At 70.6% G+C, this 55,756-nt stretch carries 52 protein-coding genes, 1 tRNA gene and 1 pseudogene (2 of these 54 cut by a window edge); 26 read left to right on the top strand and 28 right to left on the bottom strand.

From position 1 onward, the window contains the following. Positions 1-1,199, top strand: partial view of a glycosyltransferase family 87 protein gene (locus ACZ7N4_RS15200; protein WP_471358332.1) — the 3' portion only. It extends 364 nt beyond the left edge of the window; only the last 1,199 of its 1,563 coding nucleotides appear in the window; the start codon falls outside the window, past its left edge; the stop codon is at positions 1,197-1,199. Between the two features lie 81 nt (positions 1,200-1,280). On the opposite strand, the gene ACZ7N4_RS15195 is transcribed toward ACZ7N4_RS15200, so the two are convergent. The 3 genes from ACZ7N4_RS15195 to ACZ7N4_RS15185 all read right to left on the bottom strand — a co-directional run bounded on the left by ACZ7N4_RS15195 (position 1,281) and on the right by ACZ7N4_RS15185 (position 3,947). Then, positions 1,281-2,312, bottom strand: a complete 1,032-nt coding sequence (locus ACZ7N4_RS15195) for an alanine racemase (protein WP_471358330.1) — start codon at positions 2,310-2,312, stop codon at positions 1,281-1,283. Between the two features lie 83 nt (positions 2,313-2,395). Beyond that, a complete protein-coding gene (locus ACZ7N4_RS15190) occupies positions 2,396-3,514 on the bottom strand; it encodes a lipid II:glycine glycyltransferase FemX (RefSeq protein ID WP_471358327.1) in 1,119 nt (372 codons plus the stop codon). Between the two features lie 118 nt (positions 3,515-3,632). Continuing rightward, positions 3,633-3,947 (bottom strand): hypothetical protein, encoded by a 315-nt coding sequence (locus ACZ7N4_RS15185; RefSeq protein ID WP_471358325.1) that lies wholly within the window; start codon positions 3,945-3,947, stop codon positions 3,633-3,635. A gap of 273 nt (positions 3,948-4,220) precedes the next feature. Here ACZ7N4_RS15185 and rpsF point away from each other — a divergent pair, with 273 nt between their 5' ends. The 4 genes from rpsF (at position 4,221) to rplI (ending at position 5,960) form a co-directional block, all read left to right on the top strand. Further along, positions 4,221-4,511 (top strand): 30S ribosomal protein S6, encoded by a 291-nt coding sequence (gene rpsF, locus ACZ7N4_RS15180; RefSeq protein ID WP_014673750.1) that lies wholly within the window; start codon positions 4,221-4,223, stop codon positions 4,509-4,511. A gap of 81 nt (positions 4,512-4,592) precedes the next feature. Further along, a complete protein-coding gene (locus tag ACZ7N4_RS15175) occupies positions 4,593-5,177 on the top strand; it encodes a single-stranded DNA-binding protein (RefSeq protein WP_471358322.1) in 585 nt (194 codons plus the stop codon). 81 nt (positions 5,178-5,258) lie between these two features. Further along, positions 5,259-5,495, top strand: a complete 237-nt coding sequence (rpsR, locus tag ACZ7N4_RS15170) for a 30S ribosomal protein S18 (RefSeq protein ID WP_003949403.1) — start codon at positions 5,259-5,261, stop codon at positions 5,493-5,495. Between the two features lie 18 nt (positions 5,496-5,513). Next, positions 5,514-5,960 carry a 50S ribosomal protein L9 gene (rplI, locus tag ACZ7N4_RS15165; protein WP_189984877.1) on the top strand — a complete coding sequence of 149 codons (447 nt, stop codon included), beginning with the start codon at positions 5,514-5,516 and terminating at the stop codon, positions 5,958-5,960. Positions 5,961-6,099: 139 nt separating this feature from the next. Here the strand turns inward: rplI and ACZ7N4_RS15160 are convergent, their stop codons facing one another. Continuing rightward, positions 6,100-7,437: an MATE family efflux transporter gene (locus tag ACZ7N4_RS15160; protein ID WP_471358318.1), complete on the bottom strand. Its 1,338-nt coding sequence runs from the start codon at positions 7,435-7,437 to the stop codon at positions 6,100-6,102. A gap of 482 nt (positions 7,438-7,919) precedes the next feature. On the opposite strand from ACZ7N4_RS15160, the gene dnaB reads away from it, so the two are divergent. Further along, positions 7,920-9,398 carry a replicative DNA helicase gene (gene dnaB / locus ACZ7N4_RS15155; protein ID WP_471358315.1) on the top strand — a complete coding sequence of 493 codons (1,479 nt, stop codon included), beginning with the start codon at positions 7,920-7,922 and terminating at the stop codon, positions 9,396-9,398. A gap of 43 nt (positions 9,399-9,441) precedes the next feature. Here dnaB and ACZ7N4_RS15150 read toward each other — a convergent pair whose 3' ends face one another. Next, positions 9,442-10,008, bottom strand: a complete 567-nt coding sequence (locus ACZ7N4_RS15150; RefSeq protein WP_471358313.1) for a dihydrofolate reductase family protein — start codon at positions 10,006-10,008, stop codon at positions 9,442-9,444. A gap of 208 nt (positions 10,009-10,216) precedes the next feature. On the opposite strand from ACZ7N4_RS15150, the gene ACZ7N4_RS15145 reads away from it, so the two are divergent. Next, positions 10,217-11,602, top strand: coding sequence for a serine hydrolase domain-containing protein (locus ACZ7N4_RS15145; protein WP_471358312.1), 1,386 nt, complete (start codon positions 10,217-10,219; stop codon positions 11,600-11,602). 82 nt (positions 11,603-11,684) lie between these two features. Here ACZ7N4_RS15145 and ACZ7N4_RS15140 read toward each other — a convergent pair whose 3' ends face one another. Then, on the bottom strand, positions 11,685-12,137 hold the full coding sequence (locus ACZ7N4_RS15140) for a GNAT family N-acetyltransferase (protein WP_471358310.1): 453 nt from the start codon (positions 12,135-12,137) through the stop codon (positions 11,685-11,687). A 9-nt stretch (positions 12,138-12,146) separates the two neighbouring features. Further along, on the bottom strand, positions 12,147-12,605 hold the full coding sequence (locus ACZ7N4_RS15135; RefSeq protein ID WP_471358307.1) for a MarR family winged helix-turn-helix transcriptional regulator: 459 nt from the start codon (positions 12,603-12,605) through the stop codon (positions 12,147-12,149). A gap of 145 nt (positions 12,606-12,750) precedes the next feature. Here ACZ7N4_RS15135 and ACZ7N4_RS15130 point away from each other — a divergent pair, with 145 nt between their 5' ends. Beyond that, on the top strand, positions 12,751-13,959 hold the full coding sequence (locus ACZ7N4_RS15130; RefSeq protein ID WP_471358304.1) for an MFS transporter: 1,209 nt from the start codon (positions 12,751-12,753) through the stop codon (positions 13,957-13,959). Between the two features lie 108 nt (positions 13,960-14,067). Next, entirely contained in the window at positions 14,068-14,487 is a 420-nt protein-coding gene (locus ACZ7N4_RS15125) for a GlcG/HbpS family heme-binding protein (RefSeq protein ID WP_471358302.1), read from the top strand. Between the two features lie 118 nt (positions 14,488-14,605). Here ACZ7N4_RS15125 and ACZ7N4_RS15120 read toward each other — a convergent pair whose 3' ends face one another. Then, on the bottom strand, positions 14,606-15,472 hold the full coding sequence (locus ACZ7N4_RS15120; RefSeq protein ID WP_471358299.1) for a GNAT family N-acetyltransferase: 867 nt from the start codon (positions 15,470-15,472) through the stop codon (positions 14,606-14,608). 124 nt (positions 15,473-15,596) lie between these two features. Between ACZ7N4_RS15120 and ACZ7N4_RS15115 the strand changes: the two are divergent. Further along, positions 15,597-16,048, top strand: a pseudogene (locus ACZ7N4_RS15115) (HAD family hydrolase); the annotation flags it as partial. Between the two features lie 53 nt (positions 16,049-16,101). On the opposite strand, the gene ACZ7N4_RS15110 reads toward ACZ7N4_RS15115, so the two are convergent. The 4 genes from ACZ7N4_RS15110 to ACZ7N4_RS15095 form a co-directional block, all read right to left on the bottom strand. Further along, positions 16,102-16,584, bottom strand: a complete 483-nt coding sequence (locus ACZ7N4_RS15110) for an NUDIX domain-containing protein (protein WP_471358297.1) — start codon at positions 16,582-16,584, stop codon at positions 16,102-16,104. Between the two features lie 475 nt (positions 16,585-17,059). Beyond that, positions 17,060-18,208: a cystathionine gamma-lyase gene (locus tag ACZ7N4_RS15105; protein WP_471358296.1), complete on the bottom strand. Its 1,149-nt coding sequence runs from the start codon at positions 18,206-18,208 to the stop codon at positions 17,060-17,062. Beyond that, positions 18,205-18,696, bottom strand: a complete 492-nt coding sequence (locus ACZ7N4_RS15100; protein WP_471358293.1) for a low molecular weight protein-tyrosine-phosphatase — start codon at positions 18,694-18,696, stop codon at positions 18,205-18,207. Before ACZ7N4_RS15100 ends, ACZ7N4_RS15105 begins: the two co-directional genes overlap by 4 nt. Before the next feature lie 7 nt (positions 18,697-18,703). Then, positions 18,704-19,081, bottom strand: coding sequence for a phage holin family protein (locus ACZ7N4_RS15095; protein ID WP_471358291.1), 378 nt, complete (start codon positions 19,079-19,081; stop codon positions 18,704-18,706). Between the two features lie 104 nt (positions 19,082-19,185). Between ACZ7N4_RS15095 and ACZ7N4_RS15090 the strand changes: the two genes are divergently transcribed. The 4 genes from ACZ7N4_RS15090 (at position 19,186) to ACZ7N4_RS15075 (ending at position 21,532) form a co-directional block, all read left to right on the top strand. Continuing rightward, positions 19,186-19,503 carry a cupin domain-containing protein gene (locus ACZ7N4_RS15090; RefSeq protein WP_471358792.1) on the top strand — a complete coding sequence of 106 codons (318 nt, stop codon included), beginning with the start codon at positions 19,186-19,188 and terminating at the stop codon, positions 19,501-19,503. A gap of 131 nt (positions 19,504-19,634) precedes the next feature. Next, the gene (locus ACZ7N4_RS15085) at positions 19,635-19,847 is read left to right on the top strand and encodes a DUF5326 family protein (RefSeq protein ID WP_471358287.1); all 213 of its coding nucleotides are present in this window, start codon (positions 19,635-19,637) and stop codon (positions 19,845-19,847) included. 194 nt (positions 19,848-20,041) lie between these two features. Continuing rightward, positions 20,042-20,995 (top strand): IclR family transcriptional regulator, encoded by a 954-nt coding sequence (locus ACZ7N4_RS15080; RefSeq protein ID WP_471358284.1) that lies wholly within the window; start codon positions 20,042-20,044, stop codon positions 20,993-20,995. Positions 20,996-21,094: 99 nt separating this feature from the next. Further along, positions 21,095-21,532: an SsgA family sporulation/cell division regulator gene (locus tag ACZ7N4_RS15075; protein ID WP_467929371.1), complete on the top strand. Its 438-nt coding sequence runs from the start codon at positions 21,095-21,097 to the stop codon at positions 21,530-21,532. Between the two features lie 154 nt (positions 21,533-21,686). On the opposite strand, the gene ACZ7N4_RS15070 is transcribed toward ACZ7N4_RS15075, so the two are convergent. Further along, complete coding sequence (locus ACZ7N4_RS15070; protein ID WP_471358790.1) at positions 21,687-23,171, bottom strand: YibE/F family protein; 1,485 nt, start codon at positions 23,169-23,171, stop codon at positions 21,687-21,689. A 250-nt stretch (positions 23,172-23,421) separates the two neighbouring features. Between ACZ7N4_RS15070 and thiC the strand changes: the two genes are divergently transcribed. Continuing rightward, positions 23,422-25,206 (top strand): phosphomethylpyrimidine synthase ThiC, encoded by a 1,785-nt coding sequence (gene thiC / locus ACZ7N4_RS15065; RefSeq protein WP_471358282.1) that lies wholly within the window; start codon positions 23,422-23,424, stop codon positions 25,204-25,206. A gap of 127 nt (positions 25,207-25,333) precedes the next feature. Here thiC and ACZ7N4_RS15060 read toward each other — a convergent pair whose 3' ends face one another. The 3 genes from ACZ7N4_RS15060 to ACZ7N4_RS15050 all read right to left on the bottom strand — a co-directional run bounded on the left by ACZ7N4_RS15060 (position 25,334) and on the right by ACZ7N4_RS15050 (position 28,934). Further along, on the bottom strand, positions 25,334-26,197 hold the full coding sequence (locus ACZ7N4_RS15060) for a hypothetical protein (protein ID WP_471358279.1): 864 nt from the start codon (positions 26,195-26,197) through the stop codon (positions 25,334-25,336). 183 nt (positions 26,198-26,380) lie between these two features. Further along, positions 26,381-27,460, bottom strand: a complete 1,080-nt coding sequence (locus tag ACZ7N4_RS15055) for a metallophosphoesterase (protein ID WP_471358277.1) — start codon at positions 27,458-27,460, stop codon at positions 26,381-26,383. Positions 27,461-27,821: 361 nt separating this feature from the next. After that, the gene (locus tag ACZ7N4_RS15050) at positions 27,822-28,934 is read right to left on the bottom strand and encodes a LacI family DNA-binding transcriptional regulator (protein ID WP_471358275.1); all 1,113 of its coding nucleotides are present in this window, start codon (positions 28,932-28,934) and stop codon (positions 27,822-27,824) included. A gap of 453 nt (positions 28,935-29,387) precedes the next feature. Here ACZ7N4_RS15050 and hisC point away from each other — a divergent pair, with 453 nt between their 5' ends. Next, positions 29,388-30,467: a histidinol-phosphate transaminase gene (hisC, locus tag ACZ7N4_RS15045; RefSeq protein WP_471358272.1), complete on the top strand. Its 1,080-nt coding sequence runs from the start codon at positions 29,388-29,390 to the stop codon at positions 30,465-30,467. Between the two features lie 13 nt (positions 30,468-30,480). Here hisC and ACZ7N4_RS15040 read toward each other — a convergent pair whose 3' ends face one another. Next, on the bottom strand, positions 30,481-30,858 hold the full coding sequence (locus ACZ7N4_RS15040; RefSeq protein WP_471358269.1) for a cyclophilin-like fold protein: 378 nt from the start codon (positions 30,856-30,858) through the stop codon (positions 30,481-30,483). A gap of 208 nt (positions 30,859-31,066) precedes the next feature. Here ACZ7N4_RS15040 and ACZ7N4_RS15035 point away from each other — a divergent pair, with 208 nt between their 5' ends. From ACZ7N4_RS15035 to cydD, 3 genes are all read left to right on the top strand, one after another. Next, complete coding sequence (locus ACZ7N4_RS15035) at positions 31,067-32,575, top strand: cytochrome ubiquinol oxidase subunit I (protein WP_471358267.1); 1,509 nt, start codon at positions 31,067-31,069, stop codon at positions 32,573-32,575. A 15-nt stretch (positions 32,576-32,590) separates the two neighbouring features. Next, the gene (gene cydB / locus ACZ7N4_RS15030; protein WP_471358263.1) at positions 32,591-33,610 is read left to right on the top strand and encodes a cytochrome d ubiquinol oxidase subunit II; all 1,020 of its coding nucleotides are present in this window, start codon (positions 32,591-32,593) and stop codon (positions 33,608-33,610) included. A gap of 76 nt (positions 33,611-33,686) precedes the next feature. Beyond that, complete coding sequence (cydD, locus tag ACZ7N4_RS15025) at positions 33,687-37,283, top strand: thiol reductant ABC exporter subunit CydD (RefSeq protein WP_471358260.1); 3,597 nt, start codon at positions 33,687-33,689, stop codon at positions 37,281-37,283. Between the two features lie 110 nt (positions 37,284-37,393). Here cydD and ACZ7N4_RS15020 read toward each other — a convergent pair whose 3' ends face one another. The 5 genes from ACZ7N4_RS15020 to ACZ7N4_RS15000 form a co-directional block, all read right to left on the bottom strand. After that, positions 37,394-38,284 (bottom strand): Cof-type HAD-IIB family hydrolase, encoded by an 891-nt coding sequence (locus ACZ7N4_RS15020; protein ID WP_471358258.1) that lies wholly within the window; start codon positions 38,282-38,284, stop codon positions 37,394-37,396. A 233-nt stretch (positions 38,285-38,517) separates the two neighbouring features. Further along, the gene (locus tag ACZ7N4_RS15015) at positions 38,518-39,420 is read right to left on the bottom strand and encodes an LLM class flavin-dependent oxidoreductase (protein WP_471358255.1); all 903 of its coding nucleotides are present in this window, start codon (positions 39,418-39,420) and stop codon (positions 38,518-38,520) included. Between the two features lie 93 nt (positions 39,421-39,513). Continuing rightward, positions 39,514-40,062: an RNA 2'-phosphotransferase gene (locus ACZ7N4_RS15010; RefSeq protein WP_471358253.1), complete on the bottom strand. Its 549-nt coding sequence runs from the start codon at positions 40,060-40,062 to the stop codon at positions 39,514-39,516. 113 nt (positions 40,063-40,175) lie between these two features. Continuing rightward, the gene (locus tag ACZ7N4_RS15005) at positions 40,176-41,966 is read right to left on the bottom strand and encodes an SDR family oxidoreductase (protein WP_471358250.1); all 1,791 of its coding nucleotides are present in this window, start codon (positions 41,964-41,966) and stop codon (positions 40,176-40,178) included. An 11-nt stretch (positions 41,967-41,977) separates the two neighbouring features. Next, positions 41,978-42,805, bottom strand: a complete 828-nt coding sequence (locus ACZ7N4_RS15000) for a M24 family metallopeptidase (RefSeq protein ID WP_471358247.1) — start codon at positions 42,803-42,805, stop codon at positions 41,978-41,980. Between the two features lie 205 nt (positions 42,806-43,010). Between ACZ7N4_RS15000 and ACZ7N4_RS14995 the strand changes: the two genes are divergently transcribed. From ACZ7N4_RS14995 to ACZ7N4_RS14965, 7 genes are all read left to right on the top strand, one after another. Next, a complete protein-coding gene (locus ACZ7N4_RS14995) occupies positions 43,011-43,976 on the top strand; it encodes an ABC transporter ATP-binding protein (protein ID WP_471358787.1) in 966 nt (321 codons plus the stop codon). Continuing rightward, positions 43,966-44,877, top strand: coding sequence for an ABC transporter permease (locus ACZ7N4_RS14990; RefSeq protein ID WP_471358244.1), 912 nt, complete (start codon positions 43,966-43,968; stop codon positions 44,875-44,877). Before ACZ7N4_RS14995 ends, ACZ7N4_RS14990 begins: the two co-directional genes overlap by 11 nt. Beyond that, positions 44,874-45,785 (top strand): ABC transporter ATP-binding protein, encoded by a 912-nt coding sequence (locus tag ACZ7N4_RS14985; protein ID WP_471358243.1) that lies wholly within the window; start codon positions 44,874-44,876, stop codon positions 45,783-45,785. Before ACZ7N4_RS14990 ends, ACZ7N4_RS14985 begins: the two co-directional genes overlap by 4 nt. Before the next feature lie 10 nt (positions 45,786-45,795). Continuing rightward, entirely contained in the window at positions 45,796-46,515 is a 720-nt protein-coding gene (locus tag ACZ7N4_RS14980; RefSeq protein ID WP_471358241.1) for an ABC transporter permease subunit, read from the top strand. 12 nt (positions 46,516-46,527) lie between these two features. Next, positions 46,528-46,710, top strand: a complete 183-nt coding sequence (locus tag ACZ7N4_RS14975; protein WP_471358784.1) for a hypothetical protein — start codon at positions 46,528-46,530, stop codon at positions 46,708-46,710. Between the two features lie 265 nt (positions 46,711-46,975). Beyond that, a tRNA-Ser gene (locus ACZ7N4_RS14970) sits at positions 46,976-47,062 on the top strand. A gap of 277 nt (positions 47,063-47,339) precedes the next feature. Continuing rightward, on the top strand, positions 47,340-48,674 hold the full coding sequence (locus tag ACZ7N4_RS14965) for a delta-60 repeat domain-containing protein (protein ID WP_471358238.1): 1,335 nt from the start codon (positions 47,340-47,342) through the stop codon (positions 48,672-48,674). A gap of 67 nt (positions 48,675-48,741) precedes the next feature. On the opposite strand, the gene ACZ7N4_RS14960 is transcribed toward ACZ7N4_RS14965, so the two are convergent. From ACZ7N4_RS14960 to ACZ7N4_RS14935, 6 genes are all read right to left on the bottom strand, one after another. Then, a complete protein-coding gene (locus ACZ7N4_RS14960) occupies positions 48,742-49,539 on the bottom strand; it encodes an HAD family hydrolase (protein WP_471358236.1) in 798 nt (265 codons plus the stop codon). Further along, positions 49,536-50,813: a serine--tRNA ligase gene (gene serS / locus ACZ7N4_RS14955; protein ID WP_471358233.1), complete on the bottom strand. Its 1,278-nt coding sequence runs from the start codon at positions 50,811-50,813 to the stop codon at positions 49,536-49,538. The genes ACZ7N4_RS14960 and serS overlap by 4 nt, the downstream gene beginning before the upstream one ends. Positions 50,814-51,416: 603 nt before the next feature. Next, a complete protein-coding gene (pheA, locus tag ACZ7N4_RS14950; protein ID WP_471358231.1) occupies positions 51,417-52,349 on the bottom strand; it encodes a prephenate dehydratase in 933 nt (310 codons plus the stop codon). 96 nt (positions 52,350-52,445) lie between these two features. Continuing rightward, positions 52,446-53,726 carry an iron uptake transporter deferrochelatase/peroxidase subunit gene (gene efeB, locus ACZ7N4_RS14945; protein ID WP_471358228.1) on the bottom strand — a complete coding sequence of 427 codons (1,281 nt, stop codon included), beginning with the start codon at positions 53,724-53,726 and terminating at the stop codon, positions 52,446-52,448. A gap of 8 nt (positions 53,727-53,734) precedes the next feature. Then, on the bottom strand, positions 53,735-55,732 hold the full coding sequence (locus ACZ7N4_RS14940) for a copper resistance CopC/CopD family protein (protein ID WP_471358226.1): 1,998 nt from the start codon (positions 55,730-55,732) through the stop codon (positions 53,735-53,737). A 13-nt stretch (positions 55,733-55,745) separates the two neighbouring features. Next, positions 55,746-55,756, bottom strand: partial view of a copper chaperone PCu(A)C gene (locus tag ACZ7N4_RS14935; protein ID WP_471358223.1) — the end only. The gene runs 454 nt beyond the window's last position; the window shows 11 of its 465 coding nt (coding positions 455-465); its start codon lies off the right edge, out of view — the gene reads right to left on this strand; the stop codon is at positions 55,746-55,748.

The following is a 55,756-nucleotide window of genomic DNA, read 5'->3' as shown; positions in this document are numbered from 1 at the left end:
ACAGGCTCCCGGGCGACATGGACTACCTCGAATACCCGGTGCTGACCGGCGTGTTCATGGAGGTGGCGTCCTGGCTGACCCCGCACAGCGGCAGCATCCAGCACCAGGAGCAGTGGTACTGGTTCGTCAACGCCGGGATGCTGATGGCGTGCGCCGCCGTCATCGCCGTGTGCGTGGCCCGCACCCACCGCCGGCGCCCCTGGGACGGCCTGCTGGTCGCCCTCGCCCCCGCCTTCGCGCTCACCGCGACCATCAACTGGGACCTGCTGGCGGTGGCACTGACCGCCGCCGCGATGCTGATGTGGGCGCGGGGCCGGGCCGTCGCCTTCGGTGTCCTCCTGGGGCTCGCCACGGCCGCCAAGCTGTACCCCGTCGTCCTGCTCGGTCCCTTGCTGGTCCTGTGCTGGCGGGCCGGCAAGTGGCGCGCGTTCTTCCAGGCCCTGGCCGGCGCGGTGGTCGCCTGGCTCGTGGTGAACCTGCCCGTGATGCTCACGCACGACGCGACGGGCTTCCACATCCGCGAGGGGTGGGCCAAGTTCTACACCTTCAGCAAGGAGCGCGGAGTCGACTTCGGCTCTTTCTGGCTGATCTGGGCGCAGAACACCAGCACCCCGCCCACCACCGACTTCGTCAACAACGCGGCCATGGTGCTGGTCGTGCTGTGCTTCCTCGGCATCGCGGCGCTGGCCTTCACCGCCCCGCGCCGCCCGCGCTTCGCCCAGCTGGCCTTCCTGATGGTGGCCGCCTTCGTGCTCACCAACAAGGTCTACTCCCCGCAGTACGTCCTGTGGCTGGTGCCGCTGGCGGTCCTCGCCCGTCCCAAGTGGCGGGACTTCCTGGTCTGGCAGGCCTGCGAGGTGGCGTACTTCCTGGGTATCTGGCTGTACCTCGCCTACACGACCAGCGGAGATGCCCACAAGGGTCTGCCGGCGCAGGGCTATCACTGGGCGATCGTCGTGCACCTGGCGGGCACGCTGTACCTGTGCGCCGTCGTCGTACGGGACATCCTCATGCCGGAACGGGACGTGGTGCGCCGGTCCGGTGACGACGATCCCTCGGGCGGAGTGCTCGACGGAGCGGAGGACGCGTTCGTGCTCGGCGCGGCGACCCATCCGCCGCGGCACGCCGCCCACTTCGAGACACCGCCGGTCGGCTGGGGGCAGCCCGAGACACTGTCCCACCAGGACCGTTCGCCCTGAGCGAACACCTCGTCGGCGAGGTCACGCAAAAGGCCGTATCCGGGCGTTCCGGATACGGCCTTCACGTTGTCCCGGACGGGCTCAGCGGTCCACGAGACGGTCGAACTGGGTGGTGGTGTGCCGCAGATGGGCCACCAGCTCGTCTCCCACCTGGGGCTCGGGGGCGTCCGAGGGCACGAAAAGGATCGACACCTGCATGTGCGGCGGCTCGGCGAACCAGCGCTGCTTTCCGCCCCAGACGAACGGAGAAAGGTTCCGGTTCACCGTGGCGAGCCCGGCGCGTGCGACGCCCTTGGCGCGCGGCATGACGCCGTGCAGGGCCTTCGGAGCCTCCAGGCCCACGCCGTGCGACGTACCGCCCGCCACGACCACCAGGAAGCCGTCCGAGGCAGCCTTCTGCTGCCGGTAGCCGAACCGGTCGCCCTTCGTCACGCGCGTGACGTCCAGGACGGCACCGCGGTACTCGGTGGCATCGTGGTCCCCCAGCCACAGCCGCGTGCCGATGCGCGCGCGGAACCGGGTCTGCGGGAACTGCTGCTGGAGCCGGGCCAGCTCGTCGGCCTTGAGGTGGCTGACGAACATCGTGTGCAGCGGCAGCCGCGCCGCGCGCAGCCGGTCCATCCAGCCGATGACCTCCTCCACGGCGTCCGAGCCGTCGGTGCGGTCCAGCGGCAGATGGATGGCGAAGCCCTCCAGCCGGATGTTCTCTATGGCCTGGTGCAGCTGGGGCAGGTCCTGCTCGCTGATGCCGTGCCGCTTCATCGACGACATCACCTCGATGACCACACGGGCGCCCACGAGGCCGTACACACCGTCGATCGACGACACCGAGCGGACCACCCGGTCGGGCAGCGGCACAGGCTCCTCGCCCCGCCGGTACGGGGTGAGCACCAGCAGGTCACCGCCGAACCAGTCCTTGATGCGCGCGGCCTCGTAGGTGGTGCCGACGGCGAGCAGGTCCGCACCGAGCCGTGTGGCCTCCTCCGACAGCCGTTCGTGCCCGAAGCCGTAGCCGTTGCCCTTGCAGACCGGGACGAGTCCCGGGAACTGCTCCTGCACGTGCTTGTGGTGCGCCCGCCAGCGCGCGGTGTCGACGTAGAGCGTGAGCGCCATGGCCGGACCCGGAACCTTTCTCGTGGCTGGGGTGGATCGAAGGTGTGTGAGCTGTGAAGGCTATGGAATCAAACGCCCGCGGCTCAGCGGCGCGACATGTAGATGTCGAGCGCCTTGTGGAGCAGCTTGTTCAGCGGGAAGTCCCACTCGCCGAGGTACTCAGCGGCCTGGCCGCCCGTACCGACCTTGAACTGGATCAGACCGAAGAGGTGGTCGGTCTCGTCCAGCGAGTCGGAGATACCGCGCAGGTCGTAGACGGTCGCGCCCATCGCGTAGGCGTCGCGCAGCATCCGCCACTGCATGGCGTTCGACGGCCGCACCTCGCGCCCGATGTTGTCGGAGGCGCCGTAGGAGTACCAGACGTGTCCACCGACGATCAGCATCGTCGCCGCGGACAGGTTCACGCCGTTGTGGCGGGCGAAGTACAGCCGCATGCGGTTCGGGTCCTCGGTGTTGAGGGCCGTCCACATGCGCTGGAAGTACGACAGGGGGCGGGGCCGGAAGTGGTCGCGGACGGCCGTGATCTCGTACAGCCGCTGCCACTCGGGCAGGTCCTGGTAGCCGCCCTGGACGACCTCGACGCCGGCCTTCTCGGCCTTCTTGATGTTGCGGCGCCACAGCTGGTTGAAGTTCTTGTGGACCTCTTCCAGGGAGCGGTTCGCCAGCGGCACCTGGTAGACGTAACGGGGCTGCACGTCGCCGAAGCCGGCGCCGCCGTCCTCGCCCTGCTGCCAGCCCATACGGCGCAGCTTGTCGGCCACCTCGAAGGCGCGCGGCTCGATGAAGTCGGCCTCCAGGTCACGCAGCCGCTTGACGTCCGGGTCCTGGATGCCCTTCTTGATGGTCTCCGCGTTCCAGCGGCGGATGATCACCGGCGGGCCCATCTTCACGGAGAAGGCACCCTGCTGCTTCAGGTGCGCCAGCATCGGCTGGATCCAGTCGTCCAGGTTCGGCGCGTACCAGTTGATGACCGGGCCTTCGGGCAGGTAGGCGAGGTAGCGCTTGATCTTGGGCAGCTGGCGGTAGAGGACCAGGCCCGCGCCGACCAGCTGGCCGCTCCGGTCGAACCAGCCGAGGTTCTCCGAGCGCCACTCCGCCTTCACGTCTGCCCAGGCCGGGACCTGCATGTGGCTCGCCGACGGCAGGCTCTGGATGAATGCCAGATGCTGCTCGCGACTGATGGTCCTCAGGGTCAGGCTCATTCGGGGCGCTCCTCGGGCTGGTGTGTCCCCATGGGTACAGGGGCTCCGGCTCTCGCGCCGAAGCCTACTGCGCCGTGCGAGCGCCCCGGCTGGCCGTACGGCCCTCGAACCCGGCGCGTCAGCCGATCAGCCCGCCGAACAGGCCGCCGTGCGCCATGCCGATCAGGAAACCGACGCCTGCGGCACCGAGACCCAGGATGAGGAAGAACCGCTGCCTCGTGGTCACCGAGATCCACTGCCCGTAGACGCCTGTGGCCAATGCCACCAGACCCGCCCAGGAACTCAGCAGGTGGAGGCTGTGGAAGAAGCATGTGATGAAGGCCAGCAGACCCAGCGCGAATGTGGTCGCCATCAGGGCGTCCTGCAGCGGATGGGGCTTGCCGTCCGTGGCGAAGAGGGAACCGGCGGTGTTGGGTCGCAATGCCTGTGCCATGGGCACCTCCAGCGGAAGCGGCGCATCGTAGCGCCGTACACACCCGATGGGTACAGATTGTGGGCCTCGACGCCCGGATTTCAACCGGAAGCGGGTGTGCGGGTAGTCTGTACCGTCTGCACTGGTGTCTGCCCAGACCTGTCCAGGTCACACTGCCCGGCTCCCCTGAGGGAACCCCGATTGTCAGTGGTGGCCGATACCGTTGCGTACGCATCACAACCCTCCTGCCACGGAACGACCGTGGCCGCTGAGTCCAAAGGAGGTGGGTTCCACATGCGTCACTACGAGGTGATGGTCATCCTCGACCCCGATCTCGAGGAGCGCGCTGTCTCCCCGCTGATCGAGAACTTCCTGTCCGTCGTCCGTGACGGCGGCGGCAAGGTTGAGAAGGTCGACACCTGGGGCCGTCGTCGTCTCGCCTACGAGATCAAGAAGAAGCCCGAGGGCATCTACTCGGTCATCGACCTGCAGGCCGAGCCTGCGGTCGTCAAGGAGCTCGACCGCCAGATGAACCTGAACGAGTCGGTCCTCCGGACCAAGGTCCTCCGCCCCGAGACCCACTGAGCGCTCCCGCTCAGCTGATCTCGGGATTCGAGTAGCAGCAACCAAGCAGCCAGAGCAGCAAACCCGCCGAGAGGTTCCCCCATGGCAGGCGAGACCGTCATCACGGTCATCGGCAATCTTGTCGACGACCCCGAGCTGCGCTTCACCCCGTCCGGTGCGGCGGTCGCGAAGTTCCGTGTCGCGTCCACCCCCCGCACCTTCGACCGCCAGACGAACGAGTGGAAGGACGGCGAGAGCCTCTTCCTGACCTGCTCGGTCTGGCGTCAGGCGGCGGAGAACGTCGCCGAGTCGCTCCAGCGAGGCATGCGCGTCATCGTGCAGGGCCGGCTGAAGCAGCGGTCCTACGAGGACCGCGAGGGCGTCAAGCGCACGGTCTACGAGCTGGACGTCGAGGAAGTCGGCCCCAGCCTGCGCAACGCCACGGCCAAGGTCACCAAGACCGCCGGTGGCGCTCGCGGTGGCCAGGGTGGTTACGGCGGCGGTGGCGGCCAGGGTGGCAGCGGCTGGGGTTCAGGCCCCGGTGGCGGCCAGCAGGGCGGCGGCGCTCCGGCCGACGACCCGTGGGCGACCGGCACTCCCGCCGGTGGCAACCAGGGTGGCGGCGGCTGGGGCGGCGGCTCCGGCTCCGGCGGCGGTGGCGGCTACTCGGACGAACCCCCCTTCTAAGCCTTCGGGCCAGGTCTTCGGGCCGGTCCGGGGTCGAGGGTGGGTCGTATCCCAACTTCTTGATCACACAGGAGATACACCATGGCGAAGCCGCCTGTGCGCAAGCCGAAGAAGAAGGTCTGCGCTTTCTGCAAGGACAAGGTCACGTACGTGGACTACAAGGACACGAACATGCTGCGGAAGTTCATTTCCGACCGCGGCAAGATCCGTGCCCGCCGCGTGACCGGCAACTGCACGCAGCACCAGCGTGACGTCGCCACGGCCGTCAAGAACAGCCGTGAGATGGCGCTGCTGCCCTACACGTCCACCGCGCGCTAAGGGAAGGGTGACCGACTCATGAAGATCATCCTCACCCACGAGGTCTCTGGCCTCGGTGCCGCCGGCGACGTCGTCGACGTCAAGGACGGTTACGCTCGCAACTACCTGATCCCGCGGAAGTTCGCTATCCGCTGGACCAAGGGTGGCGAGAAGGACGTCGAGCAGATCCGTCGTGCTCGCAAGATCCACGAGATCCAGACCATCGAGCAGGCCAACCAGGTGAAGGCCCAGCTCGAGGGCGTCAAGGTCCGCCTGGCCGTCCGCTCCGGCGACGCCGGCCGTCTCTTCGGTTCCGTCACCCCGGCCGACATCGCGTCCGCGATCAAGGCTTCCGGTGGCCCCGAGGTCGACAAGCGCCGCATCGAGCTGTCCGCTCCGATCAAGACCCTGGGCGCCCACGAGACGTCCGTGCGTCTGCACCCCGAGGTTGCCGCCAAGGTCAACATCGAGGTCGTCGCGGCCTGATCGCCGCGTGATCGCTGCGCTCGCATGAGCCAGTGAAAGGGGCCGCACCCTTCAGGGGTGCGGCCCCTTTCCCATGCGTGCCTTCCCAAGACGTGGGGCGCTCTCCTGAAGGCATGTAGGCATGTTTCACGTGAAACGGTCAGCGGGTCGCGCCCGTCACGATCCAGCGGCCCGAACGGGCCCGCAGCCAGAGGGTCAGCAGCCGGATCGTCATCATCAGCATCATCGCCGCCCAGAGGGCGGTGAGCCCGCCGCCGAGCGTGGGAACGAGCAGCGCCACCGGAGCGAACACCGCCAGGGTGACGACCATGGCCCAGGCCAGATAGGGGCCGTCACCCGCGCCCATCAGAACCCCGTCCAGGACGAAGACGATCCCGCAGACGGGTTGCGAGAGTGCCACGAGCAGGAGCGCCGGAAGCGCGACTCCCTTCACGACGGAATCGCTGGTGAACAACGGCAGGAAGAGCGGCCGTGCGGCCACCACGAGCAGGCCCAGTACGACACCGGTCGCGATGCCCCACTGGATCATGCGACGGCAGGCCAGGCGTGCTCCTTGGGCGTCGTCCGCGCCGAGGTAGCGGCCGATGATGGCCTGCCCCGCGATGGCTATCGCGTCGAGTGCGAAGGCGAGCAGGTTCCAGAGGGAGAGGACGATCTGGTGCGCGGCGATGTCGGCGTCACCGAGATGTGCGGCCACTGCTGTGGCGATCATGATGTTCGCTCGGAGGGAGAGCGTGCGGACCAGGAGAGGGACGCCGGCCTGGGCCGAGGCGCGGATGCCGGGCGCGTCGGGCCGCAGTGAGGCCCCGTGCCGACGGGCCCCGCGTACGACGACCGTGAGGTAGACGGTCGCCATGCCGCACTGCGCGATCACCGTGCCCCATGCGGAGCCGGCGATGCCGAGCCCGGCGCCGTAGACGAGTCCCGCGTTGAGGGCGGCGTTGGCGATGAAGCCGGCGACGGCGACGTAGAGCGGGGTCCTGGTGTTCTGCAGCCCGCGCAGCACTCCGGTCGCGGCCAGGACGATGAGCATGGCGGGGATGCCCAGCGCGGAGATCCGCAGATACGTGGTGGCGTAGGGGCTCGCGGTCGTGGAGGCGCCGAAGAGGTCCACGATGCCGGGGGCCAGGGGCAGGACGACGGCGATCACGGCGAGGCCCAGCAGCAGCGCCAGCCAGATGCCGTCCATGCCCTGGCGGATGGCCGCCGGGAGATCACCGGCTCCGACTCGGCGGGCTACGGCGGCCGTGGTGGCGTAGGCGAGGAAGACGAAGACGCTCACGGCGGTGGTGAGGAGCGCCGAGGCGACGCCGAGACCGGCAAGCTGAGCGGTGCCGAGATGGCCGACGATCGCACTGTCCGCCATGACGAAGAGAGGCTCGGCGACGAGCGCGCCGAAGGCCGGGACGGCCAGCGCGACGATTTCTCGGTCGTGCTGCCGCCGAGTGGCCTTGGGGATCTCCGGAGCCTGTGTCATGAGCATCAATCTAATCGTCCACAGGTAAGTGATGCAACTGGCTAGTGGTCCTTACTATTTCCTGCGGGCCGTGTCCTTTCGGGCGCCGTTCGAAGCGATCTTGGCCCGACTGGGGAAGTTTTTTCTCTGCACAGCCGGTGGATCGCAAAGGGGCAGGTCAGCGGCTTGAGGGTGGGGAGATCGAGGGCTTGTTCACAGGGCTTTCCACCGAGTCGTGCACAGGTTTCGGCGAGTTCTCCACAGCATCGGGCCGGTCGTCCACATGGCCTGTGGATAACCAGATTGGCTGACGGTGCCGACGGGCCTACGGTTGTCCGGCGCCCGCTCCTTCCCCCGGCCCGGCAAGCGTCCTTCTTCCGGCCGGGGAATCGTCACAAATCCGACGACGCAAGAACCGGAGTTGGGCCTCTTAGTTGTCAGTGTCGTGCCGTACAAAAGAGGCCACGGCGAGGTCCGCCGTGCGGACGGGAGGAGGTGGCTCGGTGAGCATTTCCGAGCCCTTGGACGATCCGTGGGCCGACAGCGGACCCAGTGATCGTCTGCCGGCCTCCCGTCGGCGCGGTGACGGCGGCCGGGGTCGTGACGAACAGCACGACCGGGGCCGCGACAACACCGGCTGGGACGGCGGAGGTTCCGCCTTCGAGCGGGTGCCGCCCCAGGACCTGGACGCCGAGCAGTCGGTCCTCGGCGGCATGCTGCTGTCGAAGGACGCCATCGCGGACGTCGTGGAGATCCTCAAGGGCCACGACTTCTACAAGCCCGCGCACGAGACGATCTACCAGGCCATCCTGGACGTCTACGCCAAGGGTGAGCCGGCCGACCCGATCACCATCGCCGCCGAACTCACCAAGCGCGGCGAGATCAACAAGGTCGGCGGCGCCGCGTATCTGCACACCCTCGTCCAGACGGTGCCGACGGCGGCCAACGCCGAGTACTACGCGGAGATCGTCCACGAGCGGGCCGTCCTGCGCCGCCTGGTCGAAGCCGGCACGCGCATCACGCAGATGGGATACGCGGCCGACGGGGACGTGGACGAGATCGTCAACCGCGCCCAGGCCGAGATCTACGCGGTCACCGAGCAGCGCACCAGCGAGGACTACCTCCCGCTCGGCGACATCATGGAAGGTGCCCTGGACGAGATCGAGGCGATCGGCTCGCGCAGCGGCGAGATGACGGGCGTGCCCACCGGGTTCACCGACTTCGACTCGCTGACGAACGGCCTCCACCCGGGCCAGATGATCGTCATCGCGGCCCGTCCCGCCATGGGTAAGTCCACCCTCGCCCTGGACTTCGCGCGAGCCGCCTCCATCAAGAACAACCTGCCGAGTGTCATCTTCTCGCTCGAAATGGGCCGCAACGAGATCGCGATGCGCCTGCTGTCCGCGGAGGCCCGGGTCGCCCTGCACCACATGCGGTCCGGCACGATGACCGACGAGGACTGGACGCGGCTCGCCCGCCGGATGCCGGACGTGTCGGCCGCGCCGCTGTACATCGACGACTCCCCGAACCTGTCGATGATGGAGATCCGCGCCAAGTGCCGGCGCCTCAAGCAGCGCAACGACCTGAAACTGGTCGTCATCGACTACCTCCAGCTGATGCAGTCCGGTGGCTCCAAGCGCGCCGAGAGCCGCCAGCAGGAGGTGTCGGACATGTCCCGTAACCTCAAGCTGCTCGCGAAGGAGCTGGAGATCCCGGTCATCGCGCTCTCCCAGCTGAACCGTGGCCCCGAGCAGCGCACCGACAAGAAGCCGATGGTCTCCGACCTGCGTGAGTCCGGCTCCATCGAGCAGGACGCCGACATGGTCATCCTGCTGCACCGCGAGGACGCCTACGAGAAGGAGTCCCCCCGGGCGGGCGAGGCCGACCTGATCGTCGCGAAGCACCGAAACGGTCCGACGGCGACCATCACGGTGGCCTTCCAGGGCCACTACTCCCGCTTCGTGGACATGGCCCAGACCTGATCCGCCGGTGTGAGGACAGACGGAAGAAAGTGCGCGCTGCTGCTCAGCGGCTCGTCTCGTACCTGGTCAGGACCACGCCGGCGGGAAACGGCCGCGTCTCCACCAGGTTCAGGTTCACCCAGCCGTCCAGCGCGGTGAAGAACGGCGTGCCGCCGCCCACCAGGACCGGATGGGTGGCGATCACGTACTCGTCGATCAGCGCGGCACGCATGGCCGCCCCGGCAAGCGTTGCGCCGCCGATGTTCATGGGGCCGCCGTCCTCTGCCTTGAGCCGGGTGATCTCGGCGATCGCGTCGCCGGTGACCAGGCGGGTGTTCCAGTCGACCTCGTCGATCGTCGAGGAGAACACCACCTTCGGCGTGTCCCGCCAGGTCCGCGCGAACTCGATCTCCGCCGGAGTGGCGTTGGGCTGCAGGTCGCCGGTCGGCCAGTAGGAGCTCATCGTCTCCCATAGCTTGCGCCCGTACAGCGACAGGTCACTCGCCTGCTCGTGGTCGAGCCACCACTGGAACAGCTCGTCGCTCGGCGGTCCGCTCCAGCCGATGTCGTCGCCGGCCGCGGCGATGTAGCCGTCCAGAGACATGTTCATGCCGTAGATCAGTTTCCGCATGGCCCGGCCTTCCGTCCGTGACTGTCCGGCGTATGGACCAGCGCGGCCCGGCAAAGTCATCGGTGCGCGATCCGGGGGCGTCGGTAGTCCTTGTACTCGGGGCTCAGCGTGGTGCACTCGGCCGACACGGGCAAGCCGCCCGGCCTCGACGTCGCCCTCCGGCAAATGGATTCGACGCCCGCCCTCCGCACCAGGTGGACTGGGGGCCATGACGACAACTCAGGAAGCGCTGCTGCCCGGCACCCGCCGCGCCCTGCTGCACAGCATCGCCGTCGCGCAGGCCGAAGGACGGGCTCCGTCCCTGGTGGCCGCCGTCGTACGGGACGGGCGGGCGGTCTGGCACGGAGCGCGGACCTCGGTGGACGGGCACGGACCGGACGAGACCGTGCAGTACCGGATCGGGTCCATCACCAAGACCTTCACCGCCGTCCTGGTGATGCGGCTGCGTGACGAGGGCCTGCTCGATCTCGGTGATCCGCTGGAGAAGCATCTGCCGGGCACCGGCGTGGGGGAGGCGACGATCGCGGAACTCCTCGCCCACACGGCGGGATTGGCGGCCGAGACGCCCGCGCCATGGTGGGAACGGACGCCCGGTTCCCTGCGGCCGGAGTTGAGCGATGTGCTCGGCGAGCACCCCCTGGTGCATCCCGTCGGACGACGGCACCACTACTCCAATCCCGGGTACACCCTGCTCGGTGCCCTGGTGGAGGAGGTGCGCGGCGCTCCCTGGGAGGAGGTGCTGCGCGACGAGATCCTGGAGCCCCTGGGACTGCGCCGGACCAGTGCGCAGCCGGTGTCGCCGCACGCGGGCGGCTGGGCCGTGCACCCGTGGGCCGACGCGATGCTGCCCGAGCCGCTGGAGGACCTGGGCCGGATGGCGCCGGCCGGCCAGCTCTGGTCGACCACCGGGGACCTGGCCCGGTTCGCCGCGTTTCTGGCCCGCGGGGACGACCGCGTTCTGAGCGCGGAGTCGGTACGGGAGATGCGCACCCCGGCCGCGCCCGCCGAGGCCGCGGACGTGCTGGACGGAGTCACTTACGGGCTGGGGATGCAGATCCAGCGCCGGGACGGCCGGCTGCTCGTCGGGCACTCCGGGTCCCTGCCGGGCTTTCTCGCGAACGTCACCATCAGCGTCGACGACGATGTGGCCGCGGTGGTGCTCGCCAACTGCACCAGCGGTCTGCTGGTGGGGGCCGTCGGAGCGGACCTCGTCCGGATCGTCGCGGAGGCCGAGCCGCGGATCCCCGAGCCCTGGCGGCCGCTGCGGGGGGTCGATCCGGCGGTACTGGAGCTGGTGGGGCAGTGGTACTGGGGGACTCACGCCTTCGGCCTGCGCGCGAACGCCGACGGCCTTCTCGCGCTGGCTCCTCTGGCGGGCGGTGGTCGCCGGGCCCGGTTCCGGTCGAACGGCGACGGCACCTGGACGGGACTGGAGGGCTACTACGCCGGTGAGCTGCTGCGGCCCGTACGGCGTCCGGACGGGTCCTTGAGCCATCTCGATCTTGGCTCGTTCACGTTCACCCGGCAGCCGTACGAGCCCGGGTCGTCGGTGCCCGGGGGTGTGGATCCGGAGGGGTGGCGGGGCATCGGCTAGGCCGTCGGTCACAGGGGGTGTGTTTCACGTGAAACACACCCCCTGTTTCATTGAGGGGCCTGCACGACACGCAGCTTGGGAATCACAGGGGCAGCTTGAAGCCTTCGTGCGAGGCGGTGAAGCCCAGCCGTTCGTAGAAACGGTGTGCGTCGGTGCGCGTCTTGTCCGACGTCAGCTGCACCATCCGGCAGCCGATCCGCCGGGCGGTGTCGATCGCCCATTCGATCAGATGGCTGCCCAGCCCGCTGCCCCGCTCGTCGGCGTGGATGCGGACCGCCTCGATCAGCGCCCGGGTGGCCCCCTTGTGCGAGAGACCCGGGATGATCGTGAGCTGGAGGGTCCCGATCACGCGGCCATCGCGTACGGCGACGACGACATGCTGGTTCGGGTCGGCGGCGAGGCGTTCCAGCGCGGTCCGGTACGGCGTCAAGTCGTCGGGGGACTCGCGCTGGGCACCGAGCGGATCATCGGCGAGCATCGCGACGATCGCCGGCAGGTCGTCGGCGGTCGCGGCGCGTATTTCAAGATCTCCCATGAGCGCACCCTATGCGGGCACGTTCAGCGACTCCACCACACGGACCAGTGGGGCGAGTTCAGGGTTCCTGGCAGCGTCGTCCAGGGCCTCGCGCAGAGCGGCGTCGTTGGTGGGCCGGGCCTCCTCCAGCAGGCGCAGACCCGCCGAGGTGACGTTGGTGTAGATGCCGCGCCGGTCGGTGGGGCACAGATAGCGCTCCAGGAGGCCGCGGTCCTCCAGCCGGGTCACCAGGCGCGTGGTGGCGCTCTGGCTGAGCACGACCGCGTCGGCGACCTGCTTCATCTGCAGGTGCCCGCCCTCACCGTCGTGCTGCCTGCTGAGCACGTCCAGCAGTGAGTACTCGCGCACGCTCAGATCGTGCCTGGCCTGCAGGGCGCGCTCGATGTGCGCCTCGATCCTCCCGTGCAGCGCAGAGAGGGCGCACCAGCCCTGGGCGAGGGCAGTGAGCGCGGGGTCCGTCGCTGTCATTGGCGTTCTCCTCCGTACCGGAGCGGCTGCATCACCAGGGTAGAGCACCGGCGCAATAGTCAGCGGTTGCATTTAGCCCGCGCCTGCAATTATTGTGAACGAACGCAAAGCGCTCCTGCAATCGTTTGGGAAGGTGTACCCCTCCATGCCTCTCGCGCTTCTGGCCCTCGCGATCGGGGCCTTCGGAATCGGAACGACCGAGTTCGTGATCATGGGCTTGCTGCCCGAGGTCGCGGGCGACTTCGGGGTCTCCATCCCCACGGCGGGCCTGCTCGTGACCGGCTACGCGCTCGGCGTGGTCATCGGTGCCCCGCTGATGACCGTGCTCGGCACCAAGGTCCCGCGCAAGCGGATGCTGATGCTGCTGATGGGTCTGTTCGTCGCCGGAAACCTGCTCTCCGCCGTGGCTCCGACCTTCGCGATCATGCTGGTCGGACGGGTGGTCGCCTCGCTCGCCCACGGTGCCTTCTTCGGCATCGGCTCCGTCGTCGCGGCCGAGCTGGTCGCACCCGAGAAGAAGGCCGGCGCCATCGCCATGATGTTCACCGGACTGACCGTCGCCAATGTCGTCGGCGTGCCGCTGGGCACGTTCATCGGACAGAGCGTCGGCTGGCGCGTCACCTTCGCCGTCGTCGCCGGCCTCGGCGTCCTCGGCCTGGCCGGTATCGCCAAGCTCGTCCCCGAGCTGCCGCGGCCGGAGGGCGTCCACCTGCGCCACGAGTTGGCCGCCTTCAAGAACGCGCAGGTCCTGCTCGCCATGGCGATGACCGTCCTCGGCTTCGGCGGTGTCTTCGCGGCCATCACCTACATCGCGCCGATGATGACCCACATCGCCGGTTTCGCCGACGGCACGGTCACCTGGCTGCTGGTCCTGTTCGGCCTCGGCATGGTCGGCGGCAACCTCGTCGGCGGCAAGTTCGCCGACCGCGCCCTGATGCCGATGCTGTACGTGTCCCTGGGCGCTCTGGCGGTCGTCCTGGCGCTCTTCACACTGACCGCCCACAACAAGATCACCGCAGCGGTGACCATCGCCCTGATCGGCGCGCTGGGCTTCGCCACCGTGCCGCCGCTGCAGAAGCGCGTCCTCGACCAGGCGCACGGCGCACCGACGCTCGCCTCGGCGGTGAACATCGGCGCCTTCAACCTGGGCAACGCCCTGTCCGCCTGGCTCGGCGGCCTGGTGATCGCGGCGGGCCTCGGCTACACGTCCCCCAACTGGGTCGGCGCCGCCCTCGCCGCAGCCGCTCTGATCCTCGCCGTCCTCTCGGCCGCCCTGGAGCGCCGCGACCGTGCGCACGGCGCCGTCACGGCCTCCGGGACGCCGGCCGGGCAGCGGACCCCCGTCCACCACTGAGCCGCCCGCTCCGCAGGCACCTCGCCACCCGTCATCGACAGACGTCCGTACCGGGGCGCCCTCCGGTACGGCAGCATCCGCACCAGCACCATCCAAGGAGACAGCTCCATGAGCACCACCGCCGTCACCCCGCTCACCACCGAGGACGCCGAGCTGCTCGTCGCCACGGCCCGCCGGGCGGCCGAGGACGCCGGAGTCACCGTCAGCGTCACCGTCCTGGACGCCGGCGGGCACCTGCTCGCCTTCCGCCGGGACGACCGGGCCGTGCTGATCTCCGGTGAGACCAGCACCCGTAAGGCCTACACAGCCCTGCAGCTCAACGCCCCCACCGCCGACCTGGTGGACGCCGTCCAGCCCGGCGGCCTCTTCCACACGCTGCCCACGGCCCTCGACCGGCCCCTGCTGTTCATCGCGGGCGGTATCCCCGTCCACCGCGACGGCCGGCTGATCGGTGCGATCGGTGTCGGCGGCGGTGCGCCGGAGCAGGACCACGGCTTCGCCGCGGCGGCCGTGCAGGCGCTCGTCTGAGCCACAGCCCGCTTCAGTCGCAGTCCGCCTGAGTCCCAGCTCGTCCGGGTCACGCCCCGGCCTCATGACGCCGGCCCCACCGCTTCCAAGCGATGGGGCCGGCGCGGTCTTCCGGGGGTCAGCCGGCGGCGACCGTCAGAGGTGCGAACCGTCGGGTCCAGTCCCCGGGGAGCTCCGCGATGCCGTAGGTCATCACCGAGTTGAAGGCAACGGATGCCAGCCCTCGCTCCTTCACCCAGGCCAGCAGTTCCTCATGGCGCACGTCGATGTCGGTGCGCAGAGGGCGCTCGGTGCGGGCCGCCAGCGAGGCGATCAGCGCCTTGGCGGTCTCCGTGTCCCGGGCGATCAGCGGGCCGACGACATGAGTGTCCATGTTGGGCCACGCGGCCGTGTAGCCGATGAGTCGTCCGTCATCCTCGGCCACCCGCAGCTGATCGGCGAAGGCGGGCAGCCGGGTGATGAGGGGGGTGCGGTCGGTGCCGAACACCTCCTCGTCCAGACGCAGGATCGCGGGCAGGTCCTCCGCGGTGGCGGCACGCGTGACGACCGTGGGTTCCGGGCCGCCGGGTGTGAAGCGGCCCCTCAGCATCTCCGCCCGACCCGTCACCTTGAAACCCAGCTCCTCGTAGAGGGGACGGCCGTACGGTGTGGCATGCAGGGTCAGCGGGGTGGTTCCCATGAGGGCCACGACGTGCCGCATCAGGCGGCGCCCGATGCCCTGACGGGCGTGGCGTCCGGCCACCAGGACCATTCCGAGGGCGCCGAGATCCGGCCGCTCCCACGCGCCGTACTCCGTGACCACGCACGCGGCGACGAGACCGCCCTCGGGGTCATCGATTCCGTAGCCCTTCCCGGCCGAGAGCAGAAGGCCCCACTTGTGTTCCTCGCGTGGCCACCCCCGGTCCTCGGACAAGTCGGCGCAGTCAGTCAGATCGCGAAGGGTCAGACGGCGGATGGGCAGAGCAGCGAGGGAAGGAGTTGGCACGCAGGTCAGGCTGTCCGACCGGCACCCTCGCCGTCCACCGGTTTCGATGCGGACGCACGTGCTTTTGGCCAACTCGTAGCCATGCGCACAGCTGATCGAAATCTGTGGGTGTTTCACGTGAAACATCGGCGGCCCACTAGCGGAGCTGACCGAGGCCCATGTGCGAGCCGCGTTCGAGGCGGCTCCTTGGCCGGCCCGGATCCGCGGGGCCTGGGCGTAGATCAGAAGCGTGGGCGAATACTGCGCGGTGGTGTCTCTCTCGCCCTCCTGCTTCGTGGAACTCCTCCTCGGCGGGGGTGCCCACGCGGCACATGGGTCGCGTTTCCCGGCCGTACCGTTCACCGAGCCCGTCGATCCGTCCGAGGTGCTCAGCGCCGCGGCCAAGGTGATCATCGCGGACCGTCTGTACGCGATTTCGGCCTGGCACGGGCCCGACTGCAGGGCCTACGGCGACTCGTCGTCGACACGGAGCTGTTTGCCGCCGTACCGGTGTCCGTGGCCGCCCATGCCGATGCTCACCTGACCGGACTCGCGACCCACTCCTACACGGGCCGGGACCTGTGGGATGCCTATGAACCGGATAGGGCCCGGCACGGCGGAGGCCCTGCTCTTCGCTGCCGGGTGACCGCCTATCCGAGATCAGGGGCGTGCATGGCGCGGACCCCCTCGATGTTCCCGTCGAGATAGTGACGCAGGGACAGCGGGACGAGATGGACGGAGGCGATACCGACACGGGTGAACGGGACACGGACGATCTCGTACTCACCGGCCGGCTCCTCCACCTCGGGGCCATGGCGCAGGGCCGGGTCCATGGACTCCAGTCGGCAGACGAAGAAATGCTGCACCTTCACGCCGGTGGCGCCGCCGTCTTCACCGATGTGCTCCACCGTGTCCACGAAGCACGGCACCACATCGGCGATCTTGGCGCCGAGTTCCTCGTACACCTCCCGGTGCAGGGCGTCCACGACGGTCGAGTCCCCGGGTTCGACCCCGCCACCGGGAGTGACCCAGTAGGGATCGACACCGGGCTTGGTGCGCTTGATCAAGATCAGGTCCTCGCCGTCCAGCAGAACGGCACGGGCGGTGCGCTTGACCACGGGTCGGACGGTCATGGGAGAAATGTGGCCCGGCTGGTTCCACGTGAAACATCGCAAAGCGCCACGACACGACCGCAGGGCGTACGCCCCGGGTCGGTGGTGTCAGCGCCAGGCCGTAGCAGCGCGCTGGAGAACTCACGGGCCTGCGTAACGGGAGGCAGAGCCGGCGTACCGGTCCGCACCGCCGACGTACGAGCATGACCCGTAGGCCGGGACGATGACCGTTCCGGTGGCGGCCGGGCAGCGGTCGAGGACGGAGACCGTCCGTGACGGGACTCGTCGTCCAGCCCGTTCCCGGCTGTCTCCGTCAGGCGTCGAGATGCGGCGCGGCCGATACGTCGACAGGTCTCTGCCGCTAGCGTGACTGGACACTGACAGAGAGTCAACTAACCTTGTCGGCAGGGTTTTTCCCTGAAACCGCGGACGGTCCGAGCCACGAGAGGGGGAGGCTCGGACCGTCCGGACGGCTCGGCGCGCGGACGCCCCGTGCTCACTCGACGGACTCGTCCAGGGCGCGCAGCACGTCGGCCACCAGGTCCTCCGGGTCCTCAGCGCCGACGGACATGCGGATGAAGCCCTCCGGGACGGCGTCCCCGCCCCAGCGGCGACGGCGTTCGGCGGTGGACCGTACCCCGCCGAAGCTGGTCGCGTCCTCCACCAGTCGCAGGGCCGCGAGAAAACGCTCGGCACGCGCGCGCGTGGGCAGCGTGAAGGAGACGACACAGCCGTAGCGACGCATCTGCTGCGCCGCGATCTTGTGCGAGGGATCGTCGGGCAGGCCCGGGTAGCGCAGGTCGGAGACCTCGGGCCGCTGTCGCAGGGCCTCCGCGACCGTGAGGGCCGTGGCGTTCTGCCGGTCGACGCGCAGCTGGAGCGTGGCGATGGACCGGTGCGCGAGCCAGGCCTCCATGGGCCCGGAGATCGCACCGACGATCTTGCGCCAGCGGCGTACGGCGGCCATCGCCTCCGCGTCGCGGCCGGTGACGTAGCCCAGCAGGACATCACCGTGCCCGGTGAGCTGCTTGGTGCCGCTGGCCACGGAGAAGTCGGCGCCCAACTCCAGCGGACGCTGCCCGAGCGGGGTGGCGAGGGTGTTGTCGACGGCCACCAGGGCGCCCCGCGCGTGTGCCGCCTCGGTCAGCCGCCGGATGTCGCACACGTCGAGCCCGGGGTTCGACGGGGACTCGATCCACAGCAGCCGCGCCCCGTCGAGCACCTCCAGCTGGGCGTCCCCGCCGGTCGGCGCGGTGCGCACCTCGATGCCGTACGCCTCCAGCTGGGCGCCGACCATCGGCAGCACCTGGTAGCCGTCGGACGGCAGCACGACCGCGTCCCCGGCGCGCAGCTGCGAGAACAGCACGGCGGAGATCGCCGCCATGCCGGAGGCGAAGACCAGCGTCTCGGCGTTCTCCTGCCCGGGCGCCTCCAGCTCGCTGACCGCCCGCTCCAGCAGCGTCCAGGTGGGATTGTCGTCGCGGCCGTACAGGTACGAGCCCGAGGCCTCGCCGGGCAGGTGGAAGTGTGCCGCGAACACCGGTCCGGGCAGGGTCGGCTCGTGCTTGACCGGCTCGGGCAGCCCCGCCCGTACCGCGCGCGTACCGTCGCCGGTGCGGCCCTCGTCCTTCGTGACGTCGCTCATGCGGCCCGTCCTTCCAGTTCTTTCCGTACGGAGGCGAGCACGCCGGTGCTCGCCGCCTCCACCATCTCAAGGCACTCCTCGAAGCCGTCCCGCCCCCCGTAATACGGGTCGGGTACGTCGAGCTCGTCGCCGGCGGCGGGGTCGAAGGAGCGGAGCAGTCGGATCTTGCCCGCGTCCTCCTCGGTGGGCGCCAGGCGGCGCAGGGCCTTGAGATGGCCGGTGTCCAGGGCGATCACGAGATCGAGGCGGGCGAACCACGACGGCACGAACTGGCGGGCCGTGTGCTCGCTGTCGTAGCCGTGCTCCTCCAGGACCGAGACCGTGCGCGGATCGGCGGGCTCACCCTCGTGCCAGCCGCCGGTACCGGCGCTGTCGGCCGCCACCAGGTCCCCCAGCCCGGCCTCCGCCACGCGCGCGCGGAAGACGGACTCGGCCATCGGGGAGCGGCAGATGTTGCCGGTGCACACGAAACAGACGCGATACGTCATGAGGCGGTCAGTCCTCGTCGGGCAGGACGATGTGCAGCGCCCAGGAGACGACAGAGACGATCAGACCGCCCAGAACGGCCGTCCAGAATCCCTGCACATGGAAACTCAGGTCGAGCTTGCCGCACACCCAGGAGGTCAGCAGCAGCATCAGGGCGTTCACCACCAGGGTGATCAGGCCCAGCGTCAGGATGAAGAGGGGGAAGGTGAGCACCTTCACGATCGGCTTGACCAGCCAGTTGACCAAGCCGAAGATCAACGCGACGACGATCAGCGTGCCGGCCTTCTTGGCGGTGTTGTCACCGGTGAGCGTGATCTTGTCGAGCAGCCATACCGCGACCGCCAGAGCGCCCGCGTTGACGATCGTCTTGACTACGAAATTCTTCATGTGTCTGATCGTGGCAGACCGGACGGGCCCCGGCCGTACGGGCGGCGAGAGGTGCGGCGGTGAGCAGCGGAACAGCGAGCAGTGAGGCGAGGGCGGGAGCGGCGATGAAGGCATTCCGGCTGGATGAACTGGAGGCGGAACGAGCCGCCAACGAGGGCGCGTACCTGCAGTTCCTGCGCGAGCGGAACATGTCGGTCGGCCTGTACGCCCTGGACGCGGGCGACCACGACCCGCAGAAGCCGCACGGCCAGGACGAGGTGTACGTCGTGGTGAGCGGCCGGGCCTCGATCACGGTCGGCCTGGAGACGACCGAGGTGGCCCGGGGCAGCGTCGTGTACGTGCCTGCCGGAGTCGCCCACAAGTTCCACCACATCAGCGAGGACCTCAGGGTGCTCGTGGTGTTCTCTCCGCCCGAGGCGTGAGCCGGACCCCGGGGTTCCCTAGGGGACGGGTCAGGGGGAGACAAGGGATGCGAGGCCCCCGTTCGAGCCCTGCGCGGCCCTAGCATCGAGTGCGGAACACCGACAACGCTCGAGACGCAAAGGACGAGGGCATGCGAGAGATCTTCGCGGGGCTGCCGTGGTGGGTGAAGTGGGTCGCGGTGCCGGTCATCGCCCTGGTCGTGTTCGGCGGCCTGATAGCGAGCGTGGTCGGTTTCGTGATCGGCGTGCTGTTCAAACTGCTGGTCTTCGTCGCGCTGGTCGGCGGACTGATCTACGTCGTGCGCAAGTTCATGGGGAACTCCTCCTCCCGCAGCGACTGGTGAGGCATTCGGGAGCCGGTCACCCGTGACGGAGTGCCGGTTCCCTCGCGGGAGGGAAGTTTCGCCGGGACCGCATCTGTGCGCGGGGGCGGGCGGTTAGAGTCCGGAACCCCCCGCGGGGCCCGGCCCCGTGGGTGACGCAGACCCCGCCGTGCTCTTCTCCGCACGGGCTCCTCCTCGCGCTTCGGGAGTGACCCTTGGCCACGGTTGACACCGCCCCGGCAGTACCCCACGCACCACCCGCCCCATCGCGTCCCTGTTCGCCGCCCGTCCAGTGCCCGGCCCCGCCGGCCGTCCCCGGCCAGCCGCAGGCGGCGGACGTCACCGGCGTCCCGCGCGCCGCGGGCCTCGCCACACCGCCGCCCGGCACCGCCCGGCCGCGACCACCGGCCACCGACGCGCCCACCTCCACCCTCATCGGATCCGTGCAGCGCGCCATGCGCCTGCTGGAGACCGTCGCCGTCCACGCGTATGGCGCCCCCGCCAAACAACTCGCCCGCGAGACCGGGCTCGCGCTGCCCACGGCGTACCACCTGCTGCGGACCCTGGTGCACGAGGGCTATCTGCGCCGGGAGAAGGGGCTGTTCTTCCTCGGGGAGGCCGCGGAGCGGCTGGGCCGCAGCGGGGCGCGGCAGAAACGTCGCAGCACGGTGGCGGACACGCTCGCGCACTGGCGCGATTCCATCGGTGTGCCGGTGTACTTCGCGATGTACCGGGACGGCGAGATCGAGGTCATGTGTGTCTCCGAGTCCCGCCAGGCGCCCGCGGTCGAGGAGTGGGCCGACTTCCGCGAGACCGGCCACGCGCACGCCATCGGGCAGTGCCTGCTCTCCCAGCTGGACGAGGACGCGCGGCGCGACCATCTCGACCGCTATCCCGTGCGGCCCCTCACGCCGTACACCGTGCGGGACAGCGACGCGCTGCTGCGGCGGCTGGCCCGCGCGCGGCGTATGGAACCGGTGGTGGAGCGGCAGGAGTACGCGGTCGGGACGGTCTGCGCGGCGGTACCGCTCACGGTCGGCACCACCGCGGCCACCATCGCCATCTCACTCCCCGCCCGCCAGGCCGACCGGCTGCTGCCCGCGGCGCACCGGCTGCAGGCGGAGATCGGGCGGCATCTGGGGTCGCTCACCCTCTCTATCAGCATCTGAAAACTTACTCCTTGTGATCTGTCGAGTACTTTCAGCAAGATTTGTCCACGGTCAGAGGGATCAATCCCGGCCAGTCGATGTCATATGACGGGATAGGCGATGCGCGAGTCCGTGCAGGCAGAAGTCATGATGAGCTTTCTCGTGTCGGAGGAGCTGTCCTTCCGCATCCCAGTGGAGTTGCGCTACGAGACCTGTGATCCCTACGCCGTACGGCTCACCTTTCATCTTCCCGGTGATGCGCCGGTGACCTGGGCCTTCGGGCGGGAACTGCTGATCGACGGGGTCGGCCGCCCGTGCGGTGAGGGGGATGTGCACATCGCCCCTGCCGACACCGACGTACTGGGGGAGGTCCTGATCCGGCTTCAGGTCGGCTGCGACCAGGCCTTGTTCCGCTCGTCGGCGCCGCCGCTCGTGGCCTTCCTCGATCGCACGGACAAGCTCGTCCCGCTCGGACAGGAGGGGGCGTTGGCCGACTTCGACGCTCACCTGGACGAGGCGCTGGACCGCATCCTGGCCGAGGAACAGAGCGCCGGCTGAGCGTCATGGCACGGGGTGGAGGACGCTGCGCCATGACGGACGGAACGGTGCAGGAACGCTTCTGCAGAGGGGGGCGGGGGCTCGGCGTACCGAAAGCATTCCCGCTGCCCCTCGCGCCTCGCCCACCCCTCTCGCGCCCTTCACCCCTCCCCTCTCACCGCTTTCGGCGTCGGCCCCGGCCACCACGGGCCGGTGCGGGCTGCGTTCCGGCGGCGGCCGGGGTGTCCGGGCCGGGCCGGTCGGCCGACACCACCAGCGCGGCCAGGGCCGTGGTGACCGGAACCGAGGCGACCAGACCGATCGAGCCCACCAGCGTGCGCACGATCTCCTCCGCCACCAGCTCACTGTTGGCCACGGTGCCCACGCTGCTCTGGGCGATCGAGAACAGCAGCAGCAACGGCAGTGCGGCACCGGCGTAGGCGAGGACGAGGGTGTTGACCACGGACGCGATGTGGTCGCGGCCGATGCGGATGCCCGCCCGGTACAGGCCGCGCCAGCCCATCGACGGGTTGGCCTCGTGCAGCTCCCAGACGGCCGAGGTCTGGGTCACCGTCACGTCGTCCAGGACGCCGAGCGAACCGATGATGACGCCGGCCAGCAGCAGGCCGCTCATGTCGATCGACGGATACAAGCCATGGATCAGACCGGTGTTGTCGTCCGTGTTGCCGGTCAGCGCGGCCCAGCCGATGAACAGCGAGCCGAGCACGCCGATCAGCGAGAGGGAGATCAATGTGCCCAGCACGGCCACCGAGGTACGGGCCGACAGGCCGTGACACATGTAGAGCGCGATCAGCATGATGGCGCTCGCTCCGACCACGGCCACGACCAGCGGGTTCGCTCCCTCCAGGATCGCCGGCAGGATGAACAGCGTCAGCACCAGGAAGCTCACGGCCAGGGCGACCAGTGCCATGACCCCGCGAAGCCGGCCCACCACCACGACCGCCACCGCGAAGATGCCCGCGAGCAGTGCCATGGGGAACTTCCGGTTCACATCGGTCACGGCGTACTGCAGTTCCCTGGGAGCCGAGGGCTCGTAGGCGACCACGACCTTCTCGCCCTGACGCAGCTGCCGCGACTGGTCCGGCTGCACGATCTCCGTGAACGTACGGCCCTTGTCCTTGCCGGTGTCGACCCGGACGGTCGCCTTCTTGCAGGCGCCGTCGGCCTGTTGCTGCGCCGAGGAGCCCTCGGCGATGGAGGTGTCGCCGGACGGGGTGCCGCCGGAGGCGTTCACCGACTTGCAGCTGACCCCGACGACCTGGGTGACCGTGGCCTGCTGGGTTTGCCGGTCGAAGCCGACGCCCGTGCGCTTGTGCGACGGGGCCTGTCCGGGCCAGAGCACCACGAGGCCGACCAGGACTGCCGCGGTGAAGGGGACCAGGACCGCCGCGATGACCTTGCGCAGATGTTTGGACACGGGGGCGGCGGCCCCGTGGCTGTGGCTGTGGCCGTGAGAGTGACCAGGCCGCCCGTTCGAGGGACCGTGGCCGCCTGGAGGACCGTGGTCATGATCGTACGAGCGACCAGGGGCAGGAGTGGCCGCACGACTGCCTTCATGGGCCTCGGGGCCGTGTCCGACGCCGCGCGCCGGGTCGACCGGGCGGCGCGGTTCGGGCGGCTGGTGGGGGTGCTGCTCCATCCTGGTCACCGCCCGATCATCGCAAGAACGGTGGGGGCCCACTGTTCACCGCGCCCTACATGACGCTAGCGTGGAGGCACCTTTGCACACGCGGGAGCTCGGAGCACCGGGCTGAGAGGGCGCTGACCTCCGTACACGCGATGTTTCACGTGGAACAACCGATGTTCCACGGGAAGCCTCGGCAGACGGACACCGCTGCGTCGACCGCCGAACCTGTTACCGGGTAATGCCGGCGTAGGGAGTAGGTCTCATGACCAACAAGGACACACGCACGCCTGCCTCCGCTCACAGCGAGACGTCGCAGGAGGCCGGGAAGTCCATCGGCTGGCACAAGGCGTACGTCGAGGGTTCACGCCCCGACCTGCGCGTGCCGGTCCGTCAGGTGCACCTCACCAACGGGCAGTCGGTCACGCTGTACGACACGTCGGGCCCGTACACCGATCCACTCGTCGACACGGATGTCCGACGGGGCCTGCCGCCGCTGCGGGAGAACTGGATCATCGCCCGCGGCGACACCGAGGAGTACGCGGGCCGTCCGGTCCGTCCGGAGGACGACGGGATCAAGCACACGTCGCCGCGCGGTGGGCTGCGCAACCTGGACGCGGTCTTCCCCGGACGTCCGCGGCAGCCGCGGCGGGGCCGCGACGGCCAGGCGGTGACGCAGCTCGCGTACGCCCGCCGGGGTGAGATCACGCCGGAGATGGAGTACGTGGCCCTTCGGGAGAACGTCTCGCCCGAGGTGGTCCGCGAGGAGATCGCGGCGGGCCGGGCCGTGCTGCCGGCCAACGTCAACCACCCGGAGATCGAGCCGATGATCATCGGCAAGCGGTTCCTGGTGAAGGTCAACGCCAACATCGGCAACTCCGCGGTGACGTCCTCCATCGAGGAGGAGGTCGAGAAGATGACCTGGGCGACCCGCTGGGGCGCCGACACGGTCATGGACCTGTCCACCGGCCGCAACATCCACACCACTCGCGAATGGGTGCTGCGCAACTCCCCCGTCCCCATCGGCACCGTGCCGCTCTACCAGGCCCTGGAGAAGGTCGACGGCAAGGCCGAGGAACTGACCTGGGAGATCTACAAGGACACCGTCATCGAGCAGGCCGAGCAGGGCGTGGACTACATGACCGTCCACGCGGGGGTCCGGCTGCCGTACGTCCCGCTCACCGCCAACCGCAAGACCGGCATCGTCTCGCGCGGCGGTTCCATCATGGCCGCGTGGTGCCTGGCGCACCACAAGGAATCGTTCCTCTACGAGAACTTCGAGGAACTGTGCGAGATCCTCGCCGCCTACGACGTCACCTACTCGCTGGGCGACGGCCTGCGGCCGGGGTCGATCGCGGACGCCAACGACGAGGCGCAGTTCGCGGAGTTGCGGACGCTCGGGGAACTCAACCGGATCGCCAAGCGTTTCCACGTACAGACGATGATCGAGGGCCCCGGTCACGTCCCGATGCACAAGATCAAGGAAAACATCGACCTTCAGCAGGAGATCTGCGATGAAGCTCCGTTCTATACGCTCGGCCCGCTGACCACGGACATCGCGCCGGCGTACGACCACATCACCTCCGGCATCGGCGCCGCGATGATCGCCTGGTGGGGCACGGCGATGCTCTGCTATGTCACGCCCAAGGAACACCTGGGCCTGCCCAACCGGGACGACGTCAAGACGGGCGTCATCACCTACAAGATCGCGGCGCACGCGGCCGACCTCGCCAAGGGGCACCCCGGTGCGCAGGAGTGGGACGACGCACTCTCCGACGCCCGCTTCGAGTTCCGGTGGGAGGACCAGTTCAACCTCGCGCTGGATCCGGAGACGGCACGGGAGTTCCACGACGAGACCCTGCCGGCCGAGCCCGCCAAGACGGCGCACTTCTGCTCCATGTGCGGCCCGAAGTTCTGCAGCATGAAGATCTCGCAGGACATCCGGCGTGAGCACGGGGGCAGCCGGGCCGAGATCGAGGACGGCATGGCTCAGAAGTCGAAGGAGTTCGCGGCGGCAGGGAACCGGGTCTATCTCCCGATCGCCGACTGAACGACGAGCGGTAACGCGCCGCGCCGGCCGCCCCGATGACGGCGGCTGGTGCGGTGGGGGCAGCCGGGCCGGCGGCTGACCGGGTGGGAGCACCCCACCGGTTGGCCGCTTGCTGCCGGCCCCGGGGTCACTCGGGCTGGTGCTCCGGGCCGCCGAAGTCCGGGCTCGTGTAGTCGGGGCTGGTGTAACGCGGCCGGTCGGACGCGGTGCCGTCGTCGGGACTGCTGAAGCCGGGGCGGTCGTAGCCCAGGCGCGGCATGCGGCCGGTCGGTCCGGGCGGGGCCGGACGGTGGGCGGCGGTCGTGCCGGGCTCGGCGAGTGCCTCTCTGAAGAAGGGCAGGATGCCGCGCTCCAGCAGGGCATCCCGCCATGCCTCGCGGGCCCTGGCCAGCTCCTCGTGGGCCGCGTCCCGTGTCCGGGCCTCCGCCGCGGTGCTGTTGCGCAGGGCGGTGAGCAGCAGGCCGACGGCGGCGATGAGGGTCGCTGCCGCGGTCATGGCGCCGAACACCCAGCCCGTGGTCAGCAGGGTCCGGGCGAGGGTGTGGCCGGGGTCCAGCATTCTCAGGATGTAGCCGACGAGCAGGAAGATCGCCGCTGCGGTTCCGGAGAGGACGGGGGCCAGCACGGCGACGACCGCGATGGCGCCCGCTCCGGTGCTCTCCGCGGTGTCGTCGAGGGTGTCGGTGGGGCGCTCGGTGGTCGAACCGGGGTCCGCAGAACCGGCGTTGTCCGAGGTGCGTGGTGCGGACAGCGCGGGGTGGCGCAGTTCGTCGCGGAGTTCGACGTAGTGCTGGTATTCGGCCGCCGCGGCCGCCGTGATCAGGGCGGAGGCGGCGAGTGCCATGGTGCGCAGTTGTTCGAGGTTGAGCCGCTCGCCGACAGCGGCCAGTTCCGGTCGGTGCGGTGCGGAGCGCAGCGCCTCATCGAGGAGCCGCTGGAATTCCTGGCGGTCCTCGCTCTGCAGGTGCTGCGGAACGCTGTTCATGTGCATCCCCCGATGCTCCGTAGGGCTTGGGGCTCGCATGGCGGCGAGCCGTCGGGCAGAAACGGAGGGGAGTCTGCTACGGATAAGCCGATGGTAGAGCCGTGACGGCGCACGGTGACAGGGGATTGCCGGAAATTGCGTCCCTGCCTGCGCGGACGCGGGCGTGGGGGGCGCCTGTCGGTTGAAAGGTCAGTTGTCCAGGGGGAGTTGCTGGACCAGCAGCTTTCCGGCCATGGTCACTCCGCCGTCCATGGCGATGGCGAGTCCGTCGGCGTAGATGTGCGGCCCCTCGACGATGGGGTCGGTGCTCTCCTCACCGTCCTCGGAGCCGACCTCGCCGAGGAGGTAGGGAATGGGACTGTGCCCGTGAACGACCCGGGTGCCGCCGTACGTATCGAGGAGGGAGCGTACGGCGTCGGCGCCGCCCTCGTCGCGGAAGGAGAAGCGCTTGGTGAACTTGCGGAACAGGTCCCAGACCTCGTCGGCGTCGTTGCGCGTCAGCGTCTCGCGGACGGTGTCGTTGACCGCCTCGATGGAGTCGCCGTAGTCGAGGTAGGCGGTGGTGTCGGAGTGGACGAGCAGATAGCCGTCGACCTCCTCGACGGCGTCGAGCCGGGCCATCCACTGCAGGTGGTGGTCCTGGAGGCGGTCCATGTCGGTCTTCTGGCCGCCGTTGAGCAGCCAGGCCGCCTGGAAGGTGGCGGTGCCCGCGCCGGAGTTGACGGGCGTGTCGCCGAACCGCTTGGCGCCGAGGAGCAGCAGTTCGTGGTTGCCCATGAGGGCTTTGCAGTAGCCGCCCGCCGCGGCGGCCTCGGCGGACAGCCGCATGACCAGGTCGATGACGCCGATGCCGTCCGGACCGCGGTCGGTGAAGTCGCCGAGGAACCACAGCCGGGTGGTGCCTGCGCACCACTGGCCCGAGGCGTCGATCAGCCCCTGCTCCTGCAGGGCGGCGACCAGCTCGTCCAGGTAGCCGTGCACGTCACCGACGACGTACAGGGGCCCGGGACCGGCCGCGGGCTGCGGGGCCGGGGCTGCGGGGGCGGGGTCGACGGGGACCTGGAGGGTGTCGCCGCGGTTGATGACGGGCAGGTCGCGCTGGGTGGGGGTGTAGCCCTCGGGGTACGCCTCGTCGGCGGGCGGTACGACGTCACCGGGGTGCATGCTGCGGATGTACGGACCGGTCTCATGGACGTACGCGGGTACCCGGAAGTCGCGCAGAGTCGCCGTCCGCTCCGCCTCGGGTCCCTGACCGGCCCCCTGAGTCATCAGACCCCTCCACCATCGCGCCGCATCTGCACCGCTTCGGACTGCCTGGTCGCAGCGGTCCGCGGTGTCGTGCGCCCATCATAGGAATGAGCGTCGCGCCGTGTGATGACCCAGGGGTGGTGAATCGGAACAAGACTCCGGTTCACCGCGGCTTTCGCCCTGTTTGGGCAGATGTTCGACCTGCTGTCGCCGGGTCGGCTTCCCGTCCGACCGGGTTCACGGCCTGACGGGTCGACGGCCTGACGGCGCTCGACCGGCCGGGCCCGCCCCCGGGTCCTCCCCCGTTTCCTTCCCCGCGTCGCACCGGCTGGTGCCGCGCCGCACCGGCCGGGCCCTGAGCCGGCCGGTGCGGGGGACCGTCCTACGTGTCGTCCGGGGTGCGCGGCGGGCTGACCGTCGTGCGCGGGGGCCGCCGCTGGGAGGAGGTGCGCACGATCAACTCGGTCGGTATCACCTGCTCGACCGGATGGTCGGATTCGACGCCCTCGATGGCGTCGATGAGCAGCTGGACGACCGCGGTGCCGATACGGCGGGGCTTCAGGGACAGCGTGGTGATGGGCGGCTCGGTGCTGGCGTACATCATGGACTCGCTGCAGCAGACCAGCAGCAGGTCGTCGGGGACGCGCAGTCCGTAGCGCCGGGCGGCGGCGAGCAGATCGGTGCCGTTGGGGTCGAACAGGCCGTAGACCGCGTCGGGCCGGTCGGGGCGGGCGAGCAGCCGGTCGGCGGCGACGGCGCCGGCGCACGGGTCGTGCGCCGGGTAGGCCTCGTAGACCGGATCCTGGCCGACCCGTTCGCACCAGCGCAGGTAGGCGGTGGTCGACAGGTGGGTGTAGGTGTCCGTCGAGGTGCCGGTGAGCAGACCGATGCGGCGGGCACCGGCGGCGGCGAGGTGGTCGAGGATGCCGAGCACTGCGGCCTCGTGGTCGTTGTCGACCCAGGCGGTGACCGGGAGCGAGCCGGCCGGGCGGCCGTCGGAGACGACCGGTAGTCCCTGCCGGACCAGTTCGCTGACGACCGGGTCCTGGTCGGAGGGGTCGATGACGACCGTGCCGTCCAGGGCGACGTTGGACCAGACGTCATGGCGGGAGGTCGCGGGCAGGATGACCAGGGCGTAGCCGCGGGCGAGCGCGGCCGAGGTCGCGGCCCGGGCCATCTCGGCGAAGTACGCGAACTCCGTGAAGGTGAAAGGTTCATCCCCGTACGTCGTCACGGTCAGGCCGATCAGGCCCGACTTGCCGGTACGGAGGGTGCGGGCGGCGGCCGAGGGGCGGTACCCGAGCCGGTCGGCGACCTCGCGGACATGGCGCCGGGTGGCATCCGGGAGTCGACCCTTGCCGTTCAGGGCGTCGGACACGGTCGTGATGGAGACCCCGGCGGCGGCGGCCACGTCTCTGATGCCCGCCCGACCCGGCCGGCTGCCTCGCCGTGAGGTTTCCGCGCGGCTCACCTGGTGCTTCCCTGCTGCTGTCATGGCGAGCCGATAGTAGGGCTCATGTGGTGGGGTAGTGCGGACGCATATGCACGCGTTGACAGGCACGTTTCTGCATGGCCATAAGGAGTCAACTGCCTTGGAAAGGCAGGCAGTTGAGCGATCCAATAGTAAGACGTGACTTGTCGACGCGGATGAGCCTGCCATGGGCTCGATGTCTCGAAGAGGTCTCAACTCACCTTCACGAGGGACGCGCGCCACGGCGCAAGCCACCGGCGCATAGATATATGTACGGCGCGCCCCCCGAAACGTACGCCTTCGTGTGGTGATGCCCCTGATGCCGGTGGGCCTCGTGAGATCCATCGCTTCCCGAGACGGTGTCCGCGCTTCCCGGTGCCCCACATCTGTACGCAGCGGGGCCGAATCCTCTTAAGGTGAGGAGTATTGGAAGCCGGTGGTGTCGACGGGCCGCCGGTGGTCGCGAGGAGGACTGCGGTGAGCGAGACGAGCCCCAAGCTGCGCGCCGAGCTGGAGGGGATCCCCACCTACAAGCCGGGCAAGCCGGCCGCGGCCGGCGGACCGGTCGCCTACAAACTGTCCTCCAACGAGAACCCGTACCCGCCGCTGCCCGGTGTGCTGGAGAGCGTGACCACGGCGGCCTGCGACTTCAACCGTTACCCGGACATGGCCTGCACCGGGCTGATGAACGAGCTGTCCGAGCGCTTCGGGGTGCCGCTGTCCCACCTGGCCACCGGCACCGGCTCGGTGGGCGTCGCCCAGCAGCTGATCCAGGCCACCAGCGGTCCCGGCGACGAGGTGATCTACGCCTGGCGGTCGTTCGAGGCGTACCCGATCATCACGCAGGTCAGCGGCGCCACGTCGGTGCGCGTGCCGCTGACGCCGGGGGACGTGCACGACCTGGACGCGATGGCCGACGCGATCACCGACCGGACGCGGCTGATCTTCGTGTGCAACCCCAACAACCCGACCGGCACGGTGGTGCGGCGGGCCGAGCTGGAACGGTTCCTCGACCGGGTGCCCGGGGATGTGCTGGTGGTGCTGGACGAGGCCTACCGGGAGTTCATCCGCGACCCCGAGGTGCCCGACGGTGTCGAGCTGTACCGGCAGCGGCCCAACGTCTGTGTCCTGCGGACCTTCTCCAAGGCCTACGGGCTGGCCGGGCTGCGTGTCGGTTTCGCGATCGCCCATGAGCCGGTGGCGGCGGCCCTGCGCAAGACGGCGGTGCCGTTCGGGGTGAGCCAGCTCGCGCAGGAAGCGGCGATCGCCTCGCTGCGTGCCGAGGACGAGCTGCTGGGCCGGGTCGGCTCGCTGGTGTGCGAGCGTACGCGCGTGGTCGACGCGCTGCGGGCCCAGGGCTGGACGGTGCCCGAGACGCAGGCCAACTTCGTGTGGCTGCGGCTGGGGGAGCGTACGGTGCCGTTCGCACAGGCTTGCGAGGAACACGGTGTGGTGGTCCGGCCGTTCCCGGGCGAGGGTGTGCGGGTGACGGTCGGCGAGGCCGAGGCGAACGACATCTTCCTGAAGGTGGCGGAGGCCTTCCGCAAGGAGATCTAGCTCAGCGGCATCTCTATTCCTCGATCAGTTCCACCCGGACGGGGTCGCCGGACCGCACGGTCGCCAGGAGGCGGGCGTCCCCGTCCACGCTGCCGAGGATGTTGCACGGGCTCGCGAGGCGGCATTCGTCGCCTCGCGAGATCGGCGTGGGGCCGTAGGGAAGGGCGAGCGCGTCACCGTCCGTCCAGAAGGCCACCGTGCCCGGTTCCACCACCTGCCGGGCGCCCGTTTCACGTGAAACGGAGACGCCTGTGTCGAAATAGACCTCCTCGCCCCATATGTGCGCGGTCGAAGCGAGGGGCAGCGCCTTGGCGAGCGCCTGGGTCGTCGGGGTACGTGCGTCGAGGGTCGCGGTGATGTTGCCCGCGGGCCATGAGATGCGTATCTGCATGGCGCGCAATTCAACAAGATGTTGAAGTCGCTGCCAAGGTCTTGACGGGGAGGCGAAGGGGGGACCCCCCTTCCACGGCCGAAAATCTATGCGTCATAATGCTTGTGAATGTGAACGCGTTCACAAGCGCGTCCCGTTTGCTCCCGTATGCGTGCAACAAAGGGGGCAAACCGCCGCTGTACCACGGCGTAGTAAGGAGAGTGACGACGTGGACCTGGCTTTGGCGCCGGAGACACTGGCGCGCTGGCAGTTCGGCATCACCACCGTCTACCACTTCCTGTTCGTCCCTCTGACGATCTCCCTGGCCGCCCTCACGGCCGGGCTGCAGACGGCCTGGGTGCGCACGGAGAAGGAGAAGTACCTCAGGGCGACGAAGTTCTGGGGCAAGCTCTTCCTGATCAACATCGCGATGGGCGTGGTCACCGGCATCGTGCAGGAGTTCCAGTTCGGCATGAACTGGTCGGACTACTCGCGCTTCGTCGGTGACATCTTCGGCGCCCCGCTGGCCTTCGAGGCGCTGATCGCGTTCTTCTTCGAGTCCACTTTCATCGGCCTGTGGATCTTCGGCTGGGACAAGCTGCCCAAGAAGATCCATCTGGCCTGCATCTGGATGGTCTCGATCGGCACGATCCTGTCGGCGTACTTCATCCTCGCGGCCAACTCCTGGATGCAGCACCCGGTCGGCTACCGGATCGACAAGGCGAAGGGGCGGGCCGAGCTGACCGACTTCTGGGCCGTACTGACCCAGAACACCGCTCTCACCCAGGCCTTCCACACCCTTTCCGCGGCCTTCCTGACCGGTGGCGCGTTCATGGTGGGTATCGCCGCCTTCCACCTGGCCCGCAAGAAGCACATCCGCGAGATGAAGACCTCGCTGCGGCTCGGCCTGGTCACCGTGGTCATCGCCGGCCTGCTCACCGCGGTCAGCGGTGACGTGCTCGGCAAGGTGATGTTCAAGCAGCAGCCGATGAAGATGGCCGCCGCCGAGGCGCTGTGGGACGGCCAGAAGCCGGCGCCGTTCTCGATCTTCGCCTACGGCGACGTGGAGAAGGGCCACAACAGCGTGGCCATCGAGATACCGGGTCTGCTGTCCTTCCTCGCCGACGACAACTTCACCTCGTACGTGCCGGGCATCAACGACGTCAACAAGGCCGAGCAGCAGAAGTTCGGGCCCGGAGACTACCGGCCCAACATCCCGGTCGCCTTCTGGGGCTTCCGCTGGATGATCGGCTTCGGCATGGCCTCCTTCGCCATCGGGCTGGCCGGGCTCTGGCTGACCCGGAAGAGGTTCATGCTGCCGCAGCATCTGAGGGTCGGCGACGACGAGGTGCCGCACCTGGTGCTGTTCAAGAACAAGGCGCTCAGCCCGAAGCTCACCCCCTGGTACTGGCGCATCGCGACCTGGACCCTGGCCTTCCCGCTGATCGCCAACTCCTGGGGCTGGATCTTCACCGAGATGGGCCGCCAGCCGTGGGTCGTCTACGGCGTGCTGCAGACCCGGGACGCGGTCTCCCCCGGCGTCTCCCAGGGCGAGGTGCTCACCTCGATGGCCGTCTTCACCGCGCTGTACGCGATCCTCGCCGTGGTCGAGGTCAAGCTGCTCGTGAAGTACGTCAAGGCCGGCCCGCCCGAGCTGACCGAGGCCGACCTCAACCCGCCCACGAAGATCGGCGGCGACACCCGTGACGCCGACAAGCCGATGGCCTTCTCCTACTAGGCCGAGGGAACAGCCATGGAACTTCACGACGTCTGGTTCGTCCTGATCGCCGTCCTGTGGACCGGCTACTTCTTCCTGGAGGGCTTCGACTTCGGGGTCGGCATCCTCACCAAGCTGTTGGCCCGCGACCGGCCCGAGCGCCGGGTGCTGATCAACACCATCGGCCCGGTCTGGGACGGCAACGAGGTCTGGCTGCTCACCGCGGGCGGCGCGACCTTCGCCGCGTTCCCCGAGTGGTACGCCACCCTCTTCTCCGGCTTCTACCTGCCGCTGCTGGTCATCCTGGTCTGCCTGATCATCAGGGGTGTCGCCTTCGAGTACCGGGCCAAGCGGCCCGAGGAGGCCTGGCAGCGCAACTGGGAGACGGCGATCTTCTGGACCTCGCTGCTCCCGGCGTTCCTGTGGGGCGTGGCCTTCGGGAACATCGTGCGGGGTGTGAAGATCGACCGGCACTTCGAGTACGTCGGCAGCGTCGGGGACCTGCTCAACCCCTATGCCCTGCTCGGCGGTCTGGTGACGCTCACGTTGTTCACCTTCCACGGGGCGGTGTTCACCGCGCTCAAGACCGTCGGGGAGATCCGGGTACGGGCACGGAAGCTGGCCCGGTGGGTGGGTCTGGTCACGGCCGTCGTGGCGCTCGCCTTCCTGCTGTGGACGCAGGCGGACAGCGGTGACGGCACGAGCCTGGTCGCCCTGATCGTGGCTGTCGTCGCCCTGGTGGCCGCTCTCGTGGCCAACCAGGTCGGGCGCGAGGGCTGGGCGTTCGCGCTGTCCGGGGTCACCATCGTGGCCGCCGTGGCGATGCTCTTCCTGTCGCTCTTCCCGAACGTCATGCCGTCCACGCTGAACGGGGACTGGAGCCTGACGGTCACCAACGCCTCGTCCAGTCCGTACACCCTGAAGATCATGACGTGGTTGGCGGCGATCGCCACACCGCTCGTCCTGCTCTACCAGGGCTGGACCTACTGGGTGTTCCGCAAGCGGATCGGCACGCAGCACCTCGCTCCCGACGCTGCTGCCGGCGCCGCGCACTGAGTCCGCGGAGGGTGTGTTTCACGTGAAACACACCCGCTGAGCCCAAGGGCATGTTTGACCGAAGGGCGTGTTTCACGTGAAACCCATCGATCCACGGCTGCTGCGGTACGCCCGCGCCACCCGCCTCTTCCTTGGGGCGGTCGTCGGGCTGGGTGCCGTCGGTGCGGGGCTGGTCATCGCTCAGGCGATGCTCGTCGCCGAGGTGGTTGTCGGGGCCTTCCGGCACGGGCAGTCCGCTGCGGAACTGCGCCTGCCCCTGCTGCTGTTGGCAGCCGTGGCGGTGGGGCGGTCGGTTGTCGCATGGCTCACCGAACTCGCGGCCCATCGCGCGAGTGCCGCAGTGAAGTCCGAGCTGCGCGGGCGGCTTCTCGACCGGGCGGGGACGCTCGGTCCGGGGTGGCTGAGCGGGCAGCGGACCGGCTCGCTGGTCACCCTGGCCACGCGCGGGGTCGATGCCCTGGACGACTACTTCTCGCGCTATCTGCCGCAGCTGGGTCTTGCCGTGGTCGTGCCGGTGGCGGTGCTGGCGCGGATCGTCACCGAGGACTGGGTGTCGGCGGCGATCATCGTCGGCACCCTGCCGCTGATTCCACTCTTCATGATGCTGATCGGGTGGGCCACCCAGTCCCGGATGGACCGTCAGTGGCGGCTGCTGTCGCGGCTGTCCGGGCACTTCCTGGACGTGGTCGCGGGGCTGCCCACGCTGAAGGTGTTCGGCCGGGCCAAGGCTCAGGCCGCGTCCATCCGGCGGATCACCGGCGAGTACCGGCAGGCCACTCTGCGGACGCTGCGGATCGCTTTCCTCTCCTCCTTCGCGCTGGAGCTGCTCGCCACGCTGTCCGTGGCGCTGGTCGCCGTGACGATCGGGATGCGGCTCGTGCACGGGGAGATGGATCTGTACACCGGGTTGGTGATCCTCGTACTGGCGCCCGAGGCGTATCTGCCGTTGCGGCAGGTGGGGGCGCAGTATCACGCGGCGGCGGAGGGGCTGGCGGCGGCGGAGGAGATCTTCACCGTGCTGGAGACGCCGGTACCCGTGTCGGGCAGCGGTGCGGTGCCGACGGGGGTTGTGGCGTTCGAGGGGGTCGGTGTCCGGTATCCGGGGCGTTCCGCGGATGCGGTGTCGGGCGTGTCGTTCACCGTGGAGCCCGGGGAGACCGTGGCGCTGGTGGGACCGAGCGGGGTGGGCAAGTCGACGCTGCTGGGCGTGCTGCTGGGGTTCGTCCGGCCCACCGAGGGACGGGTACGGATCGGGGGCGCCGATCTCGCCGGGCTCGACCTGGAGGAGTGGCGGTCGCGGATCGCATGGGTGCCGCAGAGGCCGCATCTGTACGCCGGGACGATCGCGGAGAACGTACGGCTGGCCCGGCCGGAGGCCGACGACGGTGCGGTGCGGGGGGCTCTGCGGGACGCCGGGGCGTGGGAGTTCGTGGAGGCGCTGCCGGAGGGCGTCGACACCGTGCTCGGGGAGGACGGGGCGGGGCTGTCGGCGGGGCAGCGGCAGCGGCTTGCGCTGGCTCGGGCGTTTCTCGCGGACCGGCCTGTGCTGGTGCTGGACGAGCCGACGGCTGCGCTGGACGGGGCGACGGAGAGGGACGTCGTGGCCGCGGTGCGGAGGCTCGCGGTGGGGCGGACCGTGGTGCTCGTCGTGCATCGGCCGGCCTTGTTGGGGGTGGCCGACAAGGTGGTACGGCTGGGGGGCGCCGGGGCGGGTGGGGCCGAGCCGGTGGGGCGCCCGGCGTGCAGTGGGCCTCCCGGGGGGCTCCGCTCCCTGGACCCCCGACCTCGCCCACCCGCCACGCGACTCGGTCGGCTGGAAGGCGAGCCGACGGGTTTGCGGCTCGGTGGGCTGGACGACGGGTCGGAGGAGGAACGGCTCGGGGGGCCGGAAGAGGGCCCGGGGCGGGGGGAGCTGCGGGGCGGCCGGAGTGTGCTGGGACGGGTCCGGGGGGACGGCGGGCGATGGTGGGGGCGGCTTGGTGGGGCCCTGGGGCTCGGGAGCCTGGCGTTCGGGAGTGCCGTCGGGTTGATGGCGACCTCCGGGTGGCTCATCTCGCGGGCCTCGCAGCAGCCGCCGGTGCTGTATCTGATGGTCGCCGTGACCGCGACGCGGGCCTTCGGGATCGGGCGCGCCGTGTTCCGGTATGCCGAGCGGCTGGTGTCGCACGACGCCGTGCTGCGGATGCTGGCCGACACGCGGGTGGCGGTGTACCGGCGGTTGGAGCGCCTGGCCCCCGCGGGGCTGCGCGACGCCCGGCGCGGTGATCTGCTGACCCGGCTGGTCGCGGACGTGGACGCGTTCCAGGACTACTGGCTGCGCTGGCTGCTGCCCGCCGGCGTCGCCCTCACCGTCTCCGCCGCCTCCGTCGGCTTCACGGCCTGGCTGCTGCCCGAGGCCGGCGCCGCCCTGGCGGTGGGTCTGGTCGCGGCCGGTGTCGGTGTCCCCGCGCTGACCGCGGCCGTGGCCCGGCGGACCGAGCGGCGGCTGGCGCCCGCCCGGGGAGTGCTCGCGACCCGGGTGACCGACCTGCTCACCGGCACCGCCGAGCTGACCGTCGCCGGTGCGCTGCCGGCCCGTACGGACGCGGTCCGGCGGGCCGACGGCACCCTCACTCGCATCGCCGCACGGGCCGCCGCCGTCACCGGGCTCGGCGACGGGCTGACCGCGCTGATCTCCGGGCTGACCGTCACGGCCACCGCGGCGTGCGGCGCCCAGGCGGTGGCGACCGGCCGGCTGGGCGGCGTGGCGATGGCCGTGGTCGTGCTGACCCCGCTGGCCGCCTTCGAGGCCGTACTGGGGCTGCCGCTCGCCGTGCGGTACCGGCAGCGGGTGCGGCGTAGCGCGGAGCGCGTGTACGAGGTCCTGGACGCCCCGGAGCCCGTACGCGAGCCGGTTTCCCCCCGTAAGGCGCCCGCCTCGCCGTTCCCGCTGGTCGTCAAGGGCCTGGTCGCGCGGTACCCGGGGCAGCGGCGGGACGCGCTCGCCGGTGTGGATCTGACGCTGGAGCGGGGCCGCCGGGTCGCGGTGGTGGGGGCGTCCGGTTCCGGCAAGACGACCCTCGCGCAGGTGCTGCTGCGGTTCCTCGACGCGGAGGCGGGCTCGTACACCCTCGCCGGTGTGGACGCGGGCGCGCTGGCCGGTGACGACGTACGGCGGTTGGTCGGGCTGTGCGCTCAGGACGCGCATCTCTTCGACAGCTCGGTGCGCGAGAACCTGCTGCTGGCGCGGAAGGGCGCCACCGAGGCGGAGCTGCGCCGAGCGCTGGCCGAGGCCCGGCTGCTGGACTGGGTGGACTCGCTGTCCGACGGCCTGGACACGCTCGTCGGCGAGCACGGGGCGCGGCTGTCCGGTGGGCAGCGGCAGCGGCTGGCCCTGGCCCGCGCGCTGCTGGCCGGTTTTCCCGTGCTGGTACTGGACGAGCCCGCCGAACACCTGGACCTGGCGACGGCCGACGTGCTGACGGCCGATCTGCTGGCCGCCACCGAGGGCCGTACGACGCTGCTGATCACGCACCGGATGGCGGGGCTGGACGCGGTGGACGAGGTGGTCGTGCTCGACGCGGGCCGGGTGGTCCAGCGGGGGCCGTACCAGCGGCTGATCGGCGAGGACGGGCCGTTGCGGGAGATGGCCCGCCGGGAGGCCGAGGCGGAGTCGCCGGCGGCGGTCGGCTGACGCCTCCCGCCGTGCGCCCCATGGCGCCCGCAGCACCCACGACGCCCACGACGCCCACGACGTCCACGGTGCGCGACCGTGCGCGGCGCCCGGCGGGCCGGATGTCGGTGTTACTCCGCGTGCTGGGCGAGCAGGTGCTCGATCACCACCGCGACGCCGTCGTCGTTGTTGGCGACCGTGCGGCCCGACGCGGCGGCGATGACGTCCGGGTGGGCGTTGCCCATCGCGTAGGACCGCCCGGCCCAGGTCAGCATCTCGACGTCGTTGGGCATGTCCCCGAAGGCCACGACCTCCTCGTTCGAGATGCCGCGCTCGGCGCAGCACAGGGCGAGGGTGCTGGCCTTCGAGACGCCCGGGCCGCTGAGTTCCAGCAGGGCGCTGGGGCTGGAGCGGGTGACGTTGGCGTGCTCGCCGACGGCCAGCCGGGCGAGGGTGAGGAAGGCGTCGGGGTCGAGGGAGGGGTGGTAGGCGAGGATCTTCAGTACGGGCTGGTCGGCGTCCGGGCCGTCGGGCGCGAGCAGCTCCTCGGCGGGCAGGAGGTGGTCGGGTATCTCCATGTGCAGCTTGGGATAGTCCGGCTCCTGGTGGAAGCCGTACGTCTGCTCGACCGCGAACACCGTGCCGGGTGCCGCCTCGCGCAGCAGCCGTACGGCGTTCAGCGCGTTCTCCCGGGCCAGTTCGCGGACCTTCACGAACCGGTGGGCGCCCGGACCGCCGTGCAGGTCGACCACGGCGGCGCCGTTGCCGCAGATCGCCAGGCCGTGGCCGTGGACGTGGTCGCTGACCACGTCCATCCAGCGGGCCGGCCGGCCGGTGACGAAGAACACCTCGATCCCGGCCTCCTCGGCGGCGGCCAGGGCTGCGACGGTCCGCGGGGAGACCGACTTGTCGTCGCGCAGCAGAGTTCCGTCGAGGTCGGTGGCGATCAGCCGCGCGGGTGTGGCGGCGGCAGGGGTCCCGGGCTGTCTGGTCGCTGAGGTCACCCGGTCATTCTCGCGCATATGCCTGCACGGCCGTGCGGGACTCCGCACGGATGAGACGCAGATGACGCCGACGCCCCCACCGACGCGCCGCCCCGTGTGACCGACCCGACCCGACGCGCTGCCCCGCCCCGCTCGTAACCGCCCGGGCACGCGGCCGACCTCCGAGCGGACCAGCCCCCGAGCCGACCAGCCCCCGAGCCCGCCGGCCACCCCCGCCACCCCCCACCGGAGACGGCCGCCCCTCACACCGCTCAGTCCAGCTGGGCCAGGGCCTCCATGGCGATGCGCTCGAAGACCTTCTCGTCCGCGGCGAAGTCGGAGTCCGGGATGGGCCAGTGGATCACGATCTCGGTGAAGCCCAGCTCCCGGTGCCGGCCGGCGAAGTCCACGAAGGCGTCCAGGGAGGCGAGCGGCCGGCCGCGGTCCGGGGTGAAGCCGGTGAGCAGGACCTTGTCCAGCTCGGCCACGTCCCGTCCGGCGGTCTCGCAGGCCTCGGACAGCTTGCCGAGCTGCCCGCGCAGGGCCGCGACGGACTGCTCGGGCGTGCCGGTCTCGTAGAGCTTGGGGTCACCGGTGGTCACCCAGGCCTGGCCGTGGCGCGCGGCGAGCCTCAGGCCGCGCGGGCCGGTGGCGGCCACGGCGAACGGCAGCCGGGGGCGCTGCACACAGCCCGGTATGTTCCGGGCCTCGCCGGCCGAGTAGAAGCGGCCCTCGTGGGACACCGCGTCCTCGGTGAGCAGCCGGTCGAGCAGGGGCACGAACTCGGCGAACCGGTCGGCGCGCTCGCGCGGGGTCCACGGGTCCTGGCCGAGGGCGGTCGCGTCGAAGCCGGTGCCGCCCGCGCCGATGCCGAGCGTGACGCGGCCGCCGGAGATGTCGTCGAGGGAGATCAGTTCCTTGGCGAGGGTCACCGGGTGGCGGAAGTTCGGGGAGGTGACCAGCGTGCCGAGGCGCAGCCGGTCGGTGGCCGCCGCGGCCGCCGTCAGCGTGGGGACCGCGCCGAACCAGGGGCCGTCACGGAAGCTGCGCCAGGAAAGGTGGTCGTAGGTGTACGCCGTGTGGAAGCCGAGCTGCTCGGCGCGCACCCAGGCGGCACGGCCGCCCTCGTGCCAGCGGCGGTACGGCAGGATCACGGTGCTCAGACGCAGACTCATGGACCCGAGCGTAAGCGGCCCCGCCGACGACGGACGAAACGGTCACCGTCCGCGCCGCTGAGGGCACCGAGTGCTCCCGTCGCCCGGGGGCGCTCAGCGCGGCCCGGGGAAGCGCAGGTAGCGCGGGGGGACGGCCGCGGTCAGCCAGACGCCGTTGGCGCTGACGCGGAAGACATGGCCGTCGCGGTGCATCGCGCCGGAGTCCACGGCCAGTACCACCGGCCGGCCCCGGCGGGCGCCGACCCGGGTGGCGGTCTCCCGGTCGGCGGAGAGGTGGACGTCGTGGCGGTTCATGGGCCGGAGGCCCTCCGCGCGGATGGCGTCCAGGTGCCGGGCGACCGTGCCGTGGTAGAGGTACGGCGGCGGGGTCGCCGGGGGCAGGCCGAGGTCGACCTCGATGGTGTGCCCCTGGCTGGCGCGGATCCTGCCGTCCTCGACGGCGAAGCGCTGCTTGTCGTTCGCGGCGACCACGTGGTCCAGTTCCTCGCGCGTGAACCGGAACCCATGGGCGGTGGCCGCGGCGATCAGCGTGTCGATCTCCACCCAGCCGCCCGGGTCCGGAGCGAGCCCGATCCTCTCGGGCTGGTGGCGCAGATGTCTGGAGAGGTACTTCGACACCTTCACGGTGCGGCGTTCGTCCATGGGTCCAGCGTGCGGGAGAGACACGGATCACGCAGGCCGTTTTTCCTCCCGAGGTTTGATCCACAACCAAGTGCGGTTATCCACAGGGGAATTGGCGAAGTTGTGGACAACGCTCACAGCCTGGGCTCGACCCGTGCGATCCTCCTGAGCAGTCCCGGCGCGTAACGGGACAGCAGGTGCGCGCCCTTCGCCTCCGGAGTCACCGGCACCACCGCCCTGTTGCGGGCCACCGCGTCCAGGACGGCGTCGGCCACCTTCTCCGGCGGGAAGTTGCGCAGGCCGTACAGGCGGGCGGAGCGCTGCCGGCGTCGGTGTTGCTCCGCCTCGTCGACGCCGGTGAAGCGGGCCGTGGAGGTGATGCCGGTGTTGACGAATCCCGGGCAGACGGCCGTGACGCCGATGCCCTGGCCGGCCAGTTCGGCGCGCAGGCACTCGGACAGCATCAGCACGGCCGCCTTGGAGGTGCTGTACGCGGGCAGCGCGCGCGAGGGCTGGTACGCGGCGGCGGAGGCGATGTTGACGATGTGGCCGCCCTGGCCGCGCTCGGCCATGCGCGCCCCGAAGAGCCGGCAGCCGTGGATCACCCCCCACAGGTTGACGTCCAGCACCGTGCGCCAGTCGTCGGTGGTCGTGGCGAAGAAGGACCCCGACAGACCGATGCCCGCGTTGTTGACTAGCACGTCCAGCACGCCGTACGCGCGGTGGACCTTCTCCGCGAGCTTCTCCATGGCCTGCTCGTCGGAGACGTCGGCCTGCTCGGCCCAGGCCTCGGCCGCGCCGGTCAGCCGGGACAGCTCGGCGGTGCGGGCGGCGGCCTCGGCGTCGCGGTCGACGGCGACGACCCGCGCGCCGGCCTCGGCGAAGGCGAACGCCGTCGCCCGGCCGATGCCGCTGCCCGCGCCGGTGACCAGCACCAGCTGCCCGCCGAACCGCTCGGCGTGGCGCCCGGTGGCGGCGGGTGCGGGGCGGCCGCCCGCCACGGAGGTCACGAACTCCTCGATCCAGGCGGCGACCTGGTCGGGCCGGGTGCGCGGGACCCAGTGCTTCGCCGGGAGGGTACGCCGGGTCAGCTGCGGTACCCAGCGGTCCAGGTCGTCGTGGAGCCGCTCGGAGAGGAACGCGTCGCCCTGGGGCGTGATGAGCTGCACGGGCGCGTGCGCGTACGCGTCCGGGCGCGGCCTGCGCAGCCGGGCGCGGACGTTGTCCCGGTACAGCCAGGCTCCGTGGGCCGCGTCGGAGGGGAGCGAGGCGGTCGGGTAGTCGCCGGCCGGGACCCGTTCGGCCCGCTCCAGGATCGTCGGCCAGCGCTTGCCGAGGGGGCCGCGCCAGGCCAGCTCGGGCAGGACCGGGGTGTGCAGCAGGTACACGTACCAGGACTTGGCGCCCTGCCCGAGGAGCTGGCCCACCCGGCGGGGCGTCGGACGCTTCACGCGCGCGTTGATCCAGTGCCCGAAGTGGTCGAGGGACGGGCCGGAGATCGAGGTGAAGGAGGCGATACGGCCCTCCGTGCGGGCCACGGTGACGAACTCCCAGGACTGCACCGAGCCCCAGTCGTGCCCGACGAGGTGCACCGGCCGGTCCGGGCTGACCGCGTCCAGCACGGCCAGGAAGTCGTCCGTGAGCTTGGCCAGGGTGAAGCCGCCGCGCAGCGGCCGGGGTGCCGTGGAGCGGCCGTGGCCCCGGACGTCGTAGAGGACGACGTGGAAGCGGTCGGCGAGCCGGACGGCCACCTCCGACCAGACCTCCTTGCTGTCCGGGTAGCCGTGCACCAGCACCACCGTCGGCTGCTGCGGGTCGCCCAGCTCGGCCACGCACAGCTCGACCCCGCCGGTCCGCACCCGGCGCTCCCGTGCGTCCTCCGGCAGGGACGGTGTCCCCTTGGAAGGTTCGGAAGGTGTCGTCACTTCTCCTCCGCTCAGCGCCGCACGTGCGGCAGATCGTCGTCCAGCCAGAACGCGCTCTCCTCGGGGTCCCGGGAGTCGGTGACCACCAGGATCTCCTCGAACTTCGCGCCCGTCCCCCGGAAGCCGAGGTGCGGTTCGACCGCCCACAGGCCCGGCCGCGGCGGATGGTCCGAGAAGCGGTACGGCGACCACAGCGGCGACCAGCCCTCGCGGTGGCCGTGCAGCGCGTCGGCGACCAGCCCCTTCAGGGACTGTGTGCCGAACCCGAACAGGTGGGGCGACCAGCGGCGCTGCTTCACCCGGTCCACCTTGTGGGCGATCACCCCGAAGGGGTAGGCGCGGTGCCGGTTGGCGTAGCCCTGGCGGACCATCAGCCGGTCCACGTCCTGGTAGATCTCCCGCAGCGGGCGCCGTTCGCGCACCTCGCGCAGGATCAGCTCGCGGTGCGCCTCCAGGTCGGCCATCAGCCGGTCCTGCACCGGGTTCACGCCCAGCGAGCCGGAGTAGCCGATGTCCGCCGTGCACCCCTCGTACACCGGCGCCATGTCCAGGATGAACGGCATCCCGGGCTCCAGGGCGCGGTCGGTCGGGAAGAACTGCAGCGGGACGCGGAAACCGGTGAACGCGGTGCGGTCCCCGAACCAGGCGAACGGGAGGTGGAACCAGTCCCGCACCCCGCGCTCGCGCAGCCACTCCCGCTGCATCCGCGCCGCCTCACGCTCCGTCACGCCGGGCTCCAGGCGGGCCGCGACCGCCTCCGCGCACTCGTAGGCGAGGCGCTGTACGGTCCGGAAACCCCGCAGCTCCGCCGAGCGCTCCCTGGTCGACGTCGTCGCCATGCCACCTCGCCCCATCGTCGCCGTACGTGCCCGTAACTTGGCATCGCCGAATCTCGCATTTGTTAGACCCGGCGTCAATAGGGAGGCCCGTACCTCTCAAGGAGGGCGTCCCTCAGGGGACCCCTACACCTGGAGGCTGATCCGAAGACGACCCTCCGGTCTGACGACGGACGTGGTCCGGATCACTACCTTCTAATGCGTGACTGTGATCGCGACCGAAAGCCTGAGCAAGCGGTTCCCCCGGGTGACCGCGCTCGACCGGCTGTCCGTGGACATCGGGCCCGGTGTGACCGGACTCGTCGGGGCCAACGGCGCCGGCAAGTCCACCCTGATCAAGATCCTGCTGGGGCTGTCCCCCGCCACGGAGGGCCGCGCCGAGGTGCTCGGCCTCGACGTCGCCACCAAGGGCGCCGCCATCCGCGAGCGCGTCGGGTACATGCCGGAGCACGACTGCCTGCCGCCGGACGTCTCGGCCACCGAGTTCGTCGTCCACATGGCGCGCATGTCCGGTCTGCCGCCCGCCGCCGCCCGCGAGCGCACCGCCGACACCCTGCGCCATGTCGGGCTGTACGAGGAGCGGTACCGCCCCATCGGGGGCTACTCGACCGGCATGAAACAGCGGGTCAAGCTCGCCCAGGCGCTGGTGCACGACCCCCAGCTGGTCTTCCTGGACGAGCCGACCAACGGCCTCGACCCGGTCGGCCGCGACGAGATGCTCGGCCTGATCCGCCGCATCCACACCGACTTCGGCATCTCCGTCCTGGTCACCTCGCACCTGCTGGGCGAGCTGGAGCGCACCTGCGACCACGTCGTCGTCGTCGACGGCGGCAAGCTCCTGCGCTCCAGCTCCACCACCGACTTCACCCAGACCACGACGACCCTCGCCATCGAGGTCACCGACAGCGACACCCACCCGGACGGCACCCGCGCGGTCCGCGACGCGCTCCACGCGCGCGGGGTCGACACGCACGCGGAGGCCGGCGGCCTGCCCGGCGCCGGACACATCCTGCTGCTGACCGCGACGGGCGAGGAGACCTACGACCTCGTCCGGGACGTGGTCGCCGACCTCGGCCTCGGCCTGGTGCGCATGGAACAGCGCCGGCACCACATCTCCGAGGTGTTCACCGGCAACGACGAACAGCGGAAGGAGGCCGTCGGCCATGGCGGTTGACCAGCCCACGCCGGCGATGGCCGGCGCCGACCAGTCCCGCATCCACGACATCGGCTACCGCGGCTACGACGGCCCCCGCCTGGGCCGCGCCTACGCCCGCCGCTCGCTGTACTCGCAGTCCCTGCGCGGCGCCTACGGCCTCGGCCGCTCGGCGAAGTCCAAGGTGCTGCCGATGCTGCTGTTCGCGGTGATGTGCGTGCCCGCCGCCATCATGGTGGCCGTCGCCGTCGCCACCAAGGCCCACGAACTGCCGGTGTCCTACACCCGGTACGCGATCATCATGCAGGCCGTGATCAGCCTGTACGTCGCCTCGCAGGCCCCCCAGGCGGTCTCCCGCGACCTGCGCTTCAAGACCGTACCGCTGTACTTCTCACGGCCCATCGAGACCGCCGACTACGTCCGCGCCAAGTTCGCGGCGCTCGCCTCGGCCCTGTTCGTCCTCACCGCCGCCCCGCTGCTCGTGATGTACGCGGGCGCGCTGCTGTCCAAGATGGGCTTCGCCCACCAGACCAAGGAATTCGCCCAGGGACTGGTCTCCGTGGCCCTGCTCTCGCTGCTCTTCGCCGGTATCGGGCTGGTCATCGCCGCGTTCACCCCGCGCCGCGGCTTCGGCATCGCCGCCGTGATCGCCGTCCTCACCATCTCCTACGGCGCGGTCTCCACCCTCCAGGCCATCGCCTTCACCCAGGACAGCACCGGCGCCATCCCGTGGATCGGCCTGTTCTCGCCGATCACGCTGATCGACGGCGTGCAGTCCGCGTTCCTCGGCGGCAGTTCGGCCTTCCCCGGCGGAGTCGGCCCGTCCGACGGCACGGGCATCGTCTACGTCCTGCTCGCCCTGGGCCTGATCGCGGCCTGCTACGGCCTCCTGAACCGCCGCTACAAGAAGGTGGGACTGTGACCACGCTGAGCATCGACCACGTCTCCCGCTGGTTCGGCAACGTGGTCGCCGTCAACGACATCACCATGAACGTCGGCCCCGGCGTCACCGGCCTGCTCGGCCCCAACGGCGCCGGGAAGTCCACCCTGATCAACATGATGGCCGGCTTCCTCGCCCCCTCCACCGGCACGGTCACCCTCGACGGACAGCCGGTGTGGCGCAACGAGTCCATCTACCGGCACATCGGCATCGTCCCCGAACGGGAGGCGATGTACGACTTCCTCACCGGCCGCGAGTTCGTCGTCGCCAACGCCGAACTGCACGGTCTCGGCGACAAGGCCGCCCAGCGCGCCCTCGCCACGGTCGAGATGGAGTACGCGCAGGACCGGAAGATCTCCACCTACTCCAAGGGCATGCGGCAGCGCGTGAAGATGGCGAGCGCCCTGGTCCACGACCCCTCGCTGCTCCTGCTCGACGAGCCGTTCAACGGCATGGACCCGCGCCAGCGCATGCAGTTGATGGACCTGCTGCGCCGGATGGGCGACGAGGGCCGCACGGTGCTGTTCTCCTCGCACATCCTGGAGGAGGTCGAGCAGCTCGCCCGGCACATCGAGGTCGTCGTCGCCGGACGGCACGCGGCCAGCGGCGACTTCCGCCGGATCCGCCGCCTGATGACCGACCGCCCGCACCGCTATCTGGTCCGCTCCAGCGACGACCGCACCCTCGCGGCGGCGCTGATCGCCGACCCGTCCACGGCCGGCATCGAAGTCGACCTGGCCGAGGGCGCGCTGCGCGTCCAGGCCGTCGACTTCGGCCGCTTCACCGCCCTGCTGCCGAAGGTCGCCAGGGACCACGGCATTCGACTGCTCACGGTCTCGCCGTCCGACGAGTCCCTCGAGTCCGTCTTCTCGTACCTGGTCGCGGCGTAGGAGGCCGAAGATGTACGACCCCACCGTCGCCCGGCTCACCTACCGGGCCCTGCTCGGCCGTCGCCGGGCCCTCATCCTCGGCGCGCTGCCGCTGCTGCTCATCGTGATCTCCGTGGCCGTCCGCGCCCTGACCGGAGCCGACGACCAGACCGCCTCGGACGTCCTCGGCGGCTTCGCGCTCGCCACCATGGTGCCGATCATCGGTGTCATCGCGGGCACCGGAGCGATCGGCCCGGAGATCGACGACGGCTCCGTCGTCTACCTGCTGTCCAAGCCGCTCAAACGGCCCACGATCATCTTCACCAAGCTGATCGTCGCCATCGCGGTCACCATGGTCTTCTCGGCGGTGCCGACGCTGATCGCGGGCCTGATCCTGAACGGCAACGGCCAGCAGATCGCCGTCGCCTACACGGTCGCCGCGCTGGTCTCCTCCATCGCCTACTCGGCGCTGTTCCTGCTGCTCGGCACGGTCTCCCGGCACGCGGTGGTCTTCGGGCTCGTGTACGCCCTGGTCTGGGAGGCGCTGTTCGGCTCTCTGGTGCCGGGGGCGCGGACGCTCAGCGTCCAGCAGTGGTCGCTGGCCGTCGCCCACAAGATGGCCGGCGGGGACCTGGTGACCTCCGAGGTGAGCCTGCCGACGGCCACCGTGCTGCTGGTCGCGGTCACCGTGCTGGCCGCCTGGTACGCCGGGCAGAAGCTGCGGTCGCTGACGCTCGCGGGCGAGGAGTGACGCGTCCCGGACCTGACGGGGACTTCACCTCGGTCCGGGCACACTGGGCACGGCGGAGGCAGGGCTGGTAGGCCGGAGATGGCTGACGGGATACCGCGGGCCGAGGAGCCCGAGCCGCAGCCCTGGCGCGCCGACGAACCGCCGGCCGGCTGGTTCTTCAGCAGGGCGCGGCGCCGCAGGTGGCGCCGCCGCTAGCGGTCGCCCGTCTGTTCGTTTTATTCGGTGGCGCCCAACTCCGGGGCGGGGCACAGTGGTTGTGCACCATCCGCCGGGATCGTCCCGGCGTCACCGACTGGGAGCGGAGGTGGGCGATGTCCATGCACGGCAGTACGCCCGGCTCCCGACAGGGCGGTCCGAGGCCGGCTCCGGAGTGATCCGCTACCCCTCCGTGGAGCCACGGGGACTGCCCGGGGCGGTCGCTTCGAGCACGCGATGTCGCTCTCGCGTGGACCGCCCACCCGGAGGATTGGCCGAGTGGTAAGGCACCGGTTTGCTAAACCGTGGTCGGGTCTGAAGGCCCGCGCACGTTCGATCCGTGCATCCTCCGCAAGACGTTGCCACCGGGACTTGGCAGGGCTGTCGTAGTCGTACGGCCCGCCTCGCTCACCGGTCGTGGTCGCGTGATCGCCTGGCCGCCGAATCCGGCAACCGGTGTGCACCGAGGCCGTCCGGGGCGAGCGGGCGACTGGGTCGGACCGAAGTATGAGCGTATTTGCCACTTGTGACTGCCCGGCCGGGGCATGTCGGGTGGCAGAGCACTCGTACGGCCGTATGGCCAGCGTGTCCTGATACGGGCAGTCGGGCCGCTCCTAGCATGTGCGGGCATGTTCTCCCTCCTCCCCGCCCGTCTCCACGCCTCCCTGCGCGGACGCCTCCGTCGCCTCCGGCGGCTGCCGGTCCGGGCCGGTGCCGCGGCCGCCACGGCGCTGGCGCTCCTGCTCGCCTCGCCCGGTCCCGCGCATGCCGCCTCCGGCGACCTCGATCCCTCCTTCGGCGGCAACGGAAGAGTGGTCAACCTCGACATCTCCGCCCCGGAGGACGGGCACGGCCTCGCCGTACAGGACGACGGCAAGCTGGTCGTGCTCGGAAGCTTCTACGGCGAGGGCACCGGCCCCGACTTCGCGATCGTGCGGTACGACCCCGACGGCACCCTGGACAGCGGCTTCGGGAACGGGGGCGTCGTCACCACCGACTTCGGGCAGGGCGAGGAGGTGTCCCGCGGTGTCGCCCTGCAAGCCGACGGGAAGATCGTCGTCGTGGGCACCTCGCAACGGCCCGGGTCCGAGGGCTGCTGCTGGTTCACGGTGGCCCGCTACCAGCCCGACGGTGCTCTGGACACCGGCTTCGGTGACGGCGGTCGTACGATCACCGACTTCGGCGACGACGGCGCCGCCGACGCCTACGCGGTCACCGTGCAGTCCGACGGCCGGATCGTCGCCGTCGGCCAGTCCGGCGGTGACATCGCGGTGGCCCGCTACGACTCCGACGGCAGCCCGGACCCCACCTTCAGCGGGGACGGCCGGCTGACCACGCACTTCTCGGGGGGTGACATCTCCATCGCCCAGGACGTGGCGCTGCAGTCCGACGGCAGGATCGTCGTCGCCGGCGGGGTCGGGCTCGGCAACCCGGGCTACCGGCCGAGCTTCGCACTGGCCCGGTACACCACGAACGGCAGCCTGGACCCCGGGTTCGACGGTGACGGCAAGCGGGTCGTCGGCTTCAGCGGAGAGGCCCAGGGATACGGGCTGGTGCTCGTGCCGGGCGGGGACATCGCGGTCGCCGGGTACGTCACTCCTCCCGGCGGCAGCAGCCGGTTCGCGCTGGCCCGGCTCGACTCCGACGGCTCCCTGGACACCGGGTTCGACGGCGACGGCAAGGTCACGACGGCGTTCGCGGGGAACGCGCGCGCCCATGACCTGGCACTCCAGTCCGACGGCAAGCTGGTCGCCGCCGGCAGCCGCGGGGGCGACTGGGCCCTGGCGCGCTACACCACCAACGGCACCCTGGACCCCGGGTTCGACGGTGACGGCAAGGTGGTCACCGACTTCACCCCCGGCGGGTCCGACCACGCGCGCGATGTCGCGGTGCAGTCCGACGGCAGGATCGTGGCCGCCGGGGACGCCGAGACGTACCTGGCGCTGGCCCGTTACCTGCCCTGAAGCGGAAGCCCACGGCAGGTGTTCGGCCGCGGCGGTCCGTCGCGGCAGGCCCGCACGCGGCGGCCCGCTAGCCGAGCAGCCGCTCCAGCACCACCGCGATCCCGTCCTCCTCGTGGGACGAGGTCACCTCGTCGGCCACGGCCTTCAGCTCCTCGTGGGCGTTGGCCATGGCCACTCCCCGGGCCGCCCAGGCGAACATCGGGATGTCGTTGGGCATGTCGCCGAAGGCGATCGTGTCGGCGGCCTTCAGACCCAGCCGGCGGGCGGCCAGGGACAGTCCCGTGGCCTTGGACAGGCCGAGGGGCAGCAGCTCCACGATGCCCGCGCCCGCCATGGCCACCGAGACGAACCCGCCGGCCGTCTGCCGGGCCGCCTCGGCCAGTTCGTCGTCGCCGAGCGTCGGATGCTGGATGTAGATCTTGTTCAACGGGGCCGACCAGAGGTCGGAGGCGTCCGTGAACGGGGTCGCGGGCAGCCTGCCGGTGACCGCGTAGCCCGGGCCCACCAGCACCTCGCCGTCGAGGCCGTCCCGGCTGGCCGCCAGGTACAGCGGGCCCACCTCGGCCTCGATCTTGGCCAGGGCCACGCCCGCGAGCTGCCGGTCCAGGGTGACGGAGGTCAGCAGGCGGTGCGAGCCGGCGTCGTAGACCTGGGCGCCCTGGCCGCAGACGGCGAGCCCGTCGTAGCCGAGGTCGTCCAGGATGTGCCGGGTCCAGGGGACCGCGCGGCCGGTGACGACGATGTGCGCGGCGCCCGCCGCGGTGGTCGCGGCGAGCGCGTCACGGGTGCGCTGCGAGATCGACTCGTCGGAGCGCAGCAGCGTTCCGTCGAGGTCGGTCGCGATGAGCCCGTAGGGAAAACTCACCGGGACACCGGCTCCAGGACCTCGCGGCCGCCCAGGTACGGGCGCAGCACCTCGGGGACCCGGACGGAGCCGTCGGCCTGCTGGTGGTTCTCCAGGATCGCCACGATCGTGCGCGGTACGGCGCACAGCGTGCCGTTGAGCGTGGCCAGCGGCTTGACCTGCTTGCCGTCGCGGACCCGGATGGACAGCCGGCGGGACTGGAACTCGGTGCAGTCCGAGGTCGAGGTCAGCTCGCGGTACTTGCCCTGGGTCGGGATCCACGCCTCGCAGTCGTACTTGCGGGCGGCCGAGGCGCCGAGGTCACCGGAGGCGACGTCGATGACGCGGAACGGCAGCTCCAGCGAGGTCAGCCACTGCTTCTCCCACTCCAGCAGGCGCTGGTGCTCGGCCTGGGAGTCCTCGGGGGCGACGTACGAGAACATCTCGACCTTGTCGAACTGGTGCACGCGGAAGATGCCCCGCGTGTCCTTGCCGTGCGAGCCGGCCTCGCGGCGGAAGCACGGGGAGAAGCCCGCGTACCGCAGCGGCAGCCGGTCGGCGTCGATGATCTCGTCCATGTGGTACGCCGCCAGCGGGACCTCGGAGGTGCCGACCAGGTACAGGTCGTCCTTGTCGAGGTGGTAGACGTCCTGGGAGGCCTGGCCGAGGAAGCCGGTGCCGGCCATGGACTGCGGGCGGACCAGGGCCGGGGTGAGCATCGGCGTGAAGCCGGCGGCGGTGGCCTGGGCGATCGCCGCGTTCACCAGGGCGAGCTCCAGCAGGGCGCCGACGCCGGTGAGGAAGTAGAAGCGGGAGCCGGAGACCTTGGCGCCGCGCTCGACGTCGATGGCGCCGAGCAGCTGGCCCAGCTCCAGGTGGTCCTTGGGCTCGAAGCCCTCGGCATCGAAGTCGCGGATGCTGCCGTGCGTCTCCAGCGTGACGAAGTCCTCCTCGCCGCCGACGGGCACGTCGGGGTGGACGAGGTTGCCGAGCCTGAGGAGGAGCTCCTGGGTCTCGGCGTCGGCCGCGTCGCGCTCGGCGTCGGCGGCCTTGACGTCGGCCTTCAGCTGCTCGGCGCGCTTGAGCAGCTCGGCCTTCTCGTCGGCGGTGGCCTTGGGGATCTGCTTGCCGAGCTGCTTCTGTTCGGCGCGGAGCTCGTCGAAGCGGACGCCGGAGGACCTGCGCCGCTCGTCGGCAGACAGGAGGGCGTCGACGAGCGCGACGTCCTCTCCACGGGCGCGCTGGGACGCGCGCACACGGTCGGGGTCCTCACGGAGCAGGCGAAGGTCAATCACGTGGCCAAGGCTACCGGTGCGGGGTCGCGGCTCACGAATCACTATTCCGGGGTGTTCTGATTCGCGGCTTACGGTCCGGTATGCGCTAATTGCCACCTGTGCTGATCATTAAGGGCGCAGGCGCGGCGGGAGTCACGGTGGACCCGGCGGCGGGCGTCAAGGGAAAAGTGTCTCACTCCCTGGGACGGAGCAGGCCCCGGGCGCCCGGTTGACCGGATTCCCTTGTGGAGAACGGGATTTGGCGGCTCGGTTGTCCACAGAAATCCACACTCTCCGAAGAGTTATCCACAGGCTGTGTGGATAGTCTGTGGACTTCGGAATTGATCACTCCGGAAAGCTCGAACGAGCTGAAGAATTCCCGGGTCAAACCCGATCGACACCCACGTTCGGGTGGAAAACGGTCGCCCCAAAAGATGAACCAAAGGAAACGGGTGGATGAAGGGCGACCCGGGGGCTGCTGGCCGCGACGGGAGGCTTCGGGCCGATTTGTCGACCCGATGACCCTGCCCTGTCGACTTGTCCCCAGGTCGAGAAGCGGACCTGTGGATAACTTCTGTGGATAACGTTCGTATGCAGGTATGACCGGTGCGCCGGAGTGTCCGGCTAGAAGCGGCCGTCCTGGCAGCGCGCCACCCAGTCCGCCGCCGCCATGAACTCCTCGTCCGAAGTCCCCGGCAGTATCGGACGGGCCTTGCCCGGTGCGATGTCCGCGCGCGGATAGGAGCCGAGGAAGCGCACCTGCAGACAGATCCGCCGCAGCCCCATCAGCGCCTCCGCCATCCGCCGGTCGGAGATGTGGCCCTCGGCGTCGATGCAGAAGCAGTAGTTGCCGATCCCGGCGCCGGTCGGCCGGGACTGCAGCAGCATGAGGTTGATGCCACGTGAGGCGAACTCGCCGAGCAGGTCGCGCAGGGCGCCGGGGTGGTCGTCGCGCTGCCACAGCACCACCGAGGTCTTGTCGGCGCCGGTGGGCGCGGCCGGGCGGGCGGGACGGCCGACCAGAACGAACCGGGTCTGGGCGTTCTCCGCGTCGTGGATCCCGGTCTCCAGCGGCTCCAGGCCGTACCGGGCGGCGGCGAACTCGCCCGCGAAGGCGGCGTCGTAGCGGCCCTCCTGGACGAGGCGGGCGGCGTCCGCGTTGGAGGCGGCCGACTCCCAGAGGGCGTCCGGGAGGTGGGCGCGCAGCCAGTTGCGCACCTGCGGCTGGGCCGCGGGGTGGGCGGAGACCGTCTTGATGTCCGCGAGCCGGGTGCCGGGGCGGACCAGCAGCGCGAAGGTGATCGACAGCAGCACCTCACGGTAGATCGTCAGCGGTTCACCGGCGACCAGTTCGTCCAGGGTGGTGGTGATGCCGCCCTCGACGGAGTTCTCGATCGGCACGAACGCGGCCTCGGCCTCGCCGGCCCGCACCGCGTCCAGCGCGGACTGCACCGACACGTACGGGATCAGCTCCCGAGTGGCCGCCTCCGGAAGCGTGCGCAGGGCGACCTCCGTGAAGGTGCCCTCCGGGCCGAGATAGGCATAGCTCGCTGGCATGCCCCTCACCCTAATGGCCGGGGGAAGGCCCGTCGCATGTGTCTCACGAACGCCACTCGACCGGGTGGTTTGAAGCCGGTTCACCCTTCGGCGGCTTCAGCCCTCCAACAGCCGCTGCCCCACGTACTCGCCCTCCGCCGCCCCGCCCGGGACGGCGAACAGACCGCTTGCCTCGTGCCGGATGTACCGGGACAGCGCGTCGCCCCGGTCGAGCTTGCGCTGCACCGGGACGAAGCCGCGCAGCGGGTCCGCCTGCCAGCAGACGAAGAGGAGACCGGCGTCCGGTGCGCCGTCCGCGTCGATGCCGTCGTGATAGGAGAAGGGCCGCCGCAGCATGGCCGCGCCGCCGTTCTGGTCGGGCCGGGTGATCCGGGCGTGCGCGTTCAGCGGGACGACGTAGTCGCCCCTGGAGTCCGCCTTCTCCAGGTCCATCGCGGTCGTCTCGTCACCACCGGACAGCGGCGCCCCGTCGGCCTTGCGGCGCCCGATGACCGCCTCCTGGGCCGGCAGTGACAGCTTCTCCCAGTCGTCCAGGAGCATGCGGATCCGGCGCACGACGGCGTACGAGCCGTTCGCCATCCAGGCGGGCTCCCCCGAGGCGGGCACGAAGATCCGCCGGTCGAAGTCGGCGTCGGCGGGCTTGGGGTTGCGGGTGCCGTCGATCTGCCCCATGAGGTTGCGGGCCGTCATGGGGTGGGCGGTGGCACCCGGGCTGCGGTTGAAGCCGTTCATCTGCCAGCGCACCCGCGCGGCCGCACCGGCGTCCTTCTGGATCGCGCGCAGGGCGTGGAAGGCGACCAGGGCGTCGTTCGCGCCGATCTGCACCCACAGGTCGCCGTCGCTGCGGGACTTGTCGAGCCGGTCGGAGGAGAAGTCCGGCAGGGGGTCGAGCGCGGCCGGCCGCTGCTTCTCCAGGCCGGTCCGGGTGAAGAAGCTGTGGCCGAAGCCGAAGGTGAGGGTCAGCGAGGACGGGCCCGCGTCCCGGGCCACACCGGTGTCGTCGTGCGGAGCCGCCTCGCCCGCCATCAGCCTCTCGGCCGTGGCCGACCAGCGGCGCAGCAGGGCCGCCGCCTCCTTGCGGCCCGCGCCCGCCGCCAGGTCGAAGGCGACGAGATGGCCGCGCGCCTGGAGGCCCTCGGTGATGCCGGGCTGATGTTTCCCGTGAAACATCGCCCGGTCGGAGCCCACCGAGGTCAGCGGGACGGCCCCCGCGGGCGCGGCCGCGTACCCCACGGCACCGCCGGCCGCGCCGAGCACGAGGCCGGTGGCGCCGGCGGTGCCGAGCAGGGCGCGCCGGGAGATGCCGCCCGGGCCGGAGACGGGCCGCGTCGCCGGGGCCTCGGGCGTGCGGGCCTGGGGGAGGGACTTCTCGGGCATGGTGGGGTTCAGCCGATCTGCGCGTTCTTGGAGACGGTCGCCTGGTCGATGTCGGAGGTGCGGACCGTGACGGCGATCCTCCAGTCGCCGGCCATGGGGATCTGCACGTCGTTCGCCGACCAGTGGCCGGTGGCGATGTGGTCGGGGTTCACGGGGAGCGGGCCGATCTTCTTCGCCTCCAGGGTGAAGGCGACCTTCACCTCGGGGACGTCGAAGGCCCGGCCGTTGGGCCGCTGGACGTAGACGTGCATCTCGTTGCCGCCCGCGCGCGCGGGGTCGAGGTCGATGCTGACGACGCCCTTGCCGTCGGTGCCGCCGGTGTCGAACGGCATGTCCAGGGTGAGTGCGCCGGAGGCCGACGAGGTGCCGGAGCCGGTCGACGCGGAGGTGGCCGCCTCGGCCTCCTGCTCGGTGCGGCCCGGCTCGGTCTGGGTCAGCGCCGTCGTCACGGCGAGCAGGACCAGGGCGACGCCGGCCTCGGCGAGGACCGAGCGGCGCAGACCGAAGCGGTGCGGGTCGGCGTCACGCAGCCGCTTCTCCCGGGCGGCGTCGACGGCCGCGCGCTGCCGGGCGAGCTGGGCGGCACGCCGGGTGTCACCCGAGCCGGAGCCGGAGCCGGAAGCGGCACCGGACGCGGAGCCGGAACCGGCGCCCTTGCTCTCGCCCTTGTCGTCACCGCTCGCCCTGGAGACGGTGACCTGCTCCTTGCGCGCCTGCGCCGGCTCCCGCCGGGCCTGTGTCTGGCCCTTCTGCCCCTTCGCGGGGCGGGCGACCGGGTCCGTGAGCCGGCCCGTCCAGCGCCGGGACACGCCCGCGATGCCGACCAGCACCACCACCAGCCCGATCTTGACCAGCAGCAGCTGCCCGTACCGGGTCTCGGTGAACGCCGACCAGGAGCCGAGCTGCCGCCAGGACTGGTAGACGCCGGTGGCGACGAGCGCGAGGACGGACCCGAAGGCCACCCGGGAGAAGCGCTGGACGGCGGCGGCCTCGACCGGGGTGTCGGCGGGCGCCCGGTACAGCGCGGTCAGCAGGGCGGCGAGACCGCCCAGCCAGGCGGCGACGGCCAGCAGGTGGACGACGTCGACCGGCATGGCGAGGCCCGGCTGGAGCCCGGTGGAGGCGTGCTCGGCCATGGCCCAGCTGGCCGCGAGCCCGGCCGCGACGACGACCCCGCCGACGGCGAGCCCGAAGGTCAGGTCGCGCTTGTCCTGGCCCTCCTCCCGCCGGGTGTAGGCGCCGAAGAGGACGGCGACGAACAGCGCGGCGGCGGCGAGCAGCAGCAGCCGGGAGACCAGGGCGGCACCGGTCTTGGTCTGGAGCACCTGGCCGAGCAGGTCGAGGTCGAAGACGTCGGCGAACTTCCCCGAGGTGGTGTACGCGCCGCGCAGGAGCAGCAGCCACAGGGTGGCCGCGGTCAGCGCGATCCAGCCGCCGACGACGAGCCGCTGCAGGGGCCGTACGCCCGCGCCGCGCCGCCAGCAGGCGAGCACGAAGGCCGCGCCGCCGGCGAGGACGAGGAAACCGGCGTACGACACGTACCGGCCGAAGGCGTAGAGCCCGCCCACGACTCCGCCGCCCGCGGCCGGGCCGGTGCCGGAGACGACCGTCCGCGAGGGCGCTCCGACGGAGAAGGTGTAGGCGCCGGCGACGGGGTGGCTGTCCGCCGAGACGACCTGGTAGGTGACCGTGTAGGTGCCCTTGGCCAGGCCGCTCTTGAGCTTCACGGCGTACGTCGTGCCGCTCACGTTGGCGGGGCTGCCCGTCTGGACCGGCTTGCCCCGGGGGTCGAGGACGCGCAGGGAGTCGTCGTTCATCGCCACCTTCTCGGAGAAGGTGAGCGACACCTGGGTGGGCGCCTTGTCGGCCACCACCCCCTGCGCGGGGTCGCTGCCGGTCAGTGCCGCGTGGGCGGAGGCCGGTCCGGCGCCCGCCAGCAGCGCGCCGGTGACGGCGAGGAACAGCAGCAGCAGGATCCGCAGGCGGGGGGTGGTGGTCCGGGTCACGGTGATCCCTCCCTCAGTGGCCGG

It is taken from the genome of Streptomyces sp. NPDC107654 (assembly GCF_055639035.1).
This window is presented reverse-complemented; position numbering and strand designations above follow the sequence as displayed.

What these genes read in the sequence shown, in the direction of transcription:
- ACZ7N4_RS15105 (WP_471358296.1), bottom strand. Translation starts at nt 18,208, where the DNA reads ATGAGCGACGTCACGAAGGACGAGGGCCGCACCGGCGACGGTACGCGC.
- ACZ7N4_RS15010 (WP_471358253.1), bottom strand. Translation starts at nt 40,062, where the DNA reads ATGGACGAACGCCGCACCGTGAAGGTGTCGAAGTACCTCTCCAGACAT.
- ACZ7N4_RS15050 (WP_471358275.1), bottom strand. Translation starts at nt 28,934, where the DNA reads ATGACAGCAGCAGGGAAGCACCAGGTGAGCCGCGCGGAAACCTCACGG.
- ACZ7N4_RS15020 (WP_471358258.1), bottom strand. Translation starts at nt 38,284, where the DNA reads ATGCGCGAGAATGACCGGGTGACCTCAGCGACCAGACAGCCCGGGACC.
- ACZ7N4_RS15145 (WP_471358312.1), top strand. Translation starts at nt 10,217, where the DNA reads ATGACGACAACTCAGGAAGCGCTGCTGCCCGGCACCCGCCGCGCCCTG.
- rpsR (WP_003949403.1), top strand. Translation starts at nt 5,259, where the DNA reads ATGGCGAAGCCGCCTGTGCGCAAGCCGAAGAAGAAGGTCTGCGCTTTC.
- ACZ7N4_RS15070 (WP_471358790.1), bottom strand. Translation starts at nt 23,171, where the DNA reads ATGGAGCAGCACCCCCACCAGCCGCCCGAACCGCGCCGCCCGGTCGAC.
- ACZ7N4_RS15140 (WP_471358310.1), bottom strand. Translation starts at nt 12,137, where the DNA reads ATGGGAGATCTTGAAATACGCGCCGCGACCGCCGACGACCTGCCGGCG.
- pheA (WP_471358231.1), bottom strand. Translation starts at nt 52,349, where the DNA reads ATGCCAGCGAGCTATGCCTATCTCGGCCCGGAGGGCACCTTCACGGAG.
- ACZ7N4_RS15040 (WP_471358269.1), bottom strand. Translation starts at nt 30,858, where the DNA reads ATGCAGATACGCATCTCATGGCCCGCGGGCAACATCACCGCGACCCTC.
- ACZ7N4_RS15150 (WP_471358313.1), bottom strand. Translation starts at nt 10,008, where the DNA reads ATGCGGAAACTGATCTACGGCATGAACATGTCTCTGGACGGCTACATC.
- ACZ7N4_RS15190 (WP_471358327.1), bottom strand. Translation starts at nt 3,514, where the DNA reads ATGAGCCTGACCCTGAGGACCATCAGTCGCGAGCAGCATCTGGCATTC.
- ACZ7N4_RS15060 (WP_471358279.1), bottom strand. Translation starts at nt 26,197, where the DNA reads ATGCACATGAACAGCGTTCCGCAGCACCTGCAGAGCGAGGACCGCCAG.
- cydB (WP_471358263.1), top strand. Translation starts at nt 32,591, where the DNA reads ATGGAACTTCACGACGTCTGGTTCGTCCTGATCGCCGTCCTGTGGACC.
- ACZ7N4_RS14965 (WP_471358238.1), top strand. Translation starts at nt 47,340, where the DNA reads ATGTTCTCCCTCCTCCCCGCCCGTCTCCACGCCTCCCTGCGCGGACGC.
- ACZ7N4_RS15075 (WP_467929371.1), top strand. Translation starts at nt 21,095, where the DNA reads ATGCGCGAGTCCGTGCAGGCAGAAGTCATGATGAGCTTTCTCGTGTCG.
- ACZ7N4_RS14980 (WP_471358241.1), top strand. Translation starts at nt 45,796, where the DNA reads ATGTACGACCCCACCGTCGCCCGGCTCACCTACCGGGCCCTGCTCGGC.
- ACZ7N4_RS15130 (WP_471358304.1), top strand. Translation starts at nt 12,751, where the DNA reads ATGCCTCTCGCGCTTCTGGCCCTCGCGATCGGGGCCTTCGGAATCGGA.
- thiC (WP_471358282.1), top strand. Translation starts at nt 23,422, where the DNA reads ATGACCAACAAGGACACACGCACGCCTGCCTCCGCTCACAGCGAGACG.
- rplI (WP_189984877.1), top strand. Translation starts at nt 5,514, where the DNA reads ATGAAGATCATCCTCACCCACGAGGTCTCTGGCCTCGGTGCCGCCGGC.
- ACZ7N4_RS15195 (WP_471358330.1), bottom strand. Translation starts at nt 2,312, where the DNA reads ATGGCGCTCACGCTCTACGTCGACACCGCGCGCTGGCGGGCGCACCAC.
- ACZ7N4_RS15015 (WP_471358255.1), bottom strand. Translation starts at nt 39,420, where the DNA reads ATGAGTCTGCGTCTGAGCACCGTGATCCTGCCGTACCGCCGCTGGCAC.
- ACZ7N4_RS15000 (WP_471358247.1), bottom strand. Translation starts at nt 42,805, where the DNA reads ATGGCGACGACGTCGACCAGGGAGCGCTCGGCGGAGCTGCGGGGTTTC.
- ACZ7N4_RS15055 (WP_471358277.1), bottom strand. Translation starts at nt 27,460, where the DNA reads ATGACTCAGGGGGCCGGTCAGGGACCCGAGGCGGAGCGGACGGCGACT.
- ACZ7N4_RS15090 (WP_471358792.1), top strand. Translation starts at nt 19,186, where the DNA reads ATGAAGGCATTCCGGCTGGATGAACTGGAGGCGGAACGAGCCGCCAAC.
- ACZ7N4_RS15135 (WP_471358307.1), bottom strand. Translation starts at nt 12,605, where the DNA reads ATGACAGCGACGGACCCCGCGCTCACTGCCCTCGCCCAGGGCTGGTGC.
- ACZ7N4_RS15110 (WP_471358297.1), bottom strand. Translation starts at nt 16,584, where the DNA reads ATGACCGTCCGACCCGTGGTCAAGCGCACCGCCCGTGCCGTTCTGCTG.
- efeB (WP_471358228.1), bottom strand. Translation starts at nt 53,726, where the DNA reads ATGCCCGAGAAGTCCCTCCCCCAGGCCCGCACGCCCGAGGCCCCGGCG.
- ACZ7N4_RS15185 (WP_471358325.1), bottom strand. Translation starts at nt 3,947, where the DNA reads ATGGCACAGGCATTGCGACCCAACACCGCCGGTTCCCTCTTCGCCACG.
- ACZ7N4_RS14990 (WP_471358244.1), top strand. Translation starts at nt 43,966, where the DNA reads ATGGCGGTTGACCAGCCCACGCCGGCGATGGCCGGCGCCGACCAGTCC.
- ACZ7N4_RS15095 (WP_471358291.1), bottom strand. Translation starts at nt 19,081, where the DNA reads ATGAAGAATTTCGTAGTCAAGACGATCGTCAACGCGGGCGCTCTGGCG.
- rpsF (WP_014673750.1), top strand. Translation starts at nt 4,221, where the DNA reads ATGCGTCACTACGAGGTGATGGTCATCCTCGACCCCGATCTCGAGGAG.
- ACZ7N4_RS15175 (WP_471358322.1), top strand. Translation starts at nt 4,593, where the DNA reads ATGGCAGGCGAGACCGTCATCACGGTCATCGGCAATCTTGTCGACGAC.
- ACZ7N4_RS15100 (WP_471358293.1), bottom strand. Translation starts at nt 18,696, where the DNA reads ATGACGTATCGCGTCTGTTTCGTGTGCACCGGCAACATCTGCCGCTCC.
- ACZ7N4_RS15125 (WP_471358302.1), top strand. Translation starts at nt 14,068, where the DNA reads ATGAGCACCACCGCCGTCACCCCGCTCACCACCGAGGACGCCGAGCTG.
- ACZ7N4_RS15085 (WP_471358287.1), top strand. Translation starts at nt 19,635, where the DNA reads ATGCGAGAGATCTTCGCGGGGCTGCCGTGGTGGGTGAAGTGGGTCGCG.
- ACZ7N4_RS15160 (WP_471358318.1), bottom strand. Translation starts at nt 7,437, where the DNA reads ATGACACAGGCTCCGGAGATCCCCAAGGCCACTCGGCGGCAGCACGAC.